This is a genomic window from Salinispora cortesiana (assembly GCF_000484695.1).
Taxonomy (GTDB): domain Bacteria; phylum Actinomycetota; class Actinomycetes; order Mycobacteriales; family Micromonosporaceae; genus Micromonospora; species Micromonospora cortesiana.
This window is the reverse complement of record NZ_AXVR01000025.1, coordinates 1-56,690: the sequence shown is the minus strand read 5'-3', so window position 1 is coordinate 56,690 and position 56,690 is coordinate 1. Positions and strand designations below refer to the sequence as shown.

Here is a 56,690-nt window from a genome sequence, read left to right as displayed (position 1 = left end):
GACAACGCCGACCGGGTGAACGTCGTCGGGGTGGCCGGGCTCGGCAGCGGTGACGACGCGATGCGCCGATTCGCTCAGGACACGGGCATCGAAGGCTTCCCGCAACTGGCCGACGACGCGGGCGAGGTGTGGCAGCGGTTCGAGGTGGTCTCGCAGCAGTACTACGTGCTACTGGACTCCGCCGGCAAGGTCGTCCACAAGGGTTCGCTCTCCGAGACCGATCTCCGCGAGCGGGTCGCGGAGCTGACCTGAGATGGTTGACGCCCCCTACGGTCTCGCGCTCGGCGCCGGGCTGCTCGCCGCCGTAAACCCGTGCGGCTTCGCGTTGCTGCCGGCGTACCTGTCGATGCTGGTGCTGGGGGACGGCCCGGCGGACGGCCGCGGGCCGCTCGCGCCGGTGGGTCGGGCGTTGGCCCTGACCGCCGCCATGACCCTCGGCTTCGTCGCCGTCTTCGGTGGGTTCGGGCTCCTCGCCGGCCCCGCCGCCGACGCCCTGGCCAGCCGCCTGCCCTGGGTGTCGGTCGCGATCGGGCTCGCCCTGGTCGCCACCGGCGGCTGGCTTGTCGCGGGCCGGGCGCTCCCGACCTTCGCTCCCCGGATCGCCAACGGCCCCGAGGTCCGGCGCAGCTTTGGATCGATGGTCCTCTTCGGTGCTGCCTACGCGATCGCCTCCCTCGGCTGCACCATCGGACCGTTCCTGGCCGTGGTGGTCGCCGGATTCCGGGCGGGCAGCCCGCTCGCCGGGGTCGGGCTCTTCGTCGCGTACGCGGTCGGGATGGGCCTGATGGTCGGCGCCGCGGCGCTCGCGGTCGCGCTGGCCCGGGAGTCCCTGGTCCGGCGCACCCGACGGGCCGGGCCGCTGCTCGGCCGCGTCGCCGGCCTGCTCCTGGTGCTGACCGGCGGCTACGTCGCCTGGTACGGCTGGTACGAGATCCGGCTCTTCGCCGGCGGCGACGTCAACGACCCGGTGATCGACGCGGCCGGTCGGGTGCAGGCCATGATCAGCGGGTGGGTGGACAGTCTGGGCCCGTGGACGATCGGGGCCGTGGTCGCCGCGCTGTTCGCGGTGGCGGTCGCCGGCACGCTGCTTCGCCGGCGGCGCTCCGCCTCCCGGCAGCCGGCATCGGCATCGGCATCGGCATCGGCATCGGCATCGGCATCGGCCAGCGACCTACCATCGCAGGATGCTGCACACCGCTGAACTCCGGACCGCCTCCTTCGCCGACCTGTCCGCCCGGGCCTTCCATGACCTGCTCCGGCTGCGCGTGGACGTGTTCGTGGTGGAGCAGGAGTGCCCGTACCCGGAGCTGGACGGCCGGGACGTGGAGCCGGGCACCCGCCACCTCTGGCTGGAGCAGGCCGGGGCGCCGGTGGCGTACCTGCGGATCCTGGCCGATCCGGACGGCCGGCGACGGATCGGCCGGGTGGTGGTGGCGAAGGAGGCGCGCGGCGCGGGGTACGCGGGCCGGCTGATGACCGCTGCCCTCGTGGAGGTCAGCGAGAGCCCGTGCACCCTCGAAGCGCAGTCACAGCTGGTCGACTTCTACACCCGACACGGGTTCACGGTCACCGGGCCGGAGTACCTCGAGGCCGGCATTCTGCACACGCCGATGCGCCGGGACACCCCGGCGAAATAGCACACCGCGAATCGCTACCGGACCGGGGCCCGGGGTCGTCCCGGCCCGGCAGCGAAGGTGTCGCGACAGTGCCGGACCAGTCGATCGAGGGCTGGACTCTGCGTACCGCTCCAGACCAGGGCCAGCAGGGCTGGCTCGTCGATGTCGAGGATCGGCAGCGCGATCAGGCGGCCGTGGTAGTCCCGCGACATGGACTCGCTGAGGATGGCCACGCCCAGCCCCCGGGCGGCGAGGTCAGCGATGGCGTCCGCGGCACTGGCCTGGACGCTGATGGTCGGCCGGACACCGCGCCGGGTGCAGGCCCGGTCGAGGACCGTACGGATGCCGGTGCCCTCGGGCATACACACCAGTGGGTGGTCGGCGAGTTCGGCCATGGTCACGGTCGCCTTCTGGGCGAGGAGATGCCCGGGTGGGACGAGGGCGACGAGTGGTTCGCTGATGACCGTCAGGGTGTTCGACCCGACCGGTGTGGGATCGGCGGTGCCGATGAGAGCGAGGTCGACAGCGCCGGACTGGACGTCCTGGAGGAGCCGGGCCGAGTGCTGCTCGAGCAGGGTGATCTCCACGCCGGGGTGCGCGTGGTGAAACGCCGCCAAGGCGTCGAAGAACGGGGTGACTGTGCAGCCGATGACCATGCCGACGGTGAGGCGACCGCGGATGAGTCCGATCACGTCGCCGACCGCCTGTTTCATCGCGTCCGAACAGGCGAGCGCGGCCCGGGCAGGTTCGAGTGCGGCCCGGCCGGCATCGGTGAGGCTCGCCGTTCGGGTGGAGCGGTCGAAGAGGGTGGCGCCGAGTTCGCGTTCGAGCGCACGGATTTGTGCGCTCACGCCGGGTTGACTGATCCGTACCCGCTCGGCGGCGCGGGTGAAGCTGGCTTCCTCGGCGACTGCGACAAAGTACTCCAGCTGCCTCAGCTCCATAACCGGAGATTATAGCTTGCATAAAAAGCATCTGTTGGACTTCTGAAGCTACCAGAGGCACGCTTGATTCCACAGGAAGCGCCGAACGACACGCTTGGTTCCGCGGGAAGCATCAGACCGAACGCCCACTCCGCGGGAAGCGTCGAAAGGAACATCATGTCGGACCGTGCGAAAGCCATGCAGCCCGAGGACCTCACCCGGCTGTTCGTCGAACGCTCCAACGCCGGCGACGCCGCGGGCGTCGCCGCACTCTACGAACCGGACGCGGTCATGGCCTACCCGCCCGGCGACCAGACCGTCGGACGCGCGGCGATCCAGGCCCTGTGGGAGAAGGTGCTCGCCAGCCGGCCACACTTCACGCCGGAAGAGCCGCTGCCCACACTTGTCTGCGGCGACCTGGCCCTCACCTCGACACCGCCGAGCGACGGTGCGGGCGCGCGGGCGCAGGTCGTCCGCCGCCAACCCGACGGGTCCTGGCTACGCGTGCTCGACCAGCCGGAGTTCACCGAGCCCACCTCGGCCTGACTCTCCCGAAGGGCCCTACCCACACCCGGCGGTCACCCGAGACCCCTCGGCTGCCAGAGCGGCTGAGCTGGCCAGGCCGCGAGAGGCGGCGGGGCCGGCTCAGGCCGCTGCCGTACCGCCGGGTGGGGAGGGTGCCGCGATCAGGGCAGGCCGGCGATGATGTCGGCGATCGCGCGACGACGGCCGGTGTAGAACGGGATCTCCTCCCGGACGTGCCGGCGGGCGCGGGAGGCCCGCAGGTCCCGCATCAGGTCAACGATGCGGTGCAGCTCGTCGGCTTCGAAGGCGAGCAGCCACTCGTAGTCGCCGAGGGCGAACGAGGAGACCGTGTTGGCCCGCACGTCGGGGTAGCCGCGGGCCATCCCGCCGTGCTCGGCCAGCAGCTCCCGCCGCTCCGCGTCCGGCAGCAGATACCACTCGTACGAGCGGACAAAGGGGTACACGCAGAGATAGTCCCGGGCCTGCTCACCGGCGAGGAACGCCGGGATGTGGCTCTTGTTGAACTCCGCCGGCCGGTGCAGCCCGAGCTGGGACCAGACCGGGGTCAACGAACGCCCCAGCGTGGTACGTCGAAACCGCAGATACGCGTCCTGAAGCGCGTCACTCGACGAGGAGTGCCACCAGATCATCAGGTCGGCGTCGGCGCGCAGCCCCGCCACGTCGTACGTGCCCCGGATGGTCACGTCCTCGCCGGCCAGCTCGTCGAAGAAGGCGGTCGCCTCGGCGGTGACGTTCTCGCGTAGTGACGGCAGGGCGCTACTCGCCCGATACACCGACCACATGGTGTACCGAATCGTCGCGTTCAGCTCGTTCAGCCGGGCCGCGTTGGTCTGCTCGGTCATATCCCGGAACCCTTCAGTGCAGTGATGATCTCGTCGGCCGCCGCCGCGCCGGAACGGATACAGACCGGAATCCCGACGCCGTCGTAGCCGGCTCCCGCCAGCGCGAGGGTTGGCCGCTGCTCCCGCAGCGTCGCCCGCGCCGACGCCACCCGCTCCAGGTGGCCCGGCGCGTACTGCGGCAACGACCCACCCCAGCGCTGCACGTGTGTGGCGACCGGGGTGGGAAGCTCGGCACCGAGCACCGTCGACAGTTCCCGGTGCACGGTGTCGACGAGGTCCCGGTCGGGGCGCTGCAGCTGCGCCTCGTCCCCGTACCGGCCGACCGAGGCGCGGACCAGGGTCAACCCGTCGGGCCGGCGCAGGTGCCCCCACTTGGTGGTGAAGAAGGTGGACGCCTTCATCAGCAGCCCCTCGCCGACCGGGACCAGGAGGCCGGAGAGCGCAGGCAACTCCGTCGCCGGCAACGCGAGGGTGACCAGTGCGACGCTGGCGTAGGCCAGGTCACCGACGTTCTCAGCCGCAGCCGGGGCGACATCGGCGAGCAGCCGCCCGGCCGGCCGGGCCGGCACGGCCAGCACCACGGCATCGGCGTGGACCTGCTCCGCGGCGCCGTTCGGGCCGACGGTCAGGTGCCAGCCGGCGCCGGTCGGGGTCAGCGCACGGACGGTCGCGTTCCGCCGGATCGTGGCGCCGCTGGCCGACGCGGCGGCCTCGACCAGGGTGCTGAGGCCACCGACCAGGGTGCCGAAGAACGGCGTACCGGGTGACCGTGGCGCCGCCGCCTGCGCCGCGCGGACCGCCCCGACCAGGGTGTGTTCGACCCGGGCGGTCCGGGTCAGCGCGGGCATGGTGGCGGCCAGGGAGAGCTTGTCGGCGCGGCCGGCGTAGACGCCGCCGAGCATCGGCCCGACCAACCGGTCGACGACCTCGTCCCCCAGTCGGGTCCGAACCAACTCGCCGACCGTGACATCGACGCCGGGGGCGAGCAACGGCTGCCCGGTGTCCACATCAGCCTCGGCGGTCGGGCGAGCCACCGCCGCCACCGCCGCGAGATCCCCGGGGACGCCGATCAGCGTGCCCCGGGGCAGCGGGTGCAGCTCACCGCCGACCAGGAGCGCCGCCTGCCCGACGGTGGGGTGGACGATGTTGTCGGCCAGCCCCACCCGACGGATCAGGGCTACCGCCGCCGACTCCCCGCCAGCGGAGTCGCGCATCAGGAACGCTTCCGCGCCGAACTCCACCGGAGCACCGGCCAGTTCGCCGGTGTGCAGCTTGCCGCCGAGGGAGTCGCTTCGCTCGTAGACGGTCACCTCGGTGCCGGCGGGAGCGTGGTCCCTCAGCTGGACGGCGGCAGCGAGGCCGGCGATCCCACCGCCGACCACCGCGATCCGCCACGGTGTCGTCATGCCACTCAGCTCCTTCCGTTTCCACGAGCGGTCAACTCGTGGACCAGGGCCACCAGCCGGGTCAGTACGTCGGGATCGGTCTCCGGTAGCACCCCGTGGCCGAGGTTGAAGATGTGCCCGGGGGCGGCACGCCCCTGCGCCAGCACCCGTCGGACCTCGGCCTCAAGCACCGGCCACGGGGCGAACAGCAGACACGGATCCAGGTTGCCCTGCACCGCCCGCTGCGGGCCGACCCGGCGGGTGGCGATATCCAGCGGCGTACGCCAGTCAACGCCGACCACGTCGGCGCCGGCCTCGCCCATCGCGGTAAGCAGCTCGCCGGTGCCCACCCCGAAGTGGATCCGGGGAACGCCAGCGTCGGCGAGGCCGGCGAGGACCGCCTGCGAGTGCGGCAGCACGTACCGGCGGTAGTCGGCCTCGGAGAGGGCACCGGCCCAGGAGTCGAAGAGCTGCACGGCGGAGGCGCCGGCGTCGATCTGTACCTTCAGGAACGCCAGCGCCACCTCGGCGAGCCGGCCGGCCAGGGCGTGCCACAGGTCCGGGTCGCTGTACATCAGGGCCTTGGTCTTCGTGTGGTTGCGCGACGGCCCCCCCTCGACGAGGTAGCTGGCGAGGGTGAACGGGGCGCCGGCGAAGCCGATCAGCGGGGTCGCACCCAGCTCTCCGACCAGCATCCGGACCGCTTCGTCCACGTAGTGAACATCGTCGCGGGTGATCGGCCGGATCCGCTCCACGTCCGCCGCGGTGGTGACGGGATCGGTCACGACCGGGCCGGTGCCGGGGACGATGTCCAGCGCCACCCCGGCCGCGGCGACCGGCACCACGATGTCACTAAAGAGGATCGCCGCGTCAACCCCGTGTCGGCGCACCGGCTGGAGGGTGATCTCAGTGATCAGTTCCGGCCGGCGGCAAGACTCCAGCATCGCCACGTTCGCCCGGATCTTCCGGTACTCCGGCAGTGAGCGACCCGCCTGCCGCATGAACCAGACCGGGGTGTGCGGGCCGGGCTTGCGCCGGCACGCCCGAACGAAGGGGGAATCGGCCGGATCTCCGGGGCGAGGCCCCTCGTCTCGGGCGGCAGTGCCCGTGGTGTCGGTGCTCATCGTGGCCCATCGTGCCACGCCGCCCGCCCCGCCCCGCCGTCACCGTCACATCGTGTGATCCACGCCCACAAAGCAGCAATCTGGGCCGGACGCGGCCGCCAGCTGCCCCGGTTCCCGGCGTGCCGTCGAATCGGCTGGCCCAGAGACCCTTACGCTTCGATAATGACCCCCCCGACCGCGCTCCCGGAGACGTTCGCCCGCGCGGTTGACGGGCTACGATCGGCCGCCCCCCGAGCAGAGATCCAGTTGGAAGAGGTCGGCGCGCCCCAACGGCTGGCCCCCTTCACCTTCGCCCTCGCCGCGACCGTCCTCCGCGACGACGACGAGGTGGCGAACGGACGTCTGATACTCCTACACGACCCTGCCGGGCACGAGGCGTGGCGGGGCACACTACGACTGGTCACGTACGTCACCGCCGAGCTTGAGGTAGATCTGGCCGCCGATCCGCTACTACCGGAGGTGGGCTGGGCCTGGCTGACCGACGCCCTCAGCGTGCGGCAAGCCCGATACCGGGCGATCGGGGGGACGGTCACCCAGACCATGTCGACCCGGTTCGGTGATCTGGCTGGGCCACCCGCGGCCGGCGATGTGGAGATCCGGGCTTCCTGGACGCCGGTGGACGACGAACTCGTGCCACACTTGCACGCCTGGTGCACCCTGCTCGCCTCGACCGCCGGCCTACCGCCGCCCGGGGTGACGGCGCTCCCCGAGCGCCGCCCCGCCGGCACGACCCTGAGCGCCGCCCCGCCGGCACGACCCTGAGCGGCCGAGATCCGCCACAAACACACTTTGTCTTCACGGTTTGCTCAACCGATACGGCCGACTCCCGACACGCACTGGACCGGCTGTCCCCGCCCGATCGGGTAGAGCAATAGGGTTGTCGGGTGACCGACGAACCACCCCTACCCCGTCGGGCTGCCGCAAACCGCGCGGGAGACACGCCGCACCCGCCGTTGGTCGGGTCGAGGGACGTTGACCCGACCGCTGGTGGCCCAGCTACCGTCCCGCGTGACGCCGAGGGTGGCCCCACCCCGCTGACCGCGCCCGGCGAGGGCACCCCCCAGCCGGTGACCACCCCGGCGGAGCTGGCCGAGGTCGTGGCCCGCTTCGCCCAGGGCACCGGCCCGGTGGCGCTGGACGCCGAACGCGCCTCTGGCTACCGGTACAGCCAGCGGGCGTACCTGGTGCAGCTGCGCCGCGCCGGCGCCGGCACCGCGCTGATCGACCCGCTACCACTACCGGAGCTGACCAGCCTGGACGAGGCCATCGGCGAGGCCGAGTGGGTGCTCCACGCGGCCAGTCAGGATCTGCCCTGCCTGGCCGAGTTGGGTCTACGCCCACGGCGGCTCTTCGACACCGAACTGGCCGCCCGACTCGCCGGCTTCGAGCGGGTCGGGCTCGCCGCGCTGACCGAGAACCTGCTCGGCTTCAGCCTGGAGAAGCACCACTCGGCGGCGGACTGGTCGAGCCGGCCACTGCCGGAGTCCTGGCTGACCTACGCCGCCCTGGACGTGGAGCTGCTGGTCGAGTTACGGGACGCGCTCGACGCCGAGCTGGCCCGGCAGGGCAAGGCCGAGTGGGCGGCCGAGGAGTTCGCCGCGCTGGTCCGCAACGGTGCCCGCCCGCCCCGGGTCCGCGCCGATCCCTGGCGCCGCACCTCGGGCATCCATCGGGTACGTGGGGCGCGGGCGCAGGCTCGGGTGCGGTCCCTGTGGTACGCCCGGGATCAGATCGCGGCGCGCCGCGACGCGGCGCCGGGACGGGTGCTGCCGGACTCGGCGATCGTCGCCGCCGCCGAGCTGGATCCGCGGGACGAGAAGACGCTGCTGACCCTGCCGGGCTTCGGCGGTCGCTCGGTACGCCGGCTGGCCCGGACCTGGTTGGCGGCGTTGGACGATGCCCGGGAGCTGCCAGCGGAGGCGCTGCCGGTGGCGCCGACGGTCGAGGGTCCGCCGCCGCCGCACCGGTGGGCCGAGCGGGACCCGGTCGCGGCGGCCCGGCTGGCCCGGTGCCGGGAGGTGGTCGTCGGGACCGCCGGCGCACACACCCTGCCACCGGAAAACCTGATCGCCCCGGACTCGATTCGCCGCCTCGCCTGGGTCCCGCCCGAGGAGATCACCGAGGACACCGTGGCGGAGACCCTGCGCGGCCTGGGTGCGCGCGAGTGGCAGATCGCGCTGCTGCAGCCAGACCTGACCCGGGCGCTGGTTGGCCCACCCCCGGCCGGAACCTGAGCCATCGATGTGGGGTGGGCCACACGGAGGGTGGTACTCCAGTTGGTTACTGGCAAGTAGCATCCGAGAAAACGCCAGTCCGGCTATCCGGCTAGGAGGCTCAAGTGCCCCGTGAAGTTCGGGATGTCGTCTTCGTTGACGGCGTCCGCACCCCGTTCGGCAAAGCGGGGGGCATGTACGCCAACACCCGCGCCGACGACCTGGTGATCCGCTGCATCCGCGAGCTGCTGCGCCGTAACCCGCAGCTGCCACCGGAGCGGGTCGAGGAGGTCGCCGTCGCCGCCACCACCCAGATCGGCGACCAGGGCCTGACCATCGGTCGGACGGCCGCGCTCCTGGCCGGCCTCCCCAAGACCGTGCCCGGCTTCGCCATCGACCGGATGTGCGCGGGCGCGATGACCGCGGTGACCACGGTCGCCGGCGGCATCGCCATGGGCGCGTACGACGTGGCCATCGCCGGCGGGGTCGAGCACATGGGCCGCCACCCGATGGGCGAGGGAGTCGACCCCAACCCGCGGATCGTCGCGGAGCGCCTGGTTGACCAGTCCGCCCTGGTCATGGGCGCGACCGCGGAGAACCTGCACGACCGGGTACCGCACATCACCAAGGAGCGCACCGACGCGTTCGCGCTCGCCTCCCAGCAGAAGACCGCCAAGGCGTACGCCAACGGCAAGCTCCAGGACGACCTGGTGCCGGTGGCGGTCCGGGACCCGGAGACCGGCTGGGGTCTGGCCACCGTGGACGAGGCGCCGCGCGACACCTCGATGGAGAAGCTCGCCACCCTCAAGACGCCGTTCCGCCCGCACGGCAAGGTCACCGCCGGTAACGCGGCGGGGTTGAACGACGGCGCCACGGCGAGCCTGCTCGTCGCCGAGGAGACCGCGCGGGAGTTGGGTCTGCCGGTCGCGATGCGGCTGGTCTCCTACGGCTTCGTCGGCGTCGAGCCCGAGGTGATGGGGGTCGGCCCGATCCCGTCGACCGAGAAGGCGCTGCGCATCGCCGGCCTGACCATCGACGACATCGGCCTGTTCGAGCTGAACGAGGCGTTCGCGGTCCAGGTGCTCGCCTTCCTCGACCACTTCGGCATCGCCGACGACGACCCGCGGGTCAACCCGTGGGGCGGCGCGATCGCCATCGGCCACCCGCTCGCCTCCTCCGGCGTCCGGCTGATGACCCAGCTCGCCCGGCACTTCGCCGAGCACCCGGAGGTCCGCTACGGCCTCACCGCCATGTGCATCGGCATCGGCATGGGCGGCACCGTGATCTGGGAGAACCCGCACTGGGAGGGTGGAGCCAAGTGAGCGCGAGCAACGAGTCGAGCCAGTGCGTCCCGCAGTCACGAACGGAGGAGGCACAGTGAGCCTCGCGGCACCGAACGAGGTCGTCACCAAGGCCTTGCTGCGCCTGGTGAACGTACCGGGACTGGACCGCCCCGCCGCCCTGATCACGCTGGACAACGGCTTCGACCACAAGAAGCCGAACACTCTCGGGCCGGGTGGCCTGACCAGCCTGGACGAGGCGATCACGGCAGCCCACGCGGCGAGGCCGGCGTTCGTCGCGGTGACCGGTAAGCCCTACATCTTCTGCGTCGGAGCGGACCTCACCGGCCTGCCGCTGCTCACGGACCGCGCGCAGGCGCTGGAGATCGGGCAGCTCGGCCACCGGGTCTTCGCCCGGCTCAAGGACAGCGACGTGCCGACCTTCGCGTTCGTCAACGGCGCGGCCATGGGCGGCGGCCTGGAGTTGGCCCTGCACTGCCACTACCGGACGCTGTCGGCCGGCGCGGCGGCCCTCGCCCTACCCGAGGTCTCGCTCGGTATCATCCCGGGCTGGGGCGGCACCCAGCTGCTGCCGAACCTGGTCGGCATCCCGGCGGCGACCCAGGTGATCATCCAGAACCCGCTGATGCAGAACAAGATGCTCAAGCCGAAGCAGGCGGCGGAGATGGGCCTCGCGGATGTCCTGCTGGAGCCGGCGGACTTCCTGGAGCGGTCCCTGGAGTGGGCGGCTGGCGTGGTCCGCGGCGAGCTCACGGTGACCCGACCCGAGGTCGACCGGGAGATGTGGGACGGCGTCCTCTTCTTCGCCAAGCAGACCCTGGATGCCCGCCTACACGGTGCTGTCCCCTCCGCCAACCGGGCCCTGGAACTACTCGGCCTGGCCAAGGAGACGGACTTCGCCGCCGGCACCGCCGCCGAGGACGAGGCCCTGGCCGACCTGATCTTCTCGCCGGAGCTACGCAGCGGCCTCTACGCGTTCGACCTGGTGCAGCGGCGGGCCAAGCGTCCGGCCGGGGCGCCCGACCGGGACCTGGCCCGACCGGTGACCAAGGTCGGCATCGTCGGTGCCGGCCTGATGGCCAGCCAGCTCGCGCTACTGTTCGCCCGCCGTCTCCAGGTGCCGGTCGTCCTGACCGACCTGGACCAGGCCCGGGTCGACAAGGGCCTGGCCTACGTGCACGAGCAGATCGAGAAGGCGGTCAGCAAGGGGCGGATGGACAAGGGCACCGCCGCCAAGCTGTACGGCCTGGTGAGCGGATCGGTCGACAAGTCCGTCTTCGCCGACGCGGACTTCGTCATCGAGGCCGTCTTCGAGGACCTCAACGTCAAGAAGCAGGTCTGGGCCGAGTTGGAGAAGATCGTCACACCCGAGGCGGTGTTGGCCACCAACACATCGTCGCTGTCGGTGACGGCGATGGCCAAGGGGCTCGAGCACCCGGAGCGGGTGGTCGGCTTCCACTTCTTCAACCCGGTCGCCGTGCTCCCGCTGCTGGAGATCGTCCGCGGTGAGCAGACCGACGACGCCACCCTGGCCACCGCGTTCGCGGTCGGCAAGCAGCTCAAGAAGTCGAGTGTGCTGGTGAAGGACGCGCCCGCGTTCGTGGTCAACCGGCTGCTGACCCGCTTCCTGGGCACGGTGTTCGCCGCGGTGGACGCCGGCACCCCGCTGGAGGTGGCGAACAACGCGCTCGATCCGCTGGGCCTACCGATGCGTCCGCTGGCGCTACTTCAGCTGGTCGGGCCGGCGGTGGCGCACCACGTCGGGGGCATCCTGCACGCGGCCTTCCCGGACCGCTTCGGGGTCAGCGAGAACCTTAAGCGGATCGCCGAGGCCGGCAAGCCGATCGTCGTTGACGACAAGATCAACGCCGAGGTGGCCGACCTGCTGGTGGTCGGCGACCAGCCGCTCACCGCCGAGCAGGTACGGCAGAACGCGCTCGACGCGCTGGCGCAGGAGATCCAGCTGATGCTCGACGAGGGCGTGGTCGCCGAGGCACAGGACATCGACCTGTGCCTGATCCTGGGTGCCGGCTGGCCGTTCCATCTGGGTGGCGTCACGCCGTACCTGGACCGCACCGGCACCACCGAACGGGTTACGGGTAAGCGGTTCCTGCCGGCTGGTATCGCCAGCCTCCCGGCCTGACCTGGCCCTTCCCGTGATCGCGGTGGCCGCCCGGCGGGCGGCCACCGCGATTCACTTTGCCCGGTGGGGGTCGTGCCGTGGACCGAGTCCCCGACCGGCTAGCATCACCGGCTAGCACCCTCGCCTGGAGGCGATGTCATGTCCTCACCGGTCGATCCCTGGTCTGGCCCGCCGGAGCACGGTGCGCAGCCCAGCTACCCGCCGCCGGCCTCCCCGCGGCGGGCAGCCCGGCATGCGCGTCCGGAGCCCCCCGAACCGCGACCCGACGGCTGGCGGCCCCCGCCCCCGCTCGACCCCGCCCCGCCCCCGCTCGACTCCGCGCCGGCCCCGCTCTCCTGGTCGGCGCCGGTCTCCACACCGCACCCTCCCGCCACACCAGCCCCTCCCTCCTGGTCGGCCACAATGGATGAGCCGACCCAGGTGCACAGCGCTATCCCGCCAATCCCCCCGGCCGAGCCCGCCATGGCCCACCACGCTCGGCAACCGGAGGAGACGGGTGGCCCCGCTGCCGCGTCCGATTCGGCGGCACCGGCGTCCCGGCGGCCGGCACGGTCCACCCTGCTGCTCTCGCTCGGCCTGGCCGGTCTGCTCCTGCTCTCGCTGGGCGGCCTCGCCTACCTCACCCGTTCCGGCGGAGACAACCCGGCACCACCCCCGGCCGCCGCCCCATCCTCGACCGGAACGCCGCAAGCCGCCGACAGCGCTGAACCGACCCCCTCGGCCGAGCCCAGCCCCGAACCCGAACCCGAGCCACAGATTCGCCTCGTCGCACCGAAGTCACTCGACGGTCGGGCCCGGAGCACTGACTCGGAGCTGAAGACGCTCGCCGCCGGGCTGGTGGAGGATTTGGAGGCCAAGGTACGCAGCGGGAACAGCACGGTTGGGGCCTTCTACGGCAGCTTCGAGGATGAGGACATCATCATGATCGCTGCTGCCTCGGGCTTCGTCCTCAACCCGGAACAGGAGCTGGACGCCACCGTCGAGGCGCTCGCGTCAGACCTGAACGTCCGCAAGATGTCCACGATCTCCGCCGGCCCGCTCGGCGGCGTCGCTAAGTGCGGCGACGGTAGCGCCTCGGACATCCCGCTCGGAGTCTGCGCCTGGGCCGACAAGGGCAGCGTCGGCATGATCGTGATGTTCTCCGAGTCAGCCAGCAGGGCCCGCTCCGACTTCGTCGACATTCGAGCGGAGATCGAGAAGCGCTCCTGAGGCCGGGTCCCCACCGTCCCGGACGACGGGGTGGGGCCGCCTCGACGGTGGCGATGCCACCAATCTCGGCGGCCCCAACGAGCGAGTCGTGAGGCAGATCAGTCGTGCTGGAGGCGCTCAGCGACACTGCGCAGGACGCAGAACTCATTGCCCGCCGGGTCGGCGAGCACGAACCAGCCTGAGCCGTCCGGGCGGGTGTGATCGGCGACGTGCGTCGCTCCGATCTTGATCAGGCGGGCAACCTCCTGGGCCCGGGTCCGATCGATTGGCTCCAGGTCGAGGTGCAGGCGGTTCTTGACCGCCTTGTCCTCGGGGACGGCCAGAAACAGCAGTACCGGAGAACCCTCGGGCCGCAGGATGGCCTCCGAGTCACCGGGGCGGGCCTCCCGAAGGCACCCGAAGACCTGGGCCCAGAAGCCCGCCAGAGCGTACGGGTCGTGGCAGTCGATGCAGATGTTGTGGAAACGTGCGGTCACGGTCTCTCCTCAGATCAATGGGAGGCGCCCCGCACTGCAGGTCAGCGATGTGGGCGGCGGGGCGCGGAACAGTTACTGGTGAACATCGACGCACCCCCTTCCGCCCTTGGGCTGACCCCAAGATCCTCACATCGTCACCGGTTGGAAGCAACCCACCCACGGCAGATCGCCATCCCAGTGCCCCCCACTCCCGATGGCACGGAAGAGACCTCAGGTAGGGCGACCTACTCGGATCGGGCGGTCCCGTCGTGTGTTGACCCACCGGCTGTCGACGCCTAGTTTGTTCGTATGGTTCCGAACCAAACAAACTCGATGGTGAAGCTCGACCCGCCCCAGCGGGAGTGGGTCGAGGCGATGGGGTTGTTCCTCGAACGCTCGGGGTTCCCGCCCAGCTCGGCGCGGATCTATGGGCTGCTGCTGATGTCGGCTGAGCCCGAGCTGTCCTTCGAGGACCTGGTAGCCACGCTTGGCTTCGGTAAGGCCGCCGTCAGCACGGGCCTACGCCGTCTACAGGAGACGAACCGCGTCAGTGAGCGCACCCGGCCGGGTGAACGGCGACGCTACTTCCGGGCACGACTGGGGCCCGATGCCGGCGTCGACCGCTTCCGTGCATTCAACTCTGCGCTGTGTGACCTGCTGGAGAAAGGGATCGCCCTCCGGGGCAGCAGAGCCGATGCCGAGATCACCGCCGACCTCGAAGCATCGGCAAGATTCCTTCGCTTTCTCGACGTGGAGCTGGACGGGTTGCGGGCACGGTGGGAGGCGAACGGTGATGGCTGACCGGCCAGGAATGCTCGATTCGGTCAGGCTGGCGGCCAGGAACGCGCCGATCTTTCGGCTCTACCGACGCCGGGACCGCCTCCGTGCGACCCTGTGCAGGGTCAACGTGGCCCTCGGCCAGGCAGATCCGCAAGACCCACTCACCCGTCGCCGCGTTCGCGAGCTCGACACCGCCGCGGTCCTGCTCGGCCAGGCCAGGTGGCACGCCGAACGCGCTCGGGCGACCGGCGACACCACCGCGCTGAAGCGCGCACGGCAGGCGTTCACCGAGGGACAGCGCCTCGCGGACCGCATCGAGGCACTGGTCGCCGGTGGCAGCGGTGAGTACGCGACAGACCGCTTCCCCGTCCTGGAGCGGGCGGGCACCGAGATCGATCACTGTCAGGGGGTTCCCCTGGTTCCCGCCATCACGCCGGTGGTCGTCCTGCGGGGTAGCGACGAGGAGATGGGCAGGCAGTACGCCCGACAGATCGCGGCCATCTTCGGTCGCTGGATTCTCCGGTACGGCGTGCGTCGGCTCACCGCCGACGAGCGTGTTGAGGTCGGCCGGTGGGAGGCCGTCCACGGCGAGCACCTGCCCTGGATGGGCCGATTCGTCGACGGGTGGGTGGCCGGCGCGCGTGAATCGGGAGTCAACCTCGACCGAGCCTCGATCATGGACCTGTGGGTGGGGCACCGACCACCGGCCACAAGCTGGCTCGATGCCTCCTCCGGGCTACCCGAACTGCCCCCGATCGCCTGCACGTCCCTCGCAGCCTGGGGGGATTCCACGCCGGACGGCGCCTTGGTCGCCGCAGCCACTGGTGATCACGAGCTCTCGTACCAGGTAACCGTGGCAGCCTTCCCCGACGACGGCCATCCATTCGTGCACACCATCTTCAGCGCGGCCGGCACACTACCGACCGTCGGTCCCAACTGGTTCTTCGGCCACCCCGGCATGAGTCGATCCGGGCTGGCCTACGTCCACCACGGCGGCGGGCCGAAGTTCCTCGAACCGCGGCACTCCTGGGGATACGGCCTGCGACGCACGCCATCGGTCTGGCACCTCCTCCGCTACGCCACGTCCGCCCACGACGCCCGCGAGATGGAACAGAGTTGGCCGATCGGTGACGTCGGACGTGGTGACCAGGCGACGGTGGGCGGCTTCTACGCCGACGCCGACTACGCGTACATCATCGAAGGGCGAGACGATCCCGCCGCTGTCCGGGAAGCGGGCCTGCTCGGTGAACGCGATTTCCTGTACGCCAACAACAGTGCGATGCACCCCGACGCGGCCCGCAGCGAATGGATGCGGCGGGCCCCCGACGGGAGCTGGCTCTGGGACCGGGAGGGCGGCTACCGGCCAGCCACACCGCGTGGGATGACCAAGTCGCCGACCATGCTGCTCAAATGGCTCAGTGGACGCATGAGCACCGACGAGCTACTCGTCGCCGGCATGCAATTCGCCTACTGGAACAGCTACCACCGCAACGTGTTCCTACGGCGCATGGCCGACGCCCACCACGGCCACCTCGACGTTGAGGCCATGCGGGCCATATACCGAACCGTGGGTACCGCGCCCGCCGGATCCTGGGCGGCGGCCGTCCGCCGCTACCGGCGCACCGGCGAGTGGAGTCGCATCTCCGCGGCGCATGCGTCCAACGCTTTTGTCGCCATCATGAAGCCGTCGACCGGGTACTACTCGCTGTGTACCGGACCCGCCCGCAGAGGCGCCGCGCCGATGTCACCCGACTCGGCGATGATCGTTCGCGGAGAGACCAACGCCTTCTGGGACCTCGAACTCCCCGACACGCCAACCGCCCTCGTCGAGCGCGCCGAAGCGCTGGCGGACCAGCTACTTGGCCACGCGCGCGACGCCGCGGCGGGAGCCTCGCTAGCTGGCGAGACGGCGTCTGACGTTAAGGAATGGCTCGCTGCCGCCCAGACGGACACCTCATCGCCCCGGGACGGCGACGGCATCGAGGCCCTTGGCCGGCGGGTACGCGCGGCGACCAGAGCCCAGGTCCGGGCCCGGCAGATCCTGCAACTGGGTGACCCGCCACCCGAGTTCACCCTTCCCGAGAGGCGGGAGCCATCCCGGCCGTCAGTTGATACTCCATAGCCCTGCGGGGTGGCGCGGCCGGTGGATCGGACGGACTCCAGAACGAAGGAATTGGCTGCTGGAGCGGCAGAAAGCGGCGACTAGCATCGGGCCGATGCTCACCCTGACTCGAGACGATGGCTACCTGCTCAGCACCGCACCCGAGCGGCTCGACCTTGACCGGGTCTACCAGTGGCTCGCCACCGACGCGTACTGGGCTCACGGGCGGGACCGGGTGACCGTGGAGCGTGCCTTCGCGGGATCGATCGGCTTCGGCGTCTACCGGCCGGATGACGGGCGCCAGGTAGCGGTGGCCCGGGTGGTGACCGACCGAGCCACCTTCGCCTGGCTCTGCGATGTCTACATCGATCCCGCCGAGCGCGGACGTGGGCTGGGCACCTGGCTCACCGGTGCGGTCCGCGACCATGTCGCGGAGTTCGGCGTACGCCGCATCCTGCTGGCCACCAGAGACGCGCACGGCGTGTACGCCAAGCTCGGCTTCGCTCCGCTCGTACAACCGGACCTGTGGATGCAGCTCGACAACCAGTGAACTCCTCGTCGGCTCTTTCCCTACTCCCGACCGGTGAGCCGTAGGGCGGATACCGCATCGTCGAGGGTGGTGGCTCGGGCAAGCGGTTGGACGTGGTCCCCCTCGGCCAGCCAGAGCCGGCAGCCCGCCCGGTCGAACGACACCAGCACCGGCTGCCCGGCGTAGTGCCGACCGACCCGCCGCAGCAGTGCGGTCGGGTCCGTGACCGGGGGCGACGGCGCCGCCTGCGGCGCGGGCACCGGCCGCTCCGGCTCCCGGGGAACGGCGGCGAGCAGGTGGCTGTCGAGGTACTCGACGCACCGGGCCACGGCGAGGTCGACGCTGGCGCAGAACGGGGATTCCGCCCCGATCGGCGCGCCCCGGATGGCGAGGCGGAGGTCCCACCGTTCCCCCTGGACCTTGGTCGGGTCGCCCGAGTCGAGGCGGTGGTCACAGTAGGTCAGCACGGCGGCAAGGTCGAGCGCGTGGGCGAGCCGCAGCAGGTCGGTCAGCGGCGGTGCGTCGGGCGCGGCGGCCAGCACGAACAGTCGGGCTCCGGGTAGCCCGGCACCGACCCGCTCGATGTGCTGGCGGGCCGGCTCGACGACGGGGTCGTAGCCCGTCACCGTGCCGTTGAGCAGGTCCTGGTCGACCGGCAGGTCCTCGTCGAGGCGGCTGAGGTCGGCCGGGCGTACCCCGAAGCCGGCGGCGTGGTGGGCCAGCCGCCAGTGCGGGCCTAGCTGGTGCACAGGTGTGCCGTTGGGCTGGTAGCCGACCACCGGGGCCGATTCCCCCGCGACGGGACGCCACGCCTCGTGGCGCGCCCGGCGCAGGTCGGTCACGGTCACCGTCAGCGCCGCCGGGATCCGACCGCCGTCGCGGCAGGTGAAGCAGGCCAGACCCGACGGGGCGAAGCCGGCCCCGGAGCAGCGCGAACACTGCGGGTCGGGGCCGGGTGCGCCGAGCCGGCAGTGGCAGCGGCGCAGCCGGGTGCCGGGCCGGCAGTGAAGGACGGCATGGCCAACATTGAGCAAGTCAAGACCGCGCTCGCCCAGGCAGCCGAGCAGAGCAACGCCACCAAGAACCAAATTCGGGCGGCCATCGAGGGCACCGAGCAGGTGCTCGTCCGGCTGCGGCTGGTGGCCGCTGGCACCGGTCACCCCGCTCTCGCCGAGGCGATCAGCCGGGCTGAGCAGAGCAAGCAACGGCTGGTCGAGGCGGCCACGAACCTTCAGGGCAGCTCCCACGCTGCACGCCAGTACATCAGCGTCCTGGGCTGACCGTTAGCATCGGTGACGTCAAGGCGGAGCTTCGAAACGGCAACCAGTCACTCAACCAGGCCAAGACAACGATCGAGGGCATCGGTGCCGACCTGGCCGAGGTGAGCAGCCTCGCGCTGGCCACCCTCCACGACAGCCAACATCCGGAGGCGAAAGAGGCCCGCAGGGCCCTCGCCGATGCGACCCGCGAAGTGGAGCTGACACTGCGGACAGTCGCGGCCGCCAAAGACGGGGCAACAGCGTTTTTGAAAGCGCTCGGATGAGCGGCCTCGTGGCGGAGATCGTGGCCCAGCTCACCGCGGCGATCCAACGGCTCGACACGCTCGCCGTCACGGCCACACACGCGCAGGAGGAGATCAGTCAGGGTCATCGCCGTTTTGCCGAGATCAGTCAAGGCACCGATCAGCGAGATTGTCGAGAGGCAGTGACGCAGAGCCGTACCGCTGCGGACAAGGCGGGCCGGCTCGGTCGCCTGACCAGCAACGCGGCCGGACACCTCGCCGCCTACGCGAACGCCATCGCTCCCGGCGCTGTCCCCAACCGCCCCGGTGAGGCATCGCCCTCGGGCGAGCGTCTGGCCGCTGAGGCAGAGAATCGCGGCAGCCGGGCGGAGGCATTCCTTCGACGCCACGTCAAAAAGGCGGATCAGACAGAAGGTAATCTTCAGAACGCCGAGAAGGCAGCGACAGCGGGGTTCCGTGAATTCGTCCAGCAGACGAAGGGCGGCCCCGGCGGCACCTCAACGTCCACCACCCAGCCAAAGCCCGCTACACCGGCAGATCGACCACATCTGGAGCACCCAGTCGCCTCGGTAGTCATGGCGGCCGGAGCTGTGGCCGTCGGTCTCAAGGGGCTGTGGAACATGACCAAGCAGCATCGGGAGAGGAAGCGTCGTGACGATTAGTCCTGACATGGTCGCCTACATTCGCACGATGGTGAAAGGCGAGCATGCCGAGAACGACCGCATCGAAGCCCGCCTCGATGACCAGGGTTGGGAAGGCTTCGGCACGCTACTCGGCGCGGTCTTCTACTTCGCGGTGAATCGCCGCTTCCCGCACGGCGCCAGCCAGGACGAGGTGATCCGGTTCGTCAGCGAGATGCGAAGCACGACCACAGGTGGTCCCGAGACCGATGCGACCAGCGCGGAGAAGCTGATCCACGCTGCTCTCGATCCAAGCGTTGACTCGGACATCGACCCGAAGGTGGCCGGGCGGGTCCAGGGTCTGACCATCCTGCACACGCTCGGCGCTGGCGCCATTTCGGACGAGGAGTTGGATGACCTTTTGGCGGAGGGATCAGCCCTGGCCAGCCGGGTCTAGCCCGGTCTTCGGGCAGCTGGTCACCCCGGCGGCCAGCGCTCCAAATCCCGCGAGCTGATCCGGAAGGCGATCTACGAGTGGGGAGGGGATGGCACGCGGTCCTCCGGCCGTCTGGTGCCGGTCACGGTCGGCGGCGAGCCACCAGGAGGAGAAGCCCGGAGACCACGATGCTTCCTGCCGCAGTCCACCGCAGAATGTCTTCGATGGCCTCCGTAAGCCCCATACTTCTCGACTGGATGTCGATCAGCGTCGCCGCGGCCGCTACCGCGAGTCCGGAGCCCCCGATAGCGGTCGCGAGGGTGACACCGGATGCTTCGCCCACCAGTTCCCGGGCGACGACCGACTGCGTGCCGATGTTGTACATCGCGTACCCCACGCCGTAGCTGAATCCGAACAACGCGAGGCCGGGCAGGTAGGAACCGAAGCCACCGCCGAGAGAGACCACGAACAGGCCAATCCCACCGGTCACCGCACTGATGCCCATTACTACCGGAATATTCAGGTGCTCGCCGAGGCGTCCTGCGATCGGACCGGCGATTCCGGTGGCCACCGAGGCGGCGAGAAGAATCAGACCCGCGGTGAAGGGTGAGCGACCCTCCCCTTGTTGTAGATAGACCGTGCTACTGAACACTCCGATGACGAGAGCGGCGTTGGCGACCGTCCCCATCAGGGTCACGATGACGTAGGGACGGTTGCGAAACAGGTCGAGTTTGACCAGAGGATACTTCGCCAACCGCTCACGCTGCACGAACGCCGCCAGAGTCAGCAGCCCGACCACGGCGATCCCGGCCGTGGCGAGGGGCTGCTGCCACGTGCTCGTCAGGTCCACCGCGAGCGTTACCAGGGCGATCCCAGCCGCCACCAGGGCCAGGCCCGGCAGGTCGATCGACCGCGGCACGGTAGGGTCGCGCGATTCACGCACGCCACCGGCGACCATCGCGATGGCGATGATGCTCAACGGTACGTTCACGAGCAGCACGACCTGCCAGACGACCAGCTCTGTTATCCCACCGCCGAAGGGAGGGCCGAGCGCCATCGACACGGCGCCGATGCCGTAGGCGTAGCCGATCGCCCGTTTCACCCGGTGCGCGGGAAAAGCATTCGTGACGATGGCGATGGCAAGCGGGAAGATGATGGCCGAGCCGATTCCCTGGACCGTCCGGAAGGCGATGACGGTCCCCGCATTGGGGGCTAGGGCGGCACCCAGGGAACTCAGGCCGAAGATCATGAGGCCGGCCATGAGAATGCGTTTGCGGCCAAGGATGTCGCCGAGGCGTCCGCCAGGAATCAGGAACGCCGCCTGGGCGAGCAGGTAGGCGCTGATCACCCACTGCAGGTTGGTTGGCGACGTGCGCAGCTCCGCAGCCATCTTCGGCAGCGCGAGGTTGAGCGCGAAGAAGTCGAGCTGAACCAGGAAGATGCAGAAGGATGCCGCAACCAATGTCAGCTTGGCCTGCGCCGCGGCTCCGTGAGGTGAGGCACTCCCGGCCGCGTGGCGAAAGTGATGCAGGCGAAGAAACAAAGTTTTCCTCACGTGGTTAAGTGGTCTTATTCCCGAGGTGCACCGTAGGCACGTCTCGCACTGTCACACACCAGCCCCGGCTGGTCCGGATAATTCACGGTATTCGCCGAGCCGCGCTGTTCGTCGGCGTGTAGATACATAACCATTTCAAGATCATGAGTATGGGATGAGTGTCCGATCGCGGTCCAACCACAGTGGTGCTTCGTGCGGCGAGGTGAGGACGAAGCTCCGGTAGGACGAGGTCCTTTACCCTTCACTGGTGAGGTGCGCAGTACCTATCTGCATTTCACCCATTCGGGTGACACTCGATGGTCGGCATCTGGTGTGAACACAGGCACCGGCCGCGGGTATTTGGTTGCCCGCCGATGGTCCGCCGTAACACGATCTGCTGTGTGCTGAAGCCCGAAATCATGGAGTACTACCAGCGGGGCGGCGAGCGGGATCGGCTCGCTGCCGGCCCGAGTCGGTTGGAGTTCCTGCGCACGTGGGATGTCCTGTCCCGGGTGCTCCCGGGTGCGCCAGCGGCCTTGCTGGACGTGGGCGGTGCGACCGGAGTCTACGCCGGCCCGCTGGCGCAGGCCGGCTACCACGTCCGGGTAGTCGACCCGGTGCCCGAGCATGTGGCTGAGGCGGCAGCTCGCCCTGGTGTGGCCGCTGTCCTCGGGGATGCCCGGGCCTTGCCCGCCGCCGATCGCAGCGTGGACGCGGTCTTGCTGCTCGGGCCGCTGTATCACCTGCCGGAGCGGACGGATCGCGTTGCTGTCTGGCGGGAGGCGGCTCGTGTCGTACGTGCTGGTGGCGTGGTCGTGGGCGCCACGATCAGCCGGTTCGCGTCGCTGTTCGACGGTTTCGTGAAGGGCTACTTCACCGACGCACGGTTCCGGCCCATGGTGGAGCGCACGTTGTCCGATGGAGTGCACCGCAACATCGACGACGCGCAGCGATAGTTTACCAGCGCCTACTTCCACCATCCGGACGAGTTGGCCGGTGAGGCGACGGAGGCGGGCCTCGTCGTACGGCGACGGGTTTCGGTCGAGGGCCCGCTGGGATTCACCGGGGCGCGACTGGCCGAGATCCTGACCAGCCCCGACCTGACCGACCTCCTGCTGGAGATGATGCGCTCGGTGGAGGACGAACCGAGTTTGCTCGGCGCCAGCGGCCACGTCCTCACGATCGCCGTCCGGAGCGATACAGAAACGGAATAGACCACCGCGCCGAAACCTGGAGTGGGACCAGCGACCCTTTCGGGGACGCCGCCCCGCGCCAATCCGGACACCCAGCCACAGCCCGCCCAGCAGGACAACTATGAATACGGGCAGCCAGCGGAGGCGGGCGAGGACCCACCACCACGAGTCGGGCGCGGTGTGCAGTCCGGGCAGCGGGGCGGAGCCCAGGGCGAAGAGTGTCACCGCCACCAATGCGGTCTGGTGCCACAAGAAGATCCGCATGGCCGACAGATTCGTCCCGGCCACGACGGCCCAGACCAGCGGCCGGCGGGCGAGCCGGGTCAGCGGGCCACGCAGCAGCAGGGCGAGCCCCACCTGGGCCAGCCCGAAGCTCACCGCGACGAGGGTGGGCGGGTTGAGGTTGGACCGGCCCTGGCCTGGCACACCGACCAGGCTGGCCGGGTAGTCGAACCAGTGCACCAGCGCGGCGGAGGCCACGATCCCGCCGAGGAGCAGCCCGACCGCCGGCAGCCGGGCCCCGCGGGCGCAGGCAATCCCGAGACAGAAGGGTACGAGCCAGGCGCTCGCCACGTTCACCCAACCGAGCCACGACGGGCCGCCGAGCCCGAGCCGCGCCACGTCGACCACGGCGACCGCCGCCACGAGCGGCACGATGACCCGACCGGGCCGGTTCCACACGAGCGGGGTCACGGCGATGAGCCCGGTGTACACCATGACAAACCACAGGGGGCTCAGCACGATGACCCGGACGGTTCGCGCTGACTCTGCGCCGGCGGCTGGCATCCAGACCAGCGCTACCACCGCCCAGAAGGCGACAAAGCCAGCATCGGACGGAAGAGCCGGTCCATCCGCGCCAGCAACCACCCCTGGTAGCTTCCCGCCCTCGGCAGTCCACACGCCGCGGCGAACCCTCCGATGAAGAAGAAGACCGCGAGGGTCTGCAACAGCCAGGAGACTGGGGTGAGGCCGGGCAGGTACGTCAGCGGGCTGGCCACCCGCAGCCCAGATCCGGTGACCACGAAGGCGGTCACCAGCCAGTGGCCGAGCACCACGCCGGCGATGGCCAGGGCACGCAGCACGTCGATGGATCGGTCCCGGCCGGCCGGGGTGGCCGCCGCAAGGCGGGCGGTAGGCGATCTCGTGGTCATGCTGTCCCCAACGCCACGGCAGCGAGACTTTCCAATGAGATGGTGCCGGGCAGGAAGTACCCGTCGTGACCTTCGGCGCCCGTGACGTCCAGGGTCCGCGCGCCGAATGAGGGCCGGCTCGGATCCACCCCGTGACCGAGGCCAAGGACTCGCACGTCGGGGATTCGCCGAATCCAGTCGTCCTCGGCGCTGCCCGCCCAGAGCCGCGCCGCAGTATCCAGCTGTTCGGCCGAATCGACATCGAGGCCGGGGCTTCCCAGCACCACGAGGTCGGTGACCTGAACGGGCAGCCGGGCGGCGGCGTAGGCGAGGAGCAGGGAACCGTAGCTGTGCCCGATCACCGTAATCGCCGTGTCCGGCCGGGCTGTGGCGAGCTGCCCGACGTACTCGGTCAGGGCCGTGGCTCCGGCCATCGCGCGCTCCGACCGGATCGCGGCGAGGTCGATGCCGCCGGGCGGCTCGTAGCCGAGCCAGGCCACCACCGCTACCCGCCCGCCGCACGCGGCGCGCCAACCCGGACCGGTACGCCGGTACTACTCGCCCGGGTTGATCATGCCGCTCTCGTAGGCGTAGACCACCGCCTGCGCCCGGTCCCGCAGGTTCAGCTTCATCAGCACGCGGCTGACGTGAGTCTTGACGGTCTGCTCGGCGAGCACCAGCTCTGCCGCGATCTCCTGGTTCGACAGTCCACGCGCGACCAGCCGCAGCACCTCTGCCTCGCGCCGGGTGAGGGTGTTGAACGAATCCGGTTCGACTCGCCGCGGCCGAGCGCGGCTCGCGTAGTCCGCGATGAGCCGCCGGGTCACCGAGGGAGCGAGCAGCGCCTCGCCCGCGGCGATCACGCGTACCGCGTGCATGAGGTCGGCGGCGGGCGCGTCCTTCAGCAGGAACCCGCTCGCGCCGGCCCGCAGCGCCTCGAACACGTAGTCGTCCAGGTCGAAGGTGGTCAGGATGAGCACCCGCGGCGGACGCCCACCGGGTGGCACCTCCAGGATCTGACGGGTTGCGGTCAGCCCGTCCATTGTCGGCATCCGGATGTCCATCAGGATCACGTCTGGGTCGTACCGACGCGCTGCGGCGACCGCCTGCTCACCATCGGCGGCGTCCGCCACCACCACCATGTCCTCCTGGGCGGTGAGCAACGCCCCGAACCCCTCCCGGACCATTGCCTGGTCGTCAACGAGCAACACCTTGATCATGACTGGCTCTCCAGGGGCAACGTCGCCCGCACCTCGAATCCACCGTCGTCGGTCTGGTCGGCGCGCAGGCTGCCGTGCAGCATGGCCACCCGCTCGCGCATCCCGAGCAGGCCGTGACTGCTGCTCGCACCGGCCGCCGCGGCCGCCGGAGGGGGCACCGGGCGGCCGTTGGGGTCCACCTTGACCGCGTTGCGCACCCGGATGGTCAACTCGTGCCGGTTTCGGTGCAGGATGAGGTCAGTGGGCGCGCCCGGAGCATGTCGTGCCACGTTGGAGAGCGCCTCCTGCACGATCCGGTAGGCGGAGAGCCCCACCGAATCCGGCACACTGGTGACCACGCCCTGCACCGACACCGTGACCGGGGTTCCGGCTGCCCGCGCGCCCGCCACGAGCGCGTCCAGCTCCGCGAGGCTGGGCTGAGGCGCGGTTAACGACTGCTCCTGTGGGGCACGCAGTACGCTCAGCAGCCGCCGCATCTCGGTGAGCGCCTCCCGGGATGACTCCGCGATCTCGGTGAACTCCGCACGCGCCGCTGGCGAAAGCTCGTTCAGGCGGTAGGCAGCGGTCTCCGACCGCACCGCGATGAGGGACATGTGGTGGGCGACGACGTCATGCAGCTCGCGGGCGATGCGTGCGCGCTCGGTCAGCATCGCACCCCGCTCCTGCTCGGCGACCAGGCCGGTGCGCACCTGCACCCATCGGCCCAGCAGGTGGCCCACCCCCAGGACGCCGCTGACCAGCAACATGCTGCCGTAGCCGACGCCCGGTTCGAGAAACAGCAAAGACATCGCGATGCTGAACGCCCAGACCCAGAACAGCACCCCCAGCGGATGGCGGTAGCCGACCACGACGAGCACGACGAGGTAGACCAGGATCAGCACCGGGTTGCCGGGCCAGGGGGCACCGGCCTCGTGCAGTCCGTTGACGCCACTGACCAGGGTGGCTACCGCTGCCACCCGCCACGCCAGCAGCACCCGGCGGGGCATCAGGGCCACCGGCGCCGCGGTCAGGGCGGCGAGGAGGATCGTCTCGAGTCTGCCAACCTGGTATGGCGCGAGGCCTGCCATCGCGAGGAGCCACAGCAGGAACGCGACCAGCGGGGCCAACACCCGCAGCTGCGGGCGCAGCCGCGCCCACCGACGAGTCCGACCCGACGCGGCAGCGTCCCCCGGTTTCGGGTCGTGCCCGGTGGCGACCGCCCGCACCAAGTCACGCAGCGCTGCGGGTACCGGCATGCGGTCAGGATACTGACCCACTCCGGCTGGGTGGGGACAAGACAGTCTGGATCCAGGGGCGCATCCCCACGACCCGAAGAAACACCCGCAGTGGGCACCCTTCCAGCAGGAAACTCTCCGATCCGCGGGTTACAGTCCGCTGTCGTCAACAACGACTCGCACCGGGAAGGAGGTCGGCTGGTGAAGGTCACGGTCATCGGGTCGGGGCACCTGGGCGCAACTCACGCCGCCGGGATGGCCGACATCGGGCATGAGGTCATCGGGGTCGACATCGACCCGGAGAAGGTCGAGACGTTGAACGCCGGGCGAGGCTGGTTTCATGAACCGGAGCTCGATGTGCTGCTGGCCCGCAACCTCGACACCGGAAGACTTCGCTTCACCACCGACTTCGCGGCGGCGGCCGCCTTCGGCGATGTGCACTTCCTCGCGGTCGGTACCCCCTCCGGCCTGGACGGCACCTACGACCTGACCCAGATCAGCGCGGCGATCGAACGCCTGGCCCCGCACCTCCAGCGCCCCTGCCTGATCGTCGGCAAGTCCACCGTCACGCCCGGCACCGCCGAAGTGGTCGAGGCCCAGGCCCGAAAGCTCTCCCCCGCCGGTGACGACGTTCAGGTGGCGTGGAACCCCGAGTTCCTCCGCGAAGGCACCGCGGTGGCCGACACCCTGACTCCAGACCGCATCGTCCTCGGCGTCGCCTCGGCCGAGGCCGAGGAGACCCTACGGCTGCTGTACGCGCCGATCACCAGCGGCCACGGCTGCCCACTCGTGGTCACCGACCGGATCACCGCCGAGATGGTCAAGGCGACCGCGAACGCCTACCTGGCCACCCGGATCTCGTTCGTCAACGCCGTCGCCGAGATGTGCGCGGTGGTGGGAGCGAACGTCGCCGAGTTGGCCGACGCGATCGGCCACGACGCCCGCATCGGACACCAGTACCTACAGCCCGGCCTCGGCTTCGGCGGCGGCTGCCTACCCAAGGATCTGCACGCCTTCACGGCGCAGGCCGAACGAGGCGGCGTGACCGCCGCCGCCGAATTTCTGCGCAGCGTGGACAGCGTGAACCTGCACATGCGTACCCGCGCTGTCACGCTGGCCACCGCCGCGCTCAACGGCGAGGTACGGGGCCGACGGATCGCCCTGTGGGGTACAGCTTTCAAACCCGGCATCGACGACGTGCGCGACTCCCCCGCGCTCGACGTCGCCGTCCGGCTACACGCGGCGGGGGCGCAGGTCACCGCGTACGACCCGCAGGGGCTGGCGATGGCCCGGCAGACCGCGCCGCAGCTGAGCTACGCCGCGACGGCGGCCGAGGCGGCCGTCGACGCCGAACTGATCCTGGTGGGAACCGGCTGGCCGGAGTTCGGCGCGCTCGACCCCCACGTGATCGCCGAGCGGGTGGCGCAACGAGTATTGCTGGACACCCGCGGCGTGATCTCCGGTGGACGCTGGCGAGCCGCGGGATGGACCGTGCACGGGCTTGGCTACCAGTCCTAAACCCAGGGCGATCCCAGGCGGGTCACGGGCGGGTCCCGGACGCTGACCGGAGTCGCACGCGTACCGCGCCGAGCACGACCAGCCGGGTGCACTCGGCCTCGAGGGCGGCCACCCGCTCGGCACCGACGAGCCCGGTTCCGACGCGCACGTCCAGGTGCAGCCGATAGTGCCGTAGGTGACGGTCCGGCTTGTCCGGATCGGCCGGGACGTCGCTGCAGCAGCGAAATGCCGCAGGACCTCGATATGAAGGTGGCCCTACCAGAGATCAACTTCATCGAGGTCCTGCGTCACTATGAGTTCCCCAAACACCGCGGTGCCGTCGGTACGCGAGGAGACCCGTGCGGTACCTGACCGACCTGCTCAGCCGTGAACGGGCAGGCCGGAGTACCCGGGCGGGCAACCGACCGTTGTCCTGCCGTGACCAGGCGGTTCTATGCCGCCCGCTGTCGAGTTGCCCTCATGGATCGGGGCGCAGGAATTCCCGCGCCCGCCCGCCCAGCAGCCCGCCGTTGCCTGGCCTACCGCCGAAGGACCGCGCCCGCCGCCCCTGGTCACCGCCGAAAGACCGCGCCGGCCGTGTAACGCTGGCGCCCCAGCGGCCATCAGCATTGGCGCCCATTAAGATCACTCGATGCCGTTTCAGCGCGCCCTCGTCATCCGCGTCGCCGTCAGTCCGTGCCCGCCGACGCGCCAACCTTCGGGGCATCGCCGGCCACCACCTTGGGGGCGCCCCGGATGCTGTGCAGGCTCCACCCGACGGACACCGCGATAGTCTCCACGATCACGCCGAGGGTGACCAGGATGGGCAGCACCACCTTCCAAGCACTCCGCAACATCCGCCTCTGTCCCTGGAAGATCGGCGGCGTCGTCGCGGCAGCCCTGGCCATCCTCCACACCGACCACCAACAAACCACCTGATCACCCAATGTCACGACCCGCTACGCGGAACGGCTCAAGTCCAATTGAACCAAGCTGCGCACGAGGCATTCGACGATGGAATCGGCGTACTTCGTGCCGGGGTCGAGTTCCGGGTCGTAGATCGTGACATCAAGGCCGAGCACCCGGCCACCGTGGACGAGGTTCGAAAGCAGCTCCGACAACTGCATGAAGTCCAGGCCGGGGCTACCGGGGGAATCGACGGCCGGCATGACTTTCTCATCCAGCACGTCGAGGTCGAGGTGCAGCCAAACCCGGTCCAACTCACGGACGTTCAGCCGCTCGACAATCCGCTTCACCACCTGGTTGACGCCAAGGCCGAGGACCTGCCGTGCGGTCAGCCCCAAGACGGCCGAGTCCATGACTGGGGTCCAGTCGTCGAGCGAGACGGTGACATCCGACTCGCGGTCACCAAGCTGGATGACGTCCCCGTCAGTGACCAGTGGCGTACCGACCTGGGGCCAGTGGGCGAGAATCGGCTCGCCGCGGCCGGTGGCCACGGCGAGGGCCATGCCAGCCACGGAACCGAGGCTGGCCGTCGTGTCGTAGTTGTTGGGGTGGCGGAAGTCGCTGTGACCGTCGATGTGGATGAGCCCGCAGCGGCCGCCACGCCGGGCACCGAGCAGGCAGCCAAGCAGGACGCTGCAGTCACCGCCGACGACGACTGGGAACCTGGAAGCATCGATGGCCGCGGCGACCGCCCCGGCAACCTCCAGCGAGTGCGCCCGCAGGGTACGGCCGTTGCGGATGCGGGTGCCGCGCTGCGCCCCGAAGTCGTAGCGGGGGTGGCCGAGCTCGACGACGTGGACAGTCCGCAGGCGCTCGGCTAGCCCCGCCCCCAGCAGCACCGCGGGTGCGCGCCAGGCGCCGGGCTCGTGGCCGGGCGCCTGTGGGCGCAGTCCGAGGCTCGATGGGGCGTTGATGAGCTCGATCATCGCAGTCATGAGGTTAGTGTCAGCCCCTGCCCAGGTCACGTCAACCGTTAAAACGCATTTTACCGGTTGACGTGACCGGGTAGGGTGACCCAGACATGCAGGCACAGCTCCGAGCACACACATTCCAGCCCCGCGATCTCGTGGGGGGAGATCTCGTGCTCGACCTCGTGAACACCGTGACCACCCGCAACGCGGAGCCGGTCGACTGGCTCGACGGCTACGCACGCCTGCTGGACTGGGCAGAGCTCACCGGCGCCTTCCCGGCGGCAGACCTGGCCCAGCTACTCAGCGAAACCGCGGCCCACCCACGCGCCGCCGAATGCGCGCTGGCTCACGTCAAAACGCTGCGGGAATCCCTCTGTGAACTACTCACCGCAACTGTCTTCGGACAGACACCGCCTCCGGGCGCCCTCGCGTCGCTGCAAACCCAGTGGCGAAGGGCGGTCGGGAGTGCCTGCCTACAGCCGGTCGACGAGCACATCACGCCGGCTGTGACAGTGGAGGCGTCCGGTTTCGACTACCTCACACACGCTCTTGCCCTGCACGCGGTACGCCTGCTGGAAGACGTACCGCTAAGCCGCCTGCGCGTCTGCGCGGGCCGGCAATGCGGCTGGTTCTACCTCGACACGTCGAAAGCCGGGCGACGGCGCTGGTGCGACATGGCGACCTGCGGAAACGCCGAGAAGACCCGCCGCCACGACGCCCGTCGGTAGCATTCCTGGTTCATCGACGAAAACCAAACAGACCGTCGACGCCACGGGGCAGACCTCTGGCAGCGCCGGAATACCCGGCATCAAGCGATTAGGCACGACCTGCTGTGACGACGGCCGCAGCCACACCTGGCTCGATCACGAACACGCGATCGACTTGTCGCAAACCCGAGGCGCGGCAGGCACCACCGCGCGGGCCAGTGCCTAGCGGAGTACGGGCCGCGCTGACGACACTGTCCCGCTAGCGGCGGCCTCAGTCAAGGCAGAACTCGTTGCCCTCGACGTCCTGCATCACCAGGCACGACTCGTTGTAGCCGTCGGCGGCCAAGAGTCGCACCCGCACCGCGCCGAGCGCGACCAGCCGGGCGCATTCGGCCTCGAGGGCGGCCACCCGCTCGGCACCGACGAGCCCGGTTCCGACGCGCACATCCAGGTGCAGCCGGTTCTTCCCCGCCTTTTCCTCGGGAACGCGCTGGAAGAACAGACGCGGCCCCACACCGGAGGGATCAACGCAGGCGGACACCGAGCCCTGCTGCTCCGGCGGCAACGTGCGATCGAAGTCGCCCCAGGTGGCGAAGCCCGTCGGGGGCGGCGGGAAGACGTATCCCAGCGCCCTGCACCAGAACCGTGCCACCCGCCCCGGCTCCGCGCAGTCGAAGGTGATTTGGACCTGCTTGACCGATGGCATCAGACCACCCTAGGCGTGGGAGCCGACGTCGCGACACCTGTTTCACGGCGGCGGCAGACCACACCGGGCAGTCCTCTTGGCCCTTTGTATCGAGTTTCTCAGATTGGACGTCCGGCCGAGCCGGGTGGCGCCGCCGCGGCGATGGCTTCGCCGGCAACCCCGCGCCGACTCCGCCCGGTGGCGCTCACCCGCCGGGGAGCGGGTGAGCAGCACAACCTCATGCCGCCGGGGAGCGGGTGAGCAGCACAACCTCATGCCCCTGGGCAGTCAATGCCCGATCCAGAACGGTTGGCATGGGAGGTTGCCGCCCGTTCCCGGTCAGTCGATCAACCGAGTTGCGCCGACGGGTCGCCGAACCATCGCCGCAGCTGGGTGCGCAGCTCCTCCTGATCGTCACCGACCCACGCCACGTGGCCGTCCGGCCGCAGCAGCAGGGCGGGCACGTCCAGTTCCGTACTGACGTCCACCACGTGGTCGACCCGGTCGGCCCAGCCAGCCACCGACAGCCGACCGGTCTGGTCGAACACCATTCCCCGGCCACGGTGCATCAGGCCGTAGAGGCGCCCCTGCTTCAGCTCCACATCGCGCAGCCGCCGGCCGAGCAGGTGGTGTCCCTCGCCGAAGTCGTACCGCACCGAGATCGCGGTGACCTTCTCGATCAGGTAACGGTTGACCTCCTCGAAGTCCATCAGCTCCGCCACCACCGCGCGCACGGCCTGGGCACCCGGCTCGAGGGTGATCAGCTCCGTCTGCGCCCGGGTGTTCTCCAGTACGGCGGCGGCCACCGGGTGCCGCTCCGCGTGGTAACTGTCCAGCAGCCCGCTCGGCGCCCAGCCGCCGATCTCCGCGGCGAGCTTCCAGCCGAGGTTGAACGCATCCTGGATGCCGAGGTTGAGGCCCTGTCCACCCAGCGGCGGGTGGATGTGCGCGGCGTCGCCGGCCAGCAGCACCCGGCCAACCCGGTAGCGCTCGGCGAGCCGGGTGGCGTCCCCGAACCGGGACAGCCAGCGCGGTGAGTGCACGCCGAAGTCGGTGCCGGCGGTCACCCGCAGCTGCTGCTGGAATTCCTCGAAGGTCGGCGGGGTCGTTCGGTCCTCGGTCACCCCGGCGGCGGGCACGACGACGCGGTACAGCCCGTCCCCGTCGCCGACCGGGCCCGCGCCGAACCGGAGCTGTGTCTTACGGACCTCGGTCATCACCGCGGTGACCTCCTCCGGTGCCGCGGTCAGCTCCATGACGCCCAGCAACGTCTCGAACCGGGTGGGCTCGCCGGGGAAGTCCACGCCGAGCAGCTTGCGGACCGTGCTGCGGCCGCCGTCGCAGCCGACGAGGTAGCGGGAACGGAGCCGGGTGCCGTCGGCGAGTTCCGCGGTCACCGCTTCCTCATCCTGGCTCAGGCCGACGAGTTCGGTGCCGCGCAGGATGTCCGCGCCGGCCTCGGCGGCGTGCTCGGCGAGGAGTCGTTCGGTGCTGGTCTGTGGGATGCCGAGGATGTATCCGTGTGCGGTGTCCATGTTGTCGGGCCACGGCTTGGTGATGCCGGCGAAGTAGCCACCGACCCGGTACTGCTGGCCGTTTGCGAGGAAACGCTCCAGCAGGCCGCGTTGGTCCAGCACCTCGATACTGCGCACGTGCAGCCCGAGCGAGCGGACAATCACCGGCGGCTCGGTGTCCCGCTCCAGCACCACCACCTGCACTCCGTGCAGCCGTAGCTCACCAGCCAACATCATGCCGGTCGGCCCGCCCCCGACAATGATCACATCAAACATGAACTGCCCCCATTTCGTCGGTACTTGTTTCGGCCAGCCCTCCGCCGAATTGATGGCGCGAACCCGGGCACACGCGTGTGTCACGAATCCCTGTTTCCACAGGTACTGGCTTCGGCCGACGATTCTGCGGCAATAACGGGGTCTTGCCGCAAGACCCCCTATGTGCTATATGTTAAGAGTGGCAGGGAATAGAGGACTGCCCGCGGTCACGAACGGCAGCTGAACGACGCGGTCGGCACCCTCCTCCGGCCCGGACGGCGCACACGGCCTGACCCCAGATCAGCCCAGCGATCACGCGCCGGACCCGCACCTCACACGCTCCCAGAGCGAACGGCACTCGCCGCTGGGTTGCTGCTCAAAAAAACCGCCAGCCGATTAGCGGTGTCCACCCGCGTGTCCAAGATCAGAGTTCGGTTCCGACCGTAGGGTGGAAGCGCCGACCTGGGCGCGCGCATGAAGGAGCACCGGATGAAGTACATGCTGTTGATGAACCACGCGCCGACGGGAAACGAGCCAGCGATCGAGACCTGCACGGCCGAGGAGATGCGGGCCAGCGGGGCTCACATGGACCAGATCAGGCAGGAGTTGGTCGAGTCCGGAGAACTACTGGGCGCGGCGGGGCTGGCTGACCCAGATACGGCGAAGCTGGTGATCAGCGGCGGAGACGCACCGGTGGTCACTGACGGGCCGTTTGCGGAGCTGAAGGAATTCCTGGCTGGCTACTGGCTGATCGATGTCGACAGCGAGGAACGCGCCATCGAGATTGCGGCCCGCACCTCGGCAGCTCCCGGGGCAGGTGGCAGGCCGACTCGGCGGCCAATCGAGGTCCGCGCGGTGATGCGGGGAGCCGACCCGGAGCTGTGACCGACGAACCGGGTGTCGAGGACCTGCTGCGCGAGTTGGCGCCGCAGGTCCTCGGCGTGCTCGCCCGCCGGCACAACGACTTCGCCGACGCTGAGGACGCCGTGCAGGAGGCGCTGTTGGCGGCTGCCGTACAGTGGCCGGCCGACGGCGTACCGGCTAATCCGCGCGGCTGGTTGCTTGCCGTCGCCTCCCACAAGCTGGCTGACCTCTGGCGCAGCGAGGCCGCCCGCCACCGTCGGGAGGCGGTCGCCGCCCTGCGTGACCCATCCACCGCGCCTGAGGTATCGGGCACCGACGACTCGCTTGCGCTGCTGTTGCTGTGCTGCCATCCGGCCCTGCCCACGAGCGCGGCCATCCCGCTGACCCTGCGCGCCGTCGGTGGTCTGACGACCGCCGAGATCGCACGCGCGTTTCTCGTGCCCGAACCAACGATGGGCAAGCGCATCGCCCGCGCCAAGCGGCGCATCCGCGACTCCGGCCTGCCTTTCGCGCTGCCCAACCCGGCCGAGCTTCCCGAGCGGCTACGCGCTGTTGAGCATGTGCTCTACTTGATGTTCAACGAGGGGTACGCCGTCAGTAGCGGCCCCGAGGTGACCCGCGCCGACCTGTGCGCCGAGGCGATTCGCCTTACCCGGAGGCTGAACGCGAGCCTGCCCGACCACGAGGAGGTGGCTGGGCTGCTGTCGCTGATGCTGCTCACTGACGCCCGTCACCCGGCGCGCACCGGCGCGCACGGCGAGCTGGTACCGCTGGACCGCCAGGACCGGACGCTGTGGAACCAGAACATGATCGGCGAGGGCCTGGCCCTGATCTCCGCCACGTTGCCGCGTGGCAAGGTCGGTTACTACCAACTACTTGCGGCGGTCGCCGCAGTCCACGATGAGGCGAAAACGGCCGAGGACACCGACTGGCCGCAGATCCTAGCGCTCTACGGCCTACTCACCCGGGTGTCGGCGAACCCACTGGTGGCATTGAACCGGGCGGTCGCCGCCGCAATGGTGCATGGCCCAGTCGCCGGGCTCGCAGCGTTGGAAGGGCTCGGCGAAGAACTCGCTGGTAGCCATCGCCTAGACGCGGTCCGCGGGCACCTATGGGAGATGGCAGGTGATCTCACCAAAGCGGTAGTGCACTACCGGCAGGCAGCGGCCAGGACGACGAGCCAGGCGGAACGGAGATATCTGCGCGCCCGCGCTGCCACCCTCAATGTCGAAGGCTGATAGCCGAACGAGTACCGACGGAGCGCATCAGGTCCAGGCGGATGTTGCCTCTTGGTTCGTCCGGCTTCCTCGAACGGTCCACACCGTCGAGCGGCCCGACTCGGTGTCACCGCGCCACGGCGGGGCCCGGCCCATCTGCTGCCGGCAGCGTCACCGTCACCTCCAAGCCACCGCCCCGCTGCGCGATCGCCTTCACCACGCCACCATGTGCGTCACAGACGGCCCGGACGATGGAGAGCCCCAGACCGGAGCCCCGGGCACCGGTCCGTTCCCGGCCGCCCCGCCGGAACGGCTCGAACAGCCCCGGCACATCGGCCTGGTCCACCTCGAAGCCGGTGTTGCCCACCACCAGCCAGGACCGCCGGCCATCCGAACCGGTCCGCACCCAGAGCTGGCCGTGCAGATGGTTGTAGCGCACCGCGTTCTCGACGAGGTTCCCGGCGAGCCGGTCCAGCAGCCCGGGGTCGCCGACCACCGGTGCCGGCTCCAGTGAGGTCTCCACCCGCAGACCGATCCGCTCCACCTCCCGGCGTACCGCCGTCAACGCGTTGGCGGTGCCGGCAGCCAGGTCGCACTCCGTCCGCCGGGCGAGGCGATGGCCGGCCTGCGCCTCGCTGCGGGCCAGCACCAACAGCGCGTCCACCAGGCCGTTGGCCCGTTCCGAGGCGTCCCGGACAACAGTGGACATCCGGCGGTACTCGGCGGTGTCCGCCTCGTCGTCGCTGAGCGTCACGTCGATCTCGGTACGCATCACGGCGAGCGGGGTCCGCAGCTCATGTGAGGCGTTGGCGACGAAGCGCTTCTGCGCGTCGAAGGCGACCGCGATCCGGTCCAGCATCGCGTCGAAGGTCTGCGCCAGCTCGGCCACCTCGTCATCCGCACCCGAGTAGCCGATGCGCTGATCGAGGGTGGTCTCACCGAGCCGTCGGGCGGTGGCGGTGACCTGATAGAGCGGCCGCAGGGCCCGGCCCGCGACCAGGTAGCCACCGGCCACCCCGACCACGCTGATCGCCAGCAGCGCCGCCAGCCCCTTGGCCAGCAGTTCCCGGCTCGCCACCTCGCCCAACTGTCGCTGCCACTCGGCGGCGTCCAGGGAACGACCGTCGGCCAGCACCACCGTCGTCCCGGTAAGCAGCTCGTCGGCGGGGCGCAGCGCGTCGCGGACCAGCAGCCAGGCCAGCAGCACCAGGATCACCCCGGCACCCACCAGCAGTAGCCCATTGAGCAGGGTCAACCGCAGGCGCAGGGTGGGCCGCATGCCACGGCCGGCGGTCACGCCGCCGCCCCGGCCACGCGGTAGCCGGCACCGACCACGGTCTCGATCAGCGGTGGGTCACCGAGCTTACGGCGCAGCGTGCGCACGGTGACCCGGACGATGGTCGTGAACGGGTCGGTATTCGCGTCCCAGACCCGTTCCAGCAGCTCCTCGCTGGAGACCACCGCGCCGCCGGCCTTGACCAGCTCGTGCAGCACACCGAACTCCTTGTTGGTCAGGTCCAGCGGCACGTCGGCCCGGGTCGCCGTCCGCCGAGCCGGGTCGAGCACCAGGTCGGCCACCGCCAGCACCGGCGGAGCGGCCGGGGTGGCGCGGCGGCCCAACGCCTGCACCCGGGCGACCAGCTCGTCGAAGGCGAACGGCTTGGGCAGGTAGTCGTCCGCGCCCAGCTGCAGCCCCTCGACCCGGTCGGCGACCGTCCCGCTGGCGGTCAACATCAGCACCCGGGTCAGGGTGCCGGAGGCGGCCAGCTCGGCGCAGATCTGATCGCCGGGCACGCCGGGCAGGTCCCGGTCGAGCACCACCACGTCGTACCGGGTGACGAAGGCCATCTCGTGCCCGCTGTCACCGTCGTACGCGACATCCACCGCCATGCCGCGCTTGCGTAACCCCCGCGTGATCGCGTCGGCGAGGTTGCGTTCGTCCTCGACAACCAGTACCCGCATCCCAGCCTCCTCGCGCCTGAACTCCCCGACAACCTAGTGCTTCACCGCCAGCGACGACTTGGATACACGACCGAGAGTGACCGGGGCCGGCAGGTCCACCCCGGGGCCGCCTGTACGATGGCGCGTCGTGCCCGCGCCGATGGTTGACTCCGTGCCACAGACCAGCACCCCCACCTCCACTGTGGCGGAAGTGCCGACCCGGCGTTCTCGATGGCGTCCCGTCCGCGCCGACGTCCTGGCCATCGGCGTCTACCTGGCCCTCGGCGTACTGGTCTGCCTCAACCACTGGGGGGACATACCCAACCGGGTCTCCGCCCATCTGCCGACCGACCACAGCTGGTTCGAGTGGCTCTTCGCACACGGGGCGTACTCGGTGTGGCACCTGGAGAACCCGCTCTTCAGCACCCGACAGAACGCCCCGGTCGGGGTGAACATGATGGCGAACACCTCACTACTCGGGGTGACTCTGCCGCTGGCGCCACTGACCATGCTGGTCGGCCCCCAGGTGACGTACGTGCTGTACCTCGGCGCCGCGCTGGCCGCCACCGCCGGCACCTCCTACTGGGTGCTCTCCCGGCACCTGGTGCGCTCCCGGGCCGCCGCGTTCGTCGGTGGCGCGTTCCTGGGCTTCGCGCCCGGCGTCGTGCACCACGCCAACGGCCAGCCCAACTTCGCCTCCAACTTCCTGCTCCCGCTGATCGTGCTCCGTGTGCTGCGGCTCGGCGAGCCCGGCCGCTGGCGACGCAACGGCGTCCTGCTCGGCCTGCTGGTGGCGTACCAGATCTTCATCAACGAGGAGATGCTGCTGCTCACCGCGCTGGCCTGCCTCGTCGTCGTCGCCACGTACGTGGCGCTGCGGCCGGTGGCCGCCCGGCGGCAGGCCGGCACCTTCGCCGCCGCCCTCGGCACCGGCGGTGGCCTGGCGCTGCTGCTCACCGCGTACCCGATCTGGTTCCAGTTCAACGGTCCGCAGTCCTACCGCGGCCTACAGGGCGGTGTCTTCCACAGCTGGGGCGAGGACCTGAAAGCCTTCGTCACCTTTCCCCGGGACACCCTCGCCGGGGACGCGGCGGTGGAGCAGACGATCGGCGTGACCGAGCAGAACAGCTGGTTCGGCTGGCCGTTGGTGATCCTGGCTGTGGTGGCCCTCCTGCTGCTGGTCCGCCGCAGCCTGGTGGCGCGTATCCTGGCGGTGCTGACGGTGGTGTTCACGGTGGCCTCCCTCGGCCCGGCGATCCGCTTCGACGGCGTCGAGACCGACCTCAACGGCCCGTGGGCGTACGTGTCGGAGGACCTGCCGCTGGTCGAGATGATGATGCCGACCCGGCTGAGTCTGATCGTGGCCGCCGCGATCGGGATCCTGCTCGCCGTCGCGTGGGACGCCGTCTCCGGGACCGGTCGGCCACCGCTGCCCGCGCAGCGCTCCGGCCGCCCACCGCGGTTCCCACGGCGGTGGCGACGCCCAGTCGGCTACGCGGCCATCACGCTGGCTCTGCTGCCGCTGATCCCCCGGCCGCTGCCGGTGGAGGCGGTGGCGCCCCCACCGCACTTCATCACCGCCGGTGGCTGGCGGCCGTACGTGCCCGAGGGGCGCACCCTGGTCCCGGTGCCGATCCCGAGCAACGTGCACGGCCTCTCCACGCTGCGCTGGAGTGCGTTGACCCAGCACGAGTTCCCCGTTCCCGGCGGGTACTTCATCGGCCCCAACGAGCAGGGTGAAGGGATCTTCGGGGCGGACAACCGGCCGACGACCCGACTCATCTACTCCACGATGGGCAAGAACGCCACGCCAAACATCACCGATGTCGAGCGGCGACAGGTGATCGAGGACCTGCGGTACTGGCGGGCCTCGGTGGTGGTGCTCGGCGCCCACCCCCGGGAGGCGGTGCTGCGCGACCTGATGACCTCGCTGCTCGGCGCACCGCAGCGGGTGGACGACGTCTGGCTCTGGGACGTCCGTCCCCTGCTCGACTAGGCGGCGGTCGGTGCCGGGTCCGTCAACGCGCGGACGTCCCACATCCAGACGTCCAGTTCACGCCTGCCCGGGCCGACCAGTTGCTCGACGGTCAGTCGCAGCGGCTCCGCGTGGTGCTGGTCCACCGGCAGGACCAGGATCGCGGCCCGCCAGTGCCGCAGGTCGTCCAGGGCGCGCCGGCGCTGCCGGTCGTCGAGTTGCAGCGTACGTCCGGTGCTGGCGACCTCGCTGAGCAGTTCTCCGAGCCCACTGGGGCGGCCGCCGAACCGACCGGGGTCGCCGGTGTTGGCGTTGCGCGGCGCCAGGAAGTAGCCACCGGGAATCTTGAAGTCGAGGTTGACGGCGGCGGCCCAGCGCATGCCGTGGGTGTTGCCCATGCTCGGCACCGGAATGGGCACCAGCGTCTGGTCCTGCGCCACGTAGCCGCGCCACCGGTCGGCGGTGATGAACTCCGGCACCGGTGGTCGGGAGGTCACCGCCAGCGGCATGGGCGCGATCGGCAACAACGCCAGCACCAGCCCGGCGGCGGTGCGCAGCCGCAGGGTGCGCCGAGGTAGCGGCAGCCTTCGGGACCGGTCGACCGCGAGCGTCAGCAACAGCCCGACGGTAACGGTGGTGATGAGCCCGAACCGGGTCGGCACCACCGCGTCCAGCAGCGGCAGCCGAACCAGCCACTCCCACGGTCCAACCCCGATCTCCTGGTCCCACCACGAGATCCGCTCGCCGAGAGAGAGCACCGCGAAGAAGATCCCGGTCGCCGCGAGGGCCCGCACGACCACGTCGTGGCGCAGCCACAGGACGATGCCGACGGCGATCAGGGAGAGGCTCCAGCCGAAGAAGGCGTTCTCCTCCGAGTAGTTCGGGGCGAGGCCGGTGTTGGCCGCGTCGTCCCCGCCCAGGGTGGGCGAGCCCGGGGCGACGAACGCGGCGATGTCGTTGCCGTAGTCCCGGACCGCGTCGCTGAGCCCGTGGTACGCCATCGGGCCGGCGAATTGCACGTAGAGCGGGTACGCCAGCAGCGCGCCCGCCACCGCCGTGCAGGTGGCGAGCGACTTCGCCAGCGGCCGCCACGCCGCCCGCCACAGCTGGGGCCGCTGCACCAGCACGGCGGCGAGGAAGACCCCGCACGCCATCGCGGTGAAGAGCAGGATCTCCTCGTTGATGAACGCCTGCACGCTCACCAGCAGGGCGAGCAGCAGGCCGTCGCGGTACGGACGCTGGGAGCGGGTGATGACGAGCACCCGCCACACGATGAACGGCAGCAGGAACTGACTGATGATGTTGGGGTGCCAGTTGGCGTGCGACAGCATCGCCGGGGAGAACCCGCAGAACCATCCGCCGACCGCCGCCGCCAGTCGACTGCGCACAAGGTGCCGGCTGAGCACCACGTACCAGGCGGTCGCGGTGCCGGCGAGCCCGAGGGTGACCAGCAGCACGAAGGTCACCGCCGGGCCGAAGAGGAGCGTCACCGGCACCATCGGGATGCCCAGCGCGAGGATGGCCGTGTTGGCCATCAGGTTGACCCCGTCCGGGTAGTTGAACTGCTCGGTGAAGAACGGGAACTCACCGTGAAGCACCACCCGCACCGAGTGCGCCAGGAAGAACTGCACCTGCGCCGGGTCACTGCTGTAGAGCGCGGCCACCCGACCGGTCGGGTCGACCCAGATCTGGCTGGTCACCCAGAGCGCGGCGAGCAGGAAGCCGCCAACCACCACCGAGTGCTGCCGTCGGGGCGTCCACGACGGCAGCCGGAGCTGACGGCGACCGGGGGCCGTCACCGGAGGGCCGGACGTTTGCTTCCGCTCCCCCGCTGCCACGCCGTTCAGGGGGAACGCACTCGCGCTGTTGCGATCGACCGGCTCGGACGAGGCCACGGTGGCGGGTTCGGCGCGGGTGTCAGCAGGCGTCACAATCGGCGGAGTCTACCTGAGCGGAAATCACACGAAAGCCACCGCACAATCCCTTGTGGGTGGTGCTGGGCGGCACCGCGCCGTCTCGTACCATTGCGGTTCGCAGGAGACGGAGGAGCTAGACGTGCTTGCAGCCCGCCGGACCGGCAGGACGACCGCCGCTGCGCTGGCCCTGGTGGCGACCCTGGCCGGCTGCGGAGTGGTCGCCGACCGGGCACCGGATGACCTATCGGTGGGGCACGAGAGCCGCGACGGATCGCTCACCGTCTGGCCGGCCCGTGGCTCCCTCGCTGCCGAGGCCACGACGACGACCGCGGTGACCGAGGCGGTCCGCGCCTGGCGCTCGCCGCTCGGCGACCGAGCGTACCTACCCACCTCCGGCATCCTCTGGGCCGGTGCGGTCGACGGCGCGCCGCTCGCCCTGGTCGCCGCGGATGTTCCCGGCACGGGGGCCTCCTGGCTGCTCCAGGTCGCCGGAGCGGACGGGCGCCACACCGTCACCCATGCCGTCGAACACACCGATCCCGGCTACCTGGTCTACTCCGATGTTCTCCCGGTCCACACCGACGCGGGTCGCCGCTACCTGGTCTCTGCCCGGGTCACCGACCTGACCGGTCCGGATGGCCAGAAGGTGGCCATCGAGGGGGGTCTGAGCACACCCGTGGCGGTGCCGGCCTGCTCCGCGGTCCCGGTCACCGCCGCGCTGCGCGCCACCGAGTCACTGCCGCGGGGGCGCACCACCGAACGCTTCCTCGACCTCGGCACCGGCCTGGACGCGCCGCGCGACCCGCTGGTGCGGGACGAATCCGGCTCCGGGCGGCAGGCCCTGGCCGGATTGGACACCTGCGCGCTCGCCGGCGACCAGGGGCCCTTCGGCAGCATCCAACGCCAGTTCGGGAGCCGGAATTCGGCGCTCTCGGTGCCGGCCTCCTGGCCGATGGCGGGACTGACCCTCCGGACGGTTGGCGAGGGCACGCTCGGTCCTGGCCCGCCGGGTGAGGTGCAGCAGCTCACCTGGGAGACCGCCGACGACGAGATGACGGCGGTGTTGTACCGGCCGGCCACCGGCGGCGCAGCGATGATGTCAGCCGCCGATCGGGCCGCGCCACTTCAGGCGTACGTCCTGCCGGTGGCGGGGCAGCGGCTGGGCGTGTTGAGCTGGCAGCCGGCTCCGGAGGACTCGCTGTCGGTCCCGGCCGGCACATCCCACCTCGTTGACCGCCCGGGCCTGGCGATCCTGCCCCTGGCCGACGAAGAGGTCACGGTGAGTCTGGCGACCAGCGCGGAGACCCACTACCGTTCCCTGCCCGCTCCGCAGTAGCGCCGGGGTCGGCTCCGTTCGCGGTGACGCCCGGGCAGCGATGTCCGACGTGGTAGCGCCGGGGGCGGCTACCTCCGACGCGATGCCGCGGTGGGGTGGGGTGGGTGACGGCGGGCGGCCCGCCGTCACCCACCCCACCCCGTCACTTCGGCGCGGGTGCCTCTCGCGGCGTGACGATCGGCTCCACCTGGTCGGTGACCAGCTCCTTCTCGTTGCCGGCGGCGTCAATGTCGAGCCGGGAGATCCAGCCGGTGACGTCGCGGGCCACGTCCTGGGCGGTCAGGCCGAGGTCGGCGAGAATCTGGGTGCGGGTGCCGTACGGGTGCCAGTCGACCGGTACGCCCAGATCTTTCACCGGCACCTCGACGTCGGCGTCCCGCATCGCCTGGGCGATGGCGTCGCCGACGCCGCCGGCCCGAACCCCGTCCTCCACGACGACCACGAGCCGATGCCCGGCAGCCAGCTCCACCAGCTCGGCCGCGACCGGCCGGACCCAGCGCGGGTCAACCACGGTCACGCCGTAACCCTGCTCGCCGACCCGGGCGGCGACCTCCATGCCGAGGCCGGCGAAGGAGCCGACCGCGACCAGCAGCACGTCGGCGCGGGCCGACTCGGCGAGCACGTCCACCGGACCGACCCGGCGCAGCGCCGGCAGGTCGGCGGCGACGGAACCGGTCGGGAAGCGGACAATGGTGGGACCGTCGTCCACGGCGACCGCCTCGCGCAGCTCCGCACGGAGGGTGGCGGCATCCCGGGGGGCGGCGATCCGCAGGCCCGGCACCACCCCGAAGATGGACATGTCCCACATGCCGTAGTGGCTGGGCCCGTCCGGGCCGGTGATCCCGGCCCGGTCCAGCACGAAGGTCACCGGCAGCTTGTGCATCGCCACGTCCAGCAGGACCTGGTCGAATGCCCGGTTGAGGAAGGTCGCGTAGACCGCGACCACCGGGTGCATACCGCCCAGCGCCAGCCCCGCCGCCGAGGTGGCGGCGTGCTGTTCGGCGATGCCCACGTCGTAGGTGCGCTCCGGGTACTTCCGGGCCAGCTTGGCGATGCCGGTCGGCTCGGCCATCGCCGCAGTGATTCCCACCACGTCCGGCCGCTCGTCGGCGATCGCCACCAGCTCCTCGCCGAAGACGTGGGTCCACTTCACCGACGGCGCGGCGGTCGCCTTGCCGGTCTCGGTGTCGAAGGCACCGGGGCTGTGGAAACAGTCCGCCTCGTCGTCCTCGGCCGGGCGGTAGCCGTAGCCCTTGCGGGTGACCGCGTGCACGATCACCGGGCCGCCGAAGGACTTCGCCGCGCGCAGCGCCCCCTCGACCGCCACGATGTCGTGCCCGTCAACCGGGCCGACGTACTTGATGCCGAGGTCCTCGAACATCGCCTGCGGCGCTACCGCGTCCTTGATGCCCCGCTTGACCGCGTGCAGCACCTCGTACATCGGTCGGCCGACCAGCGGGGTCGAGCCGAGCGCCTCCCGAACCGTGTCCAGCACCCGCTCGTAGCCGGGGTTCAGGCGCAGCGTCGAGAGGTGGTCGGCGAGCCCGCCGATGGTCGGCGAGTAGGAGCGGCCGTTGTCGTTGACCACGGTCACCAGCGGGTTGCCGGCGGTCGCGATGTTGTTCAACGCCTCCCAGCACATACCGCCGGTCAGCGCGCCGTCGCCGACCACGGCCGCCACCGCCCGGGACTCACCCCGCAGCGCGTACGCCTTGGCCAGCCCGTCGGCGTAGGAGAGGACGGTGGAGGCGTGCGAGTTCTCGATCAGGTCGTGCTCGCTCTCGGCCTGGCTCGGGTAGCCGGCGAGCCCACCGCGCTGGCGCAGCTTGTCGAAGCCGCCCTGCCGGCCGGTGAGAATCTTGTGTACGTAGGCCTGGTGGCCGGTGTCGAACAGGATCCGGTCCCGGGGGGAGTCGAAGACCCGGTGCAGCGCGAGGGTCAGCTCCACCACCCCCAGGTTGGGGCCGATGTGCCCGCCGGTGCGAGAGACCTTGGCCACCAGAAAGTCACGGATTTCGGCGGCGAGGATTTCCAGCTGCTCGGTGGACATCCGCTTAATGTCCTGCGGACCGCTGACGGCGGCCAGCAGCCCCGGTTGGTTTGCCGGGTCCCGTTCAACACTCATGACCGGAGAGTCTATCGGCCGAGGGACAGCCCGCAGTCCGGTCGGGAGCACCCGCAACGGTCCGCAGGACGCCGGCAACGCTGAGCCGATGGTCAGGCGTCGCTCCGCCGCCGGTGCGGCGAGGCGGGCGGCAGCAACAGCCCCACCAGCTCCACGTGCTGGGTCATCGGAAAGAGGTCGAAGCCGCGCAGCGCGGCGAGCCGCCAGCCCAGCTCAGTGAAGCCGCGGACGTCCCGGGCAAAGGCGGCCGGGTCGCAGGCCACGTACGCCACCGCGCGCGCTCCGGCGGCGGCCACCGCCCGCACCACCCGGGCCCCGGCCCCGGAGCGGGGCGGATCGAGCACCACCAGGTCCACCGGCGCGGTGAGGCGCCCACGATCCAGCACCGGGGCGACCCGGCCCGAGACGATGCCGACCTGTGACAGGTCCCGCAGGTTCTCCCGGGCGGCGGCGATGCCGGCCCCGGCGGCCTCAACGAGGGTGACCCGCCCGGTGGCACCGACCCGCTCCGCCAGCGCGGCGGCGAAGAGGCCCGCCCCGCCGTACAGGTCCCAGGCGGTCTCCCCCGGCCGCGGGTCGAGCTGCGCCAGCACGGCGTTGACCAGGGTGTCCGCCGCCGCCGGGTGGACCTGCCAGAACGCCGACGGGGGCAGCGCCCACCGGCGGCCGACGGCCTCTTCGTGGACCCGTTCCGGCCCGCTCACCGGCCGCACCGCTCCGTCGGCGACGGCGGTCACGGTCACGTCCCCGCCGGTCGAGGCGACGGACTCGACGGCGTCCGCGTCCGGCCACCGCACGGGTCCGAGCACCGGCAGTTGTTGAATCGCCGGGTGGGCGATCCGGCACCGGTCGATCGGCACCACCTCGTACGAGCGGTGCTTGAGCAGGCCGGCCCGACCGGCACCGTCAACGGTGTACCGCACCCGGGAACGCCAGCCCAACGACCCGCCGGGCAGCGCCTCGACCTGGATACCCAGCGCGTCCAGCTCCCCGTCGGTCAGCCCGCCCAGTCGGGTGAGTTGCTCGCGGATCACCCCCGCCTTCCAGGTCAGCTGCGCCTCGGGGGACACGTGCTGCAGGTCACATCCGCCGCAGCGGCCGGGCTTCGCGTACGGGCAGGGGGGCTCCACCCGCTCCGGCGCGGCCACCAGCACCGTCACCGCGTCGGCCCGGGCGAACCCGCGGTGCACCTCGGTGACCTCGGCTACCACCCGCTCGCCGGGCAGCGCGTGCCGGACGAAGACCACCTGGCCGGCGACCCGGGCGACGCAGTGCCCGCCCGGGGCCACCGCCCCGACGGTCAACTCGACCCGCTCAGCCTCCGCCAGCCCCTCGTCGCCGGTCACCGGCCACCTCCGTCGGCCGGGTCCGGGCCGCTCCTTGGCGGCGGGGTGGGGACCGTTGGCGGGCCGTCTGTCGGCTCCGGGCCGCCCGGCGTCACCCGGGGACCGCGGGCCGGTCCTCGGCTGAGCGTCTCGTCCAGCCGGTCCAGATCCTTGCCCTCGGTCGAGGCGAGCTGCCACGGCACGCTGGTGACCATCACTCCCGGTTCGAAGAGCAGCCGACCCTTGAGCCGCAGTGCGCTCTGATTGTGCAAGAGGTTCTCCCACCAGCGGCCGACCACGTATTCGGGGATGAAGACGGTGACCACGTCGCGGGGCGAGGACCGACGGATGCCGGCCACGTAGTCGATGATCGGCCGGGTGATCTCCCGATACGGCGAATCGATCACGGTCAGCGCGACCGGCACGTCCCGCCGTTCCCACTCGGCCTGCAGCCGGCGGGTGTCCTTGTCGTCGACGTTCACCGTCACCGCGGTCAGGCTGTCCGGCCGGGTGACCTGCGCGTAGGCGATGGCCCGCAAGGTCGGCTGGTGCACCTTGCTGACCAGCACGACCGCGTGGTTACGGGCCGGTTTCACCGGCCGCCCCTCGTCGGGGACGAGCTCGACGGCGACCCGGTCGTAGTGTCGACGGATCCCCAGCATCACCAGGTAGATCATGATCATCGCGGCGATGGCGATCCACGCGCCGAGCAGGAACTTCGTGACGACCACGATCACCAGCACGGTGGCGGTCATCGCCATGCCGAAGCTGTTGATCGCCCGGGAGCGGATCATCTGCCGGCGCACCTGCTGGTCGCGCTCGACCTGAAGGTACCGGTTCCAGTGCCGGATCATGCCGGCCTGGGACAGGGTGAACGAGACGAAGACGCCGACGATGTAGAGCTGGATCAGCCTGGTCACCTCGGCCTGGAAGCCGATGATCAGCACGATCGCGAAGCCGGCCAGGAAGAGGATGCCGTTGGAGAACGCGAGCCGGTCCCCCCGGGTGTGTAGCTGCCGGGGCAGGTAGCGGTCCTGGGCGAGGATCGACCCGAGCACCGGGAAGCCGGTGAACGCGGTGTTCGCGGCCAGGAAGAGGATCAGGGCGGTGACGCCGACGACCACGAACAGCAGCAGCGAACCGGAGCCGAAGATGGTCTCGCCGAGCTGCGCGGTGACGGTCTTCTGCACGTACCCGTCGGGGCCGCCGACGATCTGCCGGGCCGGGTCCTCCACGAACTGCAGGCCGGTCAGCCGGGCCAGCCAGACGATGCCGACCAGCATGGTCACCGCCACCGCGCCGAGCATGAGCAGGGTGGTCGCCGCGTTGCGGCTCTTCGGTGCCCGGAAGGCGGGCACCCCGTTGGAGATCGTCTCGACGCCGGTGAGCGCGGCGCAGCCGGAGGAGAAACTCCGCAGCAGCAGGAACGCCATCGCCCACCCGGTCGTGTCGCTCCACTCGGTGGCGATGACCAGGTCCGCGCTGGGGGCGCGCAGGTCGTGGCCGAGCAGTACCACCCGGACCAGCCCGGTGAGGATCATGCCGACGATAACGATCATGAAACCGTAGGTGGGGATGGCGAAGGTGGTGCCGGACTCCTTGATCCCGCGCAGGTTGACGGCGGCGAGCAGCACCACCGCGGCGACGGCCACCGCCACCTTGTGGGTGGCCACGAAGGGGATCACCGCGCCCAGGTTCGCCACCCCGGACGCGACCGACACGGCGACGGTCAACACGTAGTCGACCAGGAGGGCGCTGGCCACGCCGACACCGGCGCGGCGCCCCAGGTTGACCGTGGCCACCTCGTAGTCGCCGCCACCGGACGGGTAGGCGTACACGTTCTGCCGGTAGCTCGCCACGACCGCGAGCATCACCACGACCACCGCCAGGGCGATCCACGGCGAGAAGACGAACGCCGAGGCCCCGGCGAACGAGAGCATCAGCAGGATCTCGTCGGGGGCGTAGGCCACGCTGGAGAGCGCGTCGGAGGCGAAAACGGGCAGGGCGATGCGCTTGGGCAGCAGGGTGTGCTGGAGTCGGTCGGACCGGAACGGTCGACCGACGAGCAGTCGCTTCACCAGCGAGGCGGGTCGGGCCACAACCGCCAAGCGTACGACCCTCGCCCACACCCACGCCCGGGTGGCCGGACACCGGAGGGCGTACGCACGGAGTACCGTCGGTCCGCGTCCGCCCCCGGGAACGTGACAGGCTCGTCCAACAGCCGCAACGGCTGGTGCGGGCGGATGTTGAGGAGGGGCACGGTGCATGTGGTGATCATGGGCTGTGGGCGGGTCGGAGCGACCCTCGCGCACGGTCTGGAGGCCCACGGGCACTCGGTAGCGGTCGTCGACCAGAATTCCGACGCCTTCCGCCGACTCGGCCCGGACTTCGCCGGCATCACGGTGACCGGCGCCGGCTTCGACGGGGAGGTGCTCCGACAGGCCGGCATCCAGCGGGCGGACGCGTTCGCGGCCGTCTCCAGCGGCGACAACTCCAACATCATCTCCGCTCGGCTGGCTCGGGAAGCCTTCGGTGTCACCCGCGTCGCGGCGCGCATCTACGACCCGCGGCGAGCCCAGGTCTATGAGCGCCTCGGCATCCCGACGGTGGCCACCGTCCGATGGACCGCCGACCGGATGCTGCGGCACCTGGTGCCGGACGGCAACGAGGCCTTGTTCCGGGACCCGACGAGCACCGTCTCGATCGTGGAGGTCCCGGTGCACAAGGACTGGGTCGGCCAGTCGGTGCTGGCGCTGGAGAAGACGACCGGCGCCCGGGTGGCGTACCTCACCCGGTTCGGCATCGGCACGTTGCCGACGCTGAGCACCGTCGTGCAGGAGGGTGACCAGATCTTCATGCTGGTCACCGACGACATCGTCAACGCGGTCACGTCGGTGGCGGCGTTGCCGCTGGAAGGGGGGCAGTGACCATGCGGGTCGCCATCGCCGGCGCCGGAAACGTGGGCCGCTCCATCGCCCAGGAGCTGATCGAGAACGGCCACCAGGTGACGCTGATCGAGCGGCAGCCCACGATGCTCCGGCCGGACCGGGTACCGGACGCGGAGTGGGTGCTGGCCGACGCCTGTGAGCTGACCAGCTTGGAGGAGGCCGAGCTGGCCAACCGCGACGTGGTGGTCGCCGCCACCGGGGACGACAAGGTCAACCTGGTGGTATCGCTGCTGGCCAAGACCGAGTTCGCGGTGCCCCGGGTGGTCGCCCGGATCAATCGGGCCGAGAACGAGTGGCTCTTCACCGAGCAGTGGGGGGTGGACGTGGCGGTCAGCAAGCCGCGGGTGATGGCCGCCCTGGTAGAGGAGGCGGTGACCGTCGGCGACCTGGTCCGACTGATGACCTTCCGGCAGGGCGAGGCGAACCTGGTCGAGATCACGCTGCCGACAAGCGCCCCGTACGTCGGTCATCCGCTGCGGGAGGTGCCGCTGCCCCGCGACGCGGCGCTGGTGGCGATCCTCCGCGGCAAGCGGGTGCTGGTGCCCAGCCCGGACGACCCGATCGAGGCCGGCGACGAGCTGATCTTTGTCTGTACGGCGGAGGTGGAGGACTCCGTCCGGACGGTGGTGCTCGGTCCGGACAGCGTCGAGCGGACCCGCAAGGCCTGCTGAGCCCGCGGCCGGCCGTTACTCGACCGGGTTCTGGGGCGTCAGGGGGGCTTGGGGGTTGTGCCGGGTCACCCGACGCACCGTCCAGACCGTGATCAGCAGGAGCAGCACGTACGGCGGGTAGCCGAGCAGAAGCCGGGCGATGCCGAGCGCGGTGTCCTGGCGGGCGAGGTAGAGCCCGGCCTGCACCCCGACCTTCGCCAGCCAGACCACTCCCCAGAGCACGGTCAACCGGGTGAAGGTCCGCACCAGGAGCGGGTCCTGCCGCCACTCGGAGGCGCCCTTGGCGACCAGGACCGACCAGATCCAGCCGACCAGGGGCTGCCGGATCGCCGCCGAGCCCAGCAGCACCAGGCCATAACCGATGCCGTAGAGGATGCCGGGCAGATAGAAGTCCCGCTCATCACCGGTGCGCCAGGCGATCGCCGCGCCGATCGCGATCCCGAACAGCCCGTTCACCGCGTGCCGCACCGGCCGCCGCTGGGCCAGCCGCAGCACCGCGATGAACACCGCGACCGCCACCGCGGCGACCACAGCCGGGCGCAGCTCACCGAGGATGTTGGCGACCACGAAGACGACCACCGGGATGCTGGACTCCAGCAACCCGCGCCAGCCCCCCAGCTGGTCGGCCATCTGCTCGGCGATCGTCGGGAGCGGCTCCTCCTCTCCCGTGCCCGGCTGCGCCGTCGGGCGCTGTCCCGTCGTCACTTCGGCGGCTCCAACTCGTAGTACGGGTTGTAGATGACCTTACGGTCACCTCGGATGGCGACCCGGCCTCGAGCGGTCAGGTGCCGGCCCGGTTCGATGCCGGCGATGTGCCGCCGGCCCAGCCACACCAGGGTCACCACGTCGCTACCGTCGTACAGGTCCGCCTCCAACGTCGGCTGGTTGGTCCGCGGCGTGTAGACCACGGTGCGGAGCCGGCCGGAGACCGCGACCAGTTGGCCTCGGCAGCACTGGCGGGCCGGCATGCCGCCGTGTTCGGCGCTCTCCCGGAGCAGCTCCTGCGCCTCGATCTCCGCCTCGCTGGCGGTGAGCCGACGCAGCACGCGCCGCAGCGATCCCCGCCGCTCGTCGGTCGACATGACCTCCGCGTCACCCTTTCCGGGCTGGGCCGGCCCGGGGCCGGCGGTGGAGCGGCCCACCGCACGCCGGGACCGCTCCGCCAGCGTACGCCGACGGAGTGGATGCCAGCGATTGGTGGAGTAGCGTCAGGCCTGCGGGGTCGGCTTCGGCTCGGCGGCGGAGCCGTCCGCGGCCGCCTGTTCGGCGGCCTCCCGGGGCAGGCGCAGCGGCAGCGGCTCCCGCACCGGCCGCGCCTCCTGTCCCCGGTCAACGACGAGGCCCTCGAGACAGACGGTCAGCGGGCCGGCCGCATCCGGCTCGGTCGCCGCCTTGCCCTGGTAGACGGCGCGGACCATCCAGCGCGGCCCGTCGATGCCGACAAAGCGCAGGTCGGTACGGCCGTCCTGGGTAGGGACCTGGGCCCGTAGCTCGACGCCGTACGCACCCGTGACCTCCTCGGTGGTGGCGCCGTCGTTGGACAGGGACTGGTGGATCTCCTCGCGTACCTCGTCCCAGATGCCCGCGCTGCGCGGGGCGGCGAAGACCCCGAGCTGAAGCGCGTTCTGCCCGTGCACGAGCACCACCTGCTGGACAGCGCCCTGCGGATCGGCCTGCACCCGCACCTCGACCCCGCCGACCGCGGGAATCTGCAGGCTCCCCAGGTCGAGCCGCTGCACCCCGGCCGGCGCCTCGGTCACGTCGTAGGGGCCGGGGGCCGGCGTGGCCGAACTCGTCGCCTCGCGCCCCTCCTGGGCCTCGGGCCGCTCGTCGCGCGGGCGTCGTTCGGCATCGGCCCGCTTTCGGGAGAAGATCACTGCGTACACCCTCCGCTGTTCACGCTGTTCACGCCCACCCTGTCACTTTCCCTCGCTACCGGCGATGCGTCCGCGCCGGGTGTCACGACGCCTCCGGCACCGGCTGCCGGCCGTCGGTGGCCGCGGTGGCCGACCCCAGGCCGGCGTGACCGCCGGTGGAGCCGTGCCCGCCGGCGCCCCGCTGGGACGCGGGCAGCTCCGCCGCCGGCTGGAACCGCGCCCGAGCCACCCGCTGCACGACCAGCTGTGCGATGCGGTCACCGCGAGCGATCCGAGCCACCGCCTCTCGATCATGGTTGATCAGGTTGACCAGGATCTCACCCCGGTAGCCGGCGTCGACCGTACCGGGCGCGTTGAGCACGGTCACGCCGAGCCGAGCCGCCAGACCCGAACGGGGATGGACCAGGCCTACATAACCCTCGGGCAGCGCGATGGCTACCCCGGTCGGCACCAGGGCCCGGCCACCGGGGGGCAGCTCCACATCCGCGGCGGCCACCAGGTCCGCCCCCGCATCGCCGGGATGGGCGTACGCAGGGAGCGGCAGCTCAGGGTCGAGCTGCCGCACAGGCACGGGTACGACATCGGTCACGGTTCCCTCTTCCATCCGGTTCCTGGGTGACCTGCCCATCCTGCCCGGTACTCCCCGCGGCACGCGCCGTACCCTTCATCTCGTGCGCGTCTCCTCGTCCCCGGCTGCCCGCTACGCCGAACGGCTGGATCTGCCGTGGTGGCTCTGGTTGGGCGGATTCGCCGTGGCCGGGCTACTCGCTACCGAGATCTGGATGGGCGCGTCGGGCGTCCGGGCGTGGCTGCCGTTCGTGCTGCTGCTCCCGGCGTGCCTGGCGAGCCTGCTCTGGCTGGGCCGGATCCGGGTGGCGGTTGACGACGGCGAGCTGAGGGTGGACGATGCGCGGCTGCCGGCCCGATTCGTCGCCGATGTCATCCCATTGGACGCCGCCGGGCGGCGTGAGGTGCTCGGCGTCGGCGCAGACCCACTGGCATTCGTGATCCAACGGCCGTGGATCCCCGGCGCCGTGCAGGTGGTACTCGACGACCCGGCTGACCCGACCCCGTTCTGGGTGGTGAGCACCCGGCGGCCGGTGAAGTTGGCGGAGGCACTCCTCGCCGCCCGGGATGCGGCCCACACCGGTCGGAACACGGCCGACACCGGTCAGGACCCGGCCGACACCGGTCAGGACACCACCCACACCGATCAGGACGCGGCCCACACCGGTCAGGACACCACCCACACCGATCAGGACGCGGCCCACACCGGTCAGGACGCGGCCCACACCGGTCAGGACGCGGCCCACACCGATCAGGACGCGGCCGACACCGGTCAGGACGCGGCCCACACCGGTCACGACTGAGTCGGCCCGGGTTCAACCGGCGGCCAGCGGCTCCCCGAACAGGGTCACACCGACCGCCCGGGGCTCACGGTGGGTCGGGGGGTGCCCCAGCCCGGCGTCGGAGATCAGCGCGGAGGAGATCGGCCACCGCGCGGGTGGCCCGTCGGTTGAGGTAGCTCGCGACAGCGGCGCCGGTGAGGAACGGGCCCAGCGTGGTGAGGTTGCGGCCGAAGCGTCTGACCAGCCGGTCCCGCAGCTCACGGCGGGCTGCGGCGCCCAACACCGCGCTCACTCCAACGCCCGGCCGCATCGGGTTGATCCCGCGCCGCCCGGACCAGGATACGACGAGCGCCACCGCCCGCTGGGCGCCACCGGCGGGCAGCGGCACCCCGTACACCTCGTGCAGCTCGCCGACCAGCTTCAGTTCGATCGCGACCACCGCGACCGTCTCAGCGGCCAGCAGTACCGGCGCCGTGAGCAGGCTCGGGGGCACCGTCCATTCGACAGCGGCGACGCCACCCCCGGCAGCGCCCACTCCGGCGCCAGCCCGGGCGGCGTTCCGGACGAGGCGCTCGGCCAACGCCTCACCGTCCAGGTCCGGGAAGTGCCGACGAAGCGTGGCCCGGTCCCGGACCGGCACGTGTGGGGCGACCTCGGCGATGGTGTCAACCATCCAGCCGAGCGCCGACCTCGGCCGGAACAGGTCACCAAACCCGCGGGTCCGGGCCTGCCCGACCAGGCGACCGAGGAGCTGCCCACGCCGAGCCGGCAGGACGTCGTCGGCGGTCAGCTCCGCGACGGTGGCACCGAGACCGTCGGCGGCACCGACCGGCTCGTCGACGGTGCGGTCCGGCTCGGTGCGGTCCGGCTCGGTCATGGCATCGGACCTCCCGCTGGACTAGGCCGCGCTGACGGCCGGCCGGGACGGGGGCGGCGTTGCCCACCGGGTCGCCGCAGGGCGACCGGGGGGTGTGCGGCGGCCCCAGCACAGAGCCGCCGCCAGTGGTGCGATTCGCGTCCCGGTCAGACGCACTCGCGGCAGATGAGGTCGCCGTTGCGTTGGGCTGCCAACTGGCTGCGGTGGTGCACCAGGAAGCAACGCCCACAACGGAACTCATCCTGCTGCATCGGCAGCACCTTGACCGTCAGCTCCTCGTCGGCCAGGTCGGCGCCGGGCAGCTCGAAGCTCTCCGCCACCTCGGCCTCGTCCACATCCACGGCGCCCGACTGTGAGTCGACGCGCCGGGCCTTCAGCTCTTCCAGGCTGTCCTCGCCGAGGTCGACCTCGTCGCGACGCGGGGCGTCGTAGTCGGTGGCCATCGGTTCACTCTCCCATATCGATGTTGTCGCTTCCGGTTGTAACGCCGGACGACGTTGTTTCGGTTCCGCTGGGCGGCCACCACTTGTGTCGTTCACCCGACCCGGCAGGAGTCGGGTCGACGCCGCCAGAGAACTCCCCAGCGAGCGCGGTACCTTACCTCCACTGCGGGCGTGGCATGTATACCGCCCTCGTGGAAGAGATGTACGCCTCCGCACGGGAAGTTGTTCCCAATGTGACTCAGGCGACATGAAGATAGGGGTAGTACTACCTCGTTCCCGGCCGGCACGCCGGCATGTCCGGCTGTTTCCACGCCGCCGCCGGACAACCGTTAACCTCAGCGGCGTACCGGATGGCCGTTCGGGCGCTTCACCCGCCGCTGACGACCGTCACCCTCCTCCGTCCCGGGAGCACCTTGATGAGCTTTGCGCGAGTGCGAGCACTCGTCGTCGTCGCCCTGTTGGCGATCCTGGCGCTGATCTTCACCGTTGTCGCCCTGGTCCGGGACACGCAGAGCGACGCGGGACGCAGCGCCGGCTGCCAGGAGGGCTGGCCGGAGGCGGACGTCACACTCCGCGAACCGGCCGAGGTAAAGATCAAGATACTCAATGGGACCGACCAGGTGGGCCTCGCCAGCAAGGTCTCCGACGACTTCCGAAATCGGAAGTTCCAGATCGAGGAGACCGGCGACGCGGAAAAGACCGACGACATCGCGGTCCTGCAGTACGGGCCGAAGGGCGTTGGTTCGGCGCACCTGCTGCGGGCCTACTTCCTGAACAACGCCGCGGTCGAGTTTGACCCGGAGCGCGCCGACGCCACCGTGGACATCATCCTGGGCAGCGCCTTCCAGCAACTCGCCACCACAACCGAGGTCAACCAGTCCCTCGGTGACCTCGGGGCACCGGTGGCGCCGCCCGGCACCTGCCCGGTCCAGGAGGAGTGACCGAAACTCCCGGTGGCGCCCCACCGGTCGGCCTTCCGAGACCGCCGTCGGTCGGTCCTCAGGGGCCGCCGGCGGCGTCGAGGTCGACCAGCCGGTCGTGCAGCGGCGCGAAGAGCTCCGGGGGCGCGGCGATCACCAGATCCGGCCCGGCCGCCGCCCCGGTCAACCCACCGACCCGGAGTCCGGCCTCGGTGGCCACCAGTCCTCCCGCGGCGAGGTCCCAGGCGGCGAGCCCCTTCTCGTAGTAGGCGTCCACCCGCCCCTCGGCGGCGAGGCAGAGATCGAGGGCCGCCGCGCCGAACCGACGGATGTCGCGGATGTGCGGAATCAGCTCGACCAACACGCGGCCCTGGTGCTGCCGACGGCGAGGGTCGTAGCCGAAGCCGGTGGCCACCAGCGCCTGGCTCAGCTCTGGCTCGGTGGAGCAGCGCAGCCGTTGCCCGTCCCGCCAGGCGCCGTCACCGACGGTCGCGGTCCACTCCTCACCGGTGACGACGTTACGCACCACCCCGGCGACCACCACCCCGTCCACCTCAGCGGCGAGCGAGACCGCACTGTGCGGAATGCCGTACAGGTAGTTGACGGTGCCGTCGATGGGGTCAACGATCCATCGGACGGCGGCACCGGCGCCCGCCTCCCCATACTCCTCACCCAGCACGGCGTCTCCCGGCCGGAGCCGGCGCAGCGCATCGTGCACCTGCCGCTCCACCGCCTGGTCGGCAGCGGTCACCACGTCGGTGACGGTGCTCTTGGTCGCGGCCACCGAGACCCCCTGACCGCGCATCCGGCACGCCGTCGCGGCTGCCTCCCGCGCCACCTCGATCGCGATCTCCAGCAGTTCCCGCGGCTCCGGTACCGAGCGGGCCATTCTCGTCCCCTTCCCGCACGACCGGGGTGGTCGCGACCATATGCGGGTATCATCCTTTCAAAGTCCACATCCGCGCCAAATCGGCGGTCCTACCGGCGGTCCGGCGTGCGCCGCCGAATGATCGCCGTGGACAGCGTTACAATTCACCCTGCCCACGCGCCACGGACCGCCATCAACCGGCTGGCCCGCGACACGGGGGGCTCAACGACTCGCCCGGCACCGCGCTCCGCCCCACGCCGGACGACCCTGCCGTGCTCGCTCTTCGCCACCGGAAGGTCATTCGTGACAGAACCCCGCCAGACCGGCGCCGACGTTCGCTCGCTCACCGACACCTTGATCGCACATGCGCAGAGCGCCGGCGGTCAGCTCACGTCGGCTCAGCTCGCGCGCACTGTCGAGTCAGCCGAGGTGACTCCGGCCCAGGCCAAGAAGATCCTCCGGGCGCTCTCGGAGGCGGGGGTGACCGTCGTGGTTGACGGTTCGGCCAGCACCGCCCCACGCCGCCGGGTGGCCGCCGCCCGGTCGACCACCCCAGCGTCCCGGGCCACCACCGCCAAGACCACCAAGAAGGCCGCCACGCCCGCCGCCAAGGCGGCACCGACCGGGGCCGAGGCACCAGCCCCAGCACCGCGGAAGGCCACCACCCGCAAGGCGACCGGCGCTGCCGCCGACGGCGCCAAGGCCACGCCGGCGAAGAAGGCCACCCGGGCCACCAAGGCCACCGTGGCCGCAGCGACCGGCCCGGCGAAGGCCACGACGAAGACCGCGAAAGCCACGAAGGCCACGAAGGCCACAAAGAGCGGGGCTGCTGGCGAGGTCGACGCGGAGGAGTTGGCCGCCGAGATCGAGGACGTGGTGGTCGACGAGCCGGCGGAGCTGACCCGGGCCGCCGAGACCGACGCGGCGAACTCCGCCAGCGACAACGACTTCGAGTGGGACGACGAGGAGTCCGAGGCCCTCAAGCAGGCCCGCCGGGACGCGGAGCTGACCGCCTCCGCCGACTCCGTCCGGGCGTACCTGAAGCAGATCGGCAAGGTCCCGCTCCTTAACGCCGAGCAGGAGGTCGAGCTCGCCAAGCGGATCGAGGCCGGCCTCTACGCCACCGAGCAGCTGCGCGCGGCGGAGGAGGGCGACGAGAAGTTCAACCGCGACATGCAGCGCGACATGATGTGGATCTCGCGGGACGGGGAGCGGGCAAAGAATCACCTCCTGGAGGCGAACCTCCGCCTGGTGGTGTCGCTCGCCAAGCGCTACACCGGCCGTGGGATGGCCTTCCTCGACCTGATCCAGGAAGGCAACCTCGGCCTGATCCGCGCGGTCGAGAAGTTCGACTACACCAAGGGCTACAAGTTCTCCACCTACGCCACCTGGTGGATCCGCCAGGCCATCACCCGCGCCATGGCCGACCAGGCCCGCACCATCCGCATCCCGGTACACATGGTCGAG

General features: G+C 70.7%; 51 protein-coding genes and 6 pseudogenes (1 of these 57 running past the window's edge). 28 read left to right on the top strand and 29 right to left on the bottom strand.

Translation table 11 applies throughout. The features are described from left to right. The 3 genes in view from K228_RS0113165 to K228_RS0113155 are tightly spaced (at most 1 nt apart) and all read left to right on the top strand, a layout consistent with a single transcriptional unit that may run on beyond the window. On the top strand, window positions 1-252 hold the 3' end of the coding sequence (locus K228_RS0113165; protein ID WP_025618866.1) for a redoxin domain-containing protein. Its footprint begins 330 nt before the window's first position; 252 of the gene's 582 nt are visible here — the last part of the coding sequence; the start codon falls outside the window, past its left edge; its stop codon occupies window positions 250-252. A 1-nt stretch (window position 253) separates the two neighbouring features. Next, window positions 254-1,201: a cytochrome c biogenesis CcdA family protein gene (locus K228_RS0113160; RefSeq protein ID WP_025618865.1), complete on the top strand. Its 948-nt coding sequence runs from the start codon at window positions 254-256 to the stop codon at window positions 1,199-1,201. Further along, a complete protein-coding gene (locus K228_RS0113155; protein ID WP_025618864.1) occupies window positions 1,185-1,637 on the top strand; it encodes a GNAT family N-acetyltransferase in 453 nt (150 codons plus the stop codon). The genes K228_RS0113160 and K228_RS0113155 overlap by 17 nt, the downstream gene beginning before the upstream one ends. A 14-nt stretch (window positions 1,638-1,651) precedes the next feature. Here the strand turns inward: K228_RS0113155 and K228_RS0113150 are convergent, their stop codons facing one another. Next, window positions 1,652-2,560, bottom strand: a complete 909-nt coding sequence (locus tag K228_RS0113150) for a LysR family transcriptional regulator (RefSeq protein ID WP_025618863.1) — start codon at window positions 2,558-2,560, stop codon at window positions 1,652-1,654. Window positions 2,561-2,737: 177 nt separating this feature from the next. Between K228_RS0113150 and K228_RS0113145 the strand changes: the two genes are divergently transcribed. Next, window positions 2,738-3,085 carry a YybH family protein gene (locus K228_RS0113145; protein ID WP_025618862.1) on the top strand — a complete coding sequence of 116 codons (348 nt, stop codon included), beginning with the start codon at window positions 2,738-2,740 and terminating at the stop codon, window positions 3,083-3,085. A gap of 140 nt (window positions 3,086-3,225) precedes the next feature. Here the strand turns inward: K228_RS0113145 and hemQ are convergent, their stop codons facing one another. The 3 genes from hemQ to hemE are packed head-to-tail and all read right to left on the bottom strand — an operon-like array spanning window position 3,226 to window position 6,436. Then, the gene (gene hemQ, locus K228_RS0113140) at window positions 3,226-3,927 is read right to left on the bottom strand and encodes a hydrogen peroxide-dependent heme synthase (RefSeq protein ID WP_025618861.1); all 702 of its coding nucleotides are present in this window, start codon (window positions 3,925-3,927) and stop codon (window positions 3,226-3,228) included. Beyond that, the gene (gene hemG / locus K228_RS0113135) at window positions 3,924-5,333 is read right to left on the bottom strand and encodes a protoporphyrinogen oxidase (protein ID WP_025618860.1); all 1,410 of its coding nucleotides are present in this window, start codon (window positions 5,331-5,333) and stop codon (window positions 3,924-3,926) included. Before hemG ends, hemQ begins: the two co-directional genes overlap by 4 nt. A 5-nt stretch (window positions 5,334-5,338) precedes the next feature. Beyond that, window positions 5,339-6,436, bottom strand: a complete 1,098-nt coding sequence (gene hemE / locus K228_RS0113130) for a uroporphyrinogen decarboxylase (protein WP_025618859.1) — start codon at window positions 6,434-6,436, stop codon at window positions 5,339-5,341. Window positions 6,437-6,598: 162 nt separating this feature from the next. Between hemE and K228_RS0113125 the strand changes: the two genes are divergently transcribed. From K228_RS0113125 to K228_RS0113105, 5 genes are all read left to right on the top strand, one after another. Then, window positions 6,599-7,198 carry a DUF3000 domain-containing protein gene (locus tag K228_RS0113125; protein ID WP_025618858.1) on the top strand — a complete coding sequence of 200 codons (600 nt, stop codon included), beginning with the start codon at window positions 6,599-6,601 and terminating at the stop codon, window positions 7,196-7,198. Between the two features lie 122 nt (window positions 7,199-7,320). After that, complete coding sequence (locus K228_RS0113120) at window positions 7,321-8,670, top strand: HRDC domain-containing protein (RefSeq protein WP_025618857.1); 1,350 nt, start codon at window positions 7,321-7,323, stop codon at window positions 8,668-8,670. A 104-nt stretch (window positions 8,671-8,774) separates the two neighbouring features. Continuing rightward, window positions 8,775-9,971 carry a thiolase family protein gene (locus K228_RS0113115; RefSeq protein ID WP_025618856.1) on the top strand — a complete coding sequence of 399 codons (1,197 nt, stop codon included), beginning with the start codon at window positions 8,775-8,777 and terminating at the stop codon, window positions 9,969-9,971. A gap of 55 nt (window positions 9,972-10,026) precedes the next feature. Further along, entirely contained in the window at window positions 10,027-12,093 is a 2,067-nt protein-coding gene (locus K228_RS0113110) for a 3-hydroxyacyl-CoA dehydrogenase NAD-binding domain-containing protein (protein ID WP_025618855.1), read from the top strand. A 402-nt stretch (window positions 12,094-12,495) separates the two neighbouring features. Further along, window positions 12,496-13,302 carry a hypothetical protein gene (locus K228_RS0113105; protein WP_025618854.1) on the top strand — a complete coding sequence of 269 codons (807 nt, stop codon included), beginning with the start codon at window positions 12,496-12,498 and terminating at the stop codon, window positions 13,300-13,302. A gap of 98 nt (window positions 13,303-13,400) precedes the next feature. On the opposite strand, the gene K228_RS0113100 is transcribed toward K228_RS0113105, so the two are convergent. Further along, complete coding sequence (locus K228_RS0113100) at window positions 13,401-13,778, bottom strand: VOC family protein (RefSeq protein ID WP_025618853.1); 378 nt, start codon at window positions 13,776-13,778, stop codon at window positions 13,401-13,403. A gap of 315 nt (window positions 13,779-14,093) precedes the next feature. Here K228_RS0113100 and K228_RS0113095 point away from each other — a divergent pair, with 315 nt between their 5' ends. The 3 genes from K228_RS0113095 (at window position 14,094) to K228_RS0113085 (ending at window position 17,188) form a co-directional block, all read left to right on the top strand. Continuing rightward, a complete protein-coding gene (locus K228_RS0113095; protein ID WP_025618852.1) occupies window positions 14,094-14,558 on the top strand; it encodes a GbsR/MarR family transcriptional regulator in 465 nt (154 codons plus the stop codon). Further along, a complete protein-coding gene (locus K228_RS0113090; protein ID WP_025618851.1) occupies window positions 14,551-16,659 on the top strand; it encodes a hypothetical protein in 2,109 nt (702 codons plus the stop codon). The genes K228_RS0113095 and K228_RS0113090 overlap by 8 nt, the downstream gene beginning before the upstream one ends. Window positions 16,660-16,753: 94 nt before the next feature. Then, window positions 16,754-17,188 (top strand): GNAT family N-acetyltransferase, encoded by a 435-nt coding sequence (locus K228_RS0113085; protein ID WP_025618850.1) that lies wholly within the window; start codon window positions 16,754-16,756, stop codon window positions 17,186-17,188. Window positions 17,189-17,208: 20 nt separating this feature from the next. On the opposite strand, the pseudogene K228_RS0113080 reads toward K228_RS0113085, so the two are convergent. After that, window positions 17,209-18,171, bottom strand: a pseudogene (locus K228_RS0113080) (hypothetical protein); the annotation flags it as partial. Window positions 18,172-18,183: 12 nt separating this feature from the next. Here K228_RS0113080 and K228_RS0113075 point away from each other — a divergent pair. From K228_RS0113075 to K228_RS0113060, 4 genes are read left to right on the top strand one after another with little or no spacing between them, the layout of a single operon-like run. Further along, window positions 18,184-18,447 carry a hypothetical protein gene (locus K228_RS0113075; protein ID WP_029723553.1) on the top strand — a complete coding sequence of 88 codons (264 nt, stop codon included), beginning with the start codon at window positions 18,184-18,186 and terminating at the stop codon, window positions 18,445-18,447. Then, window positions 18,444-18,710, top strand: a complete 267-nt coding sequence (locus K228_RS27080) for a hypothetical protein (RefSeq protein ID WP_029723551.1) — start codon at window positions 18,444-18,446, stop codon at window positions 18,708-18,710. Before K228_RS0113075 ends, K228_RS27080 begins: the two co-directional genes overlap by 4 nt. After that, complete coding sequence (locus tag K228_RS0113065) at window positions 18,707-19,351, top strand: hypothetical protein (protein WP_025618849.1); 645 nt, start codon at window positions 18,707-18,709, stop codon at window positions 19,349-19,351. Before K228_RS27080 ends, K228_RS0113065 begins: the two co-directional genes overlap by 4 nt. 7 nt (window positions 19,352-19,358) lie before the next feature. Then, window positions 19,359-19,766 carry a hypothetical protein gene (locus K228_RS0113060; RefSeq protein WP_025618848.1) on the top strand — a complete coding sequence of 136 codons (408 nt, stop codon included), beginning with the start codon at window positions 19,359-19,361 and terminating at the stop codon, window positions 19,764-19,766. A 121-nt stretch (window positions 19,767-19,887) separates the two neighbouring features. On the opposite strand, the gene K228_RS0113055 is transcribed toward K228_RS0113060, so the two are convergent. Then, a complete protein-coding gene (locus K228_RS0113055) occupies window positions 19,888-21,288 on the bottom strand; it encodes an MFS transporter (protein ID WP_025618847.1) in 1,401 nt (466 codons plus the stop codon). A gap of 392 nt (window positions 21,289-21,680) precedes the next feature. Here K228_RS0113055 and K228_RS26435 point away from each other — a divergent pair. Next, window positions 21,681-22,493, top strand: a pseudogene (locus K228_RS26435) (class I SAM-dependent methyltransferase). Here K228_RS26435 and K228_RS30385 read toward each other — a convergent pair. The 4 genes and pseudogenes from K228_RS30385 to K228_RS0113035 form a co-directional block, all read right to left on the bottom strand. Continuing rightward, window positions 22,456-23,623, bottom strand: a pseudogene (locus K228_RS30385) (acyltransferase family protein). The pseudogenes K228_RS26435 and K228_RS30385 overlap by 38 nt on opposite strands. Continuing rightward, window positions 23,620-24,117: pseudogene (locus K228_RS0113045) on the bottom strand (alpha/beta fold hydrolase); the annotation flags it as partial. The pseudogenes K228_RS0113045 and K228_RS30385, both read right to left, overlap by 4 nt. A gap of 39 nt (window positions 24,118-24,156) precedes the next feature. After that, entirely contained in the window at window positions 24,157-24,822 is a 666-nt protein-coding gene (locus K228_RS0113040) for a response regulator (protein ID WP_025618843.1), read from the bottom strand. Beyond that, the gene (locus K228_RS0113035) at window positions 24,819-26,057 is read right to left on the bottom strand and encodes a sensor histidine kinase (RefSeq protein WP_025618842.1); all 1,239 of its coding nucleotides are present in this window, start codon (window positions 26,055-26,057) and stop codon (window positions 24,819-24,821) included. Before K228_RS0113035 ends, K228_RS0113040 begins: the two co-directional genes overlap by 4 nt. Before the next feature lie 180 nt (window positions 26,058-26,237). Between K228_RS0113035 and K228_RS0113030 the strand changes: the two genes are divergently transcribed. After that, complete coding sequence (locus tag K228_RS0113030; RefSeq protein WP_025618841.1) at window positions 26,238-27,554, top strand: UDP-glucose dehydrogenase family protein; 1,317 nt, start codon at window positions 26,238-26,240, stop codon at window positions 27,552-27,554. Between the two features lie 22 nt (window positions 27,555-27,576). On the opposite strand, the pseudogene K228_RS28295 reads toward K228_RS0113030, so the two are convergent. The 3 genes and pseudogenes from K228_RS28295 to K228_RS0113010 form a co-directional block, all read right to left on the bottom strand. Next, window positions 27,577-27,720, bottom strand: a pseudogene (locus tag K228_RS28295) (VOC family protein); the annotation flags it as partial. Between the two features lie 502 nt (window positions 27,721-28,222). Continuing rightward, window positions 28,223-28,366, bottom strand: coding sequence for a hypothetical protein (locus K228_RS25585; protein ID WP_155251576.1), 144 nt, complete (start codon window positions 28,364-28,366; stop codon window positions 28,223-28,225). A gap of 126 nt (window positions 28,367-28,492) precedes the next feature. Continuing rightward, window positions 28,493-29,434: an arginase family protein gene (locus K228_RS0113010; protein ID WP_025618840.1), complete on the bottom strand. Its 942-nt coding sequence runs from the start codon at window positions 29,432-29,434 to the stop codon at window positions 28,493-28,495. Window positions 29,435-29,520: 86 nt separating this feature from the next. Here K228_RS0113010 and K228_RS0113005 point away from each other — a divergent pair, with 86 nt between their 5' ends. Continuing rightward, window positions 29,521-30,138, top strand: a complete 618-nt coding sequence (locus tag K228_RS0113005) for a CGNR zinc finger domain-containing protein (RefSeq protein WP_025618839.1) — start codon at window positions 29,521-29,523, stop codon at window positions 30,136-30,138. Window positions 30,139-30,388: 250 nt separating this feature from the next. On the opposite strand, the gene K228_RS0113000 is transcribed toward K228_RS0113005, so the two are convergent. Both K228_RS0113000 and rox read right to left on the bottom strand, forming a co-directional pair. Further along, window positions 30,389-30,823, bottom strand: coding sequence for a VOC family protein (locus K228_RS0113000; RefSeq protein WP_018253507.1), 435 nt, complete (start codon window positions 30,821-30,823; stop codon window positions 30,389-30,391). A gap of 326 nt (window positions 30,824-31,149) precedes the next feature. Beyond that, window positions 31,150-32,592 carry a rifampin monooxygenase gene (rox, locus tag K228_RS0112995; protein WP_025618838.1) on the bottom strand — a complete coding sequence of 481 codons (1,443 nt, stop codon included), beginning with the start codon at window positions 32,590-32,592 and terminating at the stop codon, window positions 31,150-31,152. 468 nt (window positions 32,593-33,060) lie between these two features. Between rox and K228_RS0112990 the strand changes: the two genes are divergently transcribed. Together K228_RS0112990 and K228_RS0112985 are read left to right on the top strand one after the other, a co-directional pair. Beyond that, on the top strand, window positions 33,061-33,456 hold the full coding sequence (locus K228_RS0112990) for a YciI family protein (protein ID WP_025618837.1): 396 nt from the start codon (window positions 33,061-33,063) through the stop codon (window positions 33,454-33,456). Beyond that, window positions 33,453-34,673 carry an RNA polymerase sigma factor gene (locus K228_RS0112985; protein ID WP_025618836.1) on the top strand — a complete coding sequence of 407 codons (1,221 nt, stop codon included), beginning with the start codon at window positions 33,453-33,455 and terminating at the stop codon, window positions 34,671-34,673. The genes K228_RS0112990 and K228_RS0112985 overlap by 4 nt, the downstream gene beginning before the upstream one ends. A 106-nt stretch (window positions 34,674-34,779) precedes the next feature. Here K228_RS0112985 and K228_RS0112980 read toward each other — a convergent pair whose 3' ends face one another. Next, window positions 34,780-35,949, bottom strand: a complete 1,170-nt coding sequence (locus tag K228_RS0112980) for a sensor histidine kinase (protein WP_025618835.1) — start codon at window positions 35,947-35,949, stop codon at window positions 34,780-34,782. Continuing rightward, window positions 35,946-36,614 carry a response regulator transcription factor gene (locus K228_RS0112975; RefSeq protein ID WP_025618834.1) on the bottom strand — a complete coding sequence of 223 codons (669 nt, stop codon included), beginning with the start codon at window positions 36,612-36,614 and terminating at the stop codon, window positions 35,946-35,948. The genes K228_RS0112980 and K228_RS0112975 overlap by 4 nt, the downstream gene beginning before the upstream one ends. A gap of 139 nt (window positions 36,615-36,753) precedes the next feature. Between K228_RS0112975 and K228_RS0112970 the strand changes: the two genes are divergently transcribed. Then, a complete protein-coding gene (locus K228_RS0112970; RefSeq protein WP_025618833.1) occupies window positions 36,754-38,589 on the top strand; it encodes a DUF6311 domain-containing protein in 1,836 nt (611 codons plus the stop codon). On the opposite strand, the gene K228_RS0112965 is transcribed toward K228_RS0112970, so the two are convergent. Further along, a complete protein-coding gene (locus tag K228_RS0112965; RefSeq protein ID WP_025618832.1) occupies window positions 38,586-40,499 on the bottom strand; it encodes a DUF6311 domain-containing protein in 1,914 nt (637 codons plus the stop codon). The two genes, K228_RS0112970 and K228_RS0112965, sit on opposite strands and share 4 nt — an antisense overlap. Window positions 40,500-40,623: 124 nt before the next feature. Here K228_RS0112965 and K228_RS0112960 point away from each other — a divergent pair, with 124 nt between their 5' ends. Next, the gene (locus tag K228_RS0112960) at window positions 40,624-41,820 is read left to right on the top strand and encodes a hypothetical protein (RefSeq protein WP_025618831.1); all 1,197 of its coding nucleotides are present in this window, start codon (window positions 40,624-40,626) and stop codon (window positions 41,818-41,820) included. A 142-nt stretch (window positions 41,821-41,962) separates the two neighbouring features. Here the strand turns inward: K228_RS0112960 and dxs are convergent, their stop codons facing one another. The 3 genes from dxs to K228_RS0112945 all read right to left on the bottom strand — a co-directional run bounded on the left by dxs (window position 41,963) and on the right by K228_RS0112945 (window position 47,369). After that, window positions 41,963-43,945, bottom strand: coding sequence for a 1-deoxy-D-xylulose-5-phosphate synthase (gene dxs / locus K228_RS0112955; RefSeq protein WP_025618830.1), 1,983 nt, complete (start codon window positions 43,943-43,945; stop codon window positions 41,963-41,965). Window positions 43,946-44,037: 92 nt separating this feature from the next. Further along, window positions 44,038-45,291, bottom strand: a complete 1,254-nt coding sequence (locus K228_RS0112950; protein ID WP_025618829.1) for a class I SAM-dependent RNA methyltransferase — start codon at window positions 45,289-45,291, stop codon at window positions 44,038-44,040. Further along, window positions 45,288-47,369, bottom strand: a complete 2,082-nt coding sequence (locus K228_RS0112945) for an APC family permease (protein WP_025618828.1) — start codon at window positions 47,367-47,369, stop codon at window positions 45,288-45,290. Before K228_RS0112945 ends, K228_RS0112950 begins: the two co-directional genes overlap by 4 nt. A gap of 162 nt (window positions 47,370-47,531) precedes the next feature. Here K228_RS0112945 and K228_RS0112940 point away from each other — a divergent pair, with 162 nt between their 5' ends. Together K228_RS0112940 and K228_RS0112935 are read left to right on the top strand one after the other, a co-directional pair. After that, window positions 47,532-48,197 (top strand): potassium channel family protein, encoded by a 666-nt coding sequence (locus tag K228_RS0112940; protein WP_025618827.1) that lies wholly within the window; start codon window positions 47,532-47,534, stop codon window positions 48,195-48,197. Between the two features lie 2 nt (window positions 48,198-48,199). Further along, on the top strand, window positions 48,200-48,889 hold the full coding sequence (locus K228_RS0112935; protein ID WP_188116198.1) for a potassium channel family protein: 690 nt from the start codon (window positions 48,200-48,202) through the stop codon (window positions 48,887-48,889). Window positions 48,890-48,904: 15 nt separating this feature from the next. Here the strand turns inward: K228_RS0112935 and K228_RS0112930 are convergent, their stop codons facing one another. From K228_RS0112930 to dut, 4 genes are all read right to left on the bottom strand, one after another. After that, a complete protein-coding gene (locus K228_RS0112930) occupies window positions 48,905-49,594 on the bottom strand; it encodes a DUF3159 domain-containing protein (RefSeq protein ID WP_025618825.1) in 690 nt (229 codons plus the stop codon). After that, window positions 49,591-49,971 (bottom strand): OB-fold nucleic acid binding domain-containing protein, encoded by a 381-nt coding sequence (locus K228_RS0112925; RefSeq protein WP_025618824.1) that lies wholly within the window; start codon window positions 49,969-49,971, stop codon window positions 49,591-49,593. The genes K228_RS0112930 and K228_RS0112925 overlap by 4 nt, the downstream gene beginning before the upstream one ends. Before the next feature lie 126 nt (window positions 49,972-50,097). Continuing rightward, window positions 50,098-50,775: a DUF3710 domain-containing protein gene (locus K228_RS0112920; RefSeq protein ID WP_033776862.1), complete on the bottom strand. Its 678-nt coding sequence runs from the start codon at window positions 50,773-50,775 to the stop codon at window positions 50,098-50,100. Between the two features lie 73 nt (window positions 50,776-50,848). Then, window positions 50,849-51,370, bottom strand: a complete 522-nt coding sequence (gene dut / locus K228_RS0112915; protein ID WP_033776861.1) for a dUTP diphosphatase — start codon at window positions 51,368-51,370, stop codon at window positions 50,849-50,851. A gap of 67 nt (window positions 51,371-51,437) precedes the next feature. On the opposite strand from dut, the pseudogene K228_RS0112910 reads away from it, so the two are divergent. Next, window positions 51,438-51,920, top strand: a pseudogene (locus K228_RS0112910) (DUF3093 domain-containing protein); the annotation flags it as partial. A gap of 280 nt (window positions 51,921-52,200) precedes the next feature. Here the strand turns inward: K228_RS0112910 and K228_RS0112905 are convergent. Then, window positions 52,201-52,992, bottom strand: a complete 792-nt coding sequence (locus K228_RS0112905; RefSeq protein WP_025618820.1) for a hypothetical protein — start codon at window positions 52,990-52,992, stop codon at window positions 52,201-52,203. A 146-nt stretch (window positions 52,993-53,138) separates the two neighbouring features. Continuing rightward, entirely contained in the window at window positions 53,139-53,435 is a 297-nt protein-coding gene (locus tag K228_RS0112900; protein ID WP_018214600.1) for a DUF4193 domain-containing protein, read from the bottom strand. Between the two features lie 431 nt (window positions 53,436-53,866). Between K228_RS0112900 and K228_RS0112895 the strand changes: the two genes are divergently transcribed. Beyond that, window positions 53,867-54,376, top strand: a complete 510-nt coding sequence (locus K228_RS0112895) for a LytR C-terminal domain-containing protein (RefSeq protein WP_025618819.1) — start codon at window positions 53,867-53,869, stop codon at window positions 54,374-54,376. A 58-nt stretch (window positions 54,377-54,434) separates the two neighbouring features. On the opposite strand, the gene K228_RS0112890 is transcribed toward K228_RS0112895, so the two are convergent. Further along, window positions 54,435-55,244 (bottom strand): inositol monophosphatase family protein, encoded by an 810-nt coding sequence (locus K228_RS0112890; RefSeq protein WP_025618818.1) that lies wholly within the window; start codon window positions 55,242-55,244, stop codon window positions 54,435-54,437. 282 nt (window positions 55,245-55,526) lie between these two features. Here K228_RS0112890 and K228_RS25580 point away from each other — a divergent pair. Beyond that, on the top strand, window positions 55,527-56,690 hold a 1,164-nt coding region (locus K228_RS25580), incomplete at its 3' end, for a sigma-70 family RNA polymerase sigma factor (protein WP_025618817.1).

Excerpts from the sequence above, each read along its gene's own strand:
- dxs (WP_025618830.1), bottom strand. The coding sequence starts at position 43,945 with ATGAGTGTTGAACGGGACCCGGCAAACCAACCGGGGCTGCTGGCCGCC.
- hemQ (WP_025618861.1), bottom strand. The coding sequence starts at position 3,927 with ATGACCGAGCAGACCAACGCGGCCCGGCTGAACGAGCTGAACGCGACG.
- K228_RS0113075 (WP_029723553.1), top strand. The coding sequence starts at position 18,184 with ATGGCCAACATTGAGCAAGTCAAGACCGCGCTCGCCCAGGCAGCCGAG.
- K228_RS0112900 (WP_018214600.1), bottom strand. The coding sequence starts at position 53,435 with ATGGCCACCGACTACGACGCCCCGCGTCGCGACGAGGTCGACCTCGGC.
- K228_RS0113145 (WP_025618862.1), top strand. The coding sequence starts at position 2,738 with ATGCAGCCCGAGGACCTCACCCGGCTGTTCGTCGAACGCTCCAACGCC.
- K228_RS0113005 (WP_025618839.1), top strand. The coding sequence starts at position 29,521 with ATGCAGGCACAGCTCCGAGCACACACATTCCAGCCCCGCGATCTCGTG.
- rox (WP_025618838.1), bottom strand. The coding sequence starts at position 32,592 with ATGTTTGATGTGATCATTGTCGGGGGCGGGCCGACCGGCATGATGTTG.
- dut (WP_033776861.1), bottom strand. The coding sequence starts at position 51,370 with ATGGAAGAGGGAACCGTGACCGATGTCGTACCCGTGCCTGTGCGGCAG.
- K228_RS0113040 (WP_025618843.1), bottom strand. The coding sequence starts at position 24,822 with ATGATCAAGGTGTTGCTCGTTGACGACCAGGCAATGGTCCGGGAGGGG.
- K228_RS0112970 (WP_025618833.1), top strand. The coding sequence starts at position 36,754 with ATGGTTGACTCCGTGCCACAGACCAGCACCCCCACCTCCACTGTGGCG.
- K228_RS0113155 (WP_025618864.1), top strand. The coding sequence starts at position 1,185 with ATGCTGCACACCGCTGAACTCCGGACCGCCTCCTTCGCCGACCTGTCC.
- K228_RS0112890 (WP_025618818.1), bottom strand. The coding sequence starts at position 55,244 with ATGGCCCGCTCGGTACCGGAGCCGCGGGAACTGCTGGAGATCGCGATC.
- K228_RS0112935 (WP_188116198.1), top strand. The coding sequence starts at position 48,200 with ATGCGGGTCGCCATCGCCGGCGCCGGAAACGTGGGCCGCTCCATCGCC.
- K228_RS0113060 (WP_025618848.1), top strand. The coding sequence starts at position 19,359 with ATGGTCGCCTACATTCGCACGATGGTGAAAGGCGAGCATGCCGAGAAC.
- K228_RS0113000 (WP_018253507.1), bottom strand. The coding sequence starts at position 30,823 with ATGCCATCGGTCAAGCAGGTCCAAATCACCTTCGACTGCGCGGAGCCG.
- K228_RS0112975 (WP_025618834.1), bottom strand. The coding sequence starts at position 36,614 with ATGCGGGTACTGGTTGTCGAGGACGAACGCAACCTCGCCGACGCGATC.
- K228_RS0113105 (WP_025618854.1), top strand. The coding sequence starts at position 12,496 with ATGGATGAGCCGACCCAGGTGCACAGCGCTATCCCGCCAATCCCCCCG.
- hemG (WP_025618860.1), bottom strand. The coding sequence starts at position 5,333 with ATGACGACACCGTGGCGGATCGCGGTGGTCGGCGGTGGGATCGCCGGC.
- K228_RS0112905 (WP_025618820.1), bottom strand. The coding sequence starts at position 52,992 with ATGACCGAGCCGGACCGCACCGAGCCGGACCGCACCGTCGACGAGCCG.
- K228_RS0112990 (WP_025618837.1), top strand. The coding sequence starts at position 33,061 with ATGAAGTACATGCTGTTGATGAACCACGCGCCGACGGGAAACGAGCCA.
- K228_RS0113065 (WP_025618849.1), top strand. The coding sequence starts at position 18,707 with ATGAGCGGCCTCGTGGCGGAGATCGTGGCCCAGCTCACCGCGGCGATC.
- K228_RS0113150 (WP_025618863.1), bottom strand. The coding sequence starts at position 2,560 with ATGGAGCTGAGGCAGCTGGAGTACTTTGTCGCAGTCGCCGAGGAAGCC.
- K228_RS0113160 (WP_025618865.1), top strand. The coding sequence starts at position 254 with ATGGTTGACGCCCCCTACGGTCTCGCGCTCGGCGCCGGGCTGCTCGCC.
- K228_RS0113085 (WP_025618850.1), top strand. The coding sequence starts at position 16,754 with ATGCTCACCCTGACTCGAGACGATGGCTACCTGCTCAGCACCGCACCC.
- hemE (WP_025618859.1), bottom strand. The coding sequence starts at position 6,436 with ATGAGCACCGACACCACGGGCACTGCCGCCCGAGACGAGGGGCCTCGC.
- K228_RS0113010 (WP_025618840.1), bottom strand. The coding sequence starts at position 29,434 with ATGACTGCGATGATCGAGCTCATCAACGCCCCATCGAGCCTCGGACTG.
- K228_RS0113090 (WP_025618851.1), top strand. The coding sequence starts at position 14,551 with ATGGCTGACCGGCCAGGAATGCTCGATTCGGTCAGGCTGGCGGCCAGG.
- K228_RS0112925 (WP_025618824.1), bottom strand. The coding sequence starts at position 49,971 with ATGTCGACCGACGAGCGGCGGGGATCGCTGCGGCGCGTGCTGCGTCGG.
- K228_RS0113125 (WP_025618858.1), top strand. The coding sequence starts at position 6,599 with ATGACCCCCCCGACCGCGCTCCCGGAGACGTTCGCCCGCGCGGTTGAC.
- K228_RS0113035 (WP_025618842.1), bottom strand. The coding sequence starts at position 26,057 with ATGCCGGTACCCGCAGCGCTGCGTGACTTGGTGCGGGCGGTCGCCACC.